Consider the following 57671-nt stretch of genomic DNA (forward strand, 5'->3'; position numbering starts at 1 on the left):
TCTAACGCCTTACCGTAAGCACTCACACGATGGCTCACTGGGTCTAATAGCAAGCCATTAATTTCAATAGGATCTTCGACACCACGGGGGGTAGTACGTCGCAATACTGCTTTTAAGCGAGCCACCAGTTCGCGGGGAGAGAAAGGCTTGGTGATATAGTCATCCGCCCCGGCCTCAAGTCCTTGAATCTTGTTATCTTCTTCGCCTTTAGCGGTCAGCATAATGATAGGCACTTCGGCAGTGGCTTCTTCACGCTTTAAGCGCCTTGCAAGCTCAATACCACTGGTGCCCGGCATCATCCAATCCAGCAAAAGCAGATCTGGCTGGTGGTCAACCATCATCGCGTGGGCATCCTGGGCGTTATCCGCTTCAAGCACGCGATAGTCAGCCATTTCCAGCGCCACTGCGATCATCTCGCGAATAGGCGCCTCATCATCGACAATCAAAACGGTCTTGGCGGTCATTCCAGGGCCTCACGGTGTTCAATGAAAACTAATTTAAAAAAATAGTTCAAAAAAACAGTTCAAAGACATGTCAGTGACGATAACACCATGACTTGATGACAATTCTATGACATAGAGGATATTTAGCCAGTTATTGGCCACCAACTTAGTGCAATACCTGCAAAAATTAACAAGCCTGACCAATGATTATTAAGAAATGCCTGGAAGCAGCGGTCGCGCTCACGGCCAGCAATTAATCGTTGTTGGTGGACAAACGTGGCGGCCATAGCGGCTAGCCCAAGCCAGAAAAAGCCACCTAAACCAACACGCCATCCTACCCAGGCAAGTAGTCCAAGTGCCGCCACTTGCAGCACACCAATTATCAGACGATCAGCGCTACCAAACAGCACAGCGGTAGATTTGATACCAATTTTTAGGTCATCGTCGCGGTCAACCATGGCGTATTGAGTATCGTAGGCAACGGTCCACAGCACATTAGCGCTAAACAATAGCCATGCTTCAAACGGTACATGACCCAATACCGCACCGAATGCCATGGGGATCGCCCAAGAGAATGCAGCCCCCAGCACCACCTGAGGTAAATGGGTGTAGCGCTTCATAAACGGGTAAATGAACGCTAATACAACACCACCTATCGACAACAGCACCGTAAACCAATTGGTCAATAGCACTAAAATGAAAGCAGTGGCTACCAGCGCTATAAACAGCAGCTGCGCCTCGGCTTCACTGATACGACCAGTGGCTAGCGGACGATGTTTAGTGCGCTTTACATGGCCATCGAAATGACGATCAGCATAATCATTAACCACGCAGCCCGCAGCGCGCATAACATAAACGCCAGAAATAAAGATCAGCAGAACATTCCGTCCAGGCACGCCCTCTGCCGCTATCCACAAAGCCCACAAGGTGGGCCACATCAATAGCCAAGTACCAATCGGGCGATCCAACCGCATTAAATGTAAAAAATCAGCCACTCGAGCCCATCCCGTTGGCCTCAACAGAGAACGGTCCATGCTTACCTCTCAAAAAGAAAACGCTGGCGATAGCCTAGCGCGAAGACAGGGCAAGATCATCTGCCATGGTTGATAAAAAGTATTCCTGCACTAACAGCGACAGCCCACTGTGCTGAAACACTGAGCGCCGACCCCATACGCTATCTAAAAGCGACGCAGAGTGTTCCGCGACAAAGCGTGGCTGATGGCGAGTGGCGTAGAGTGGCCCGCGCACCAAGTCAGGTTGTTGAAACAGCCAGCTGCCTAGTGAACGCTCGCCAAGCCCTTCTAACCCCTTACCTTGTAATTGACTAAGTGGCGCTACCGAGCGTGCTACTACCCAGGGCTTATCACCTACACACAACGCTACTTCCCTCAGCCATGCATAGCGGCGCGGTTCAATTCCCAGCGCTAGCGCTTCGTCCCGCAGAGGTAAGCCAATCGTTTGACGTAACAATTGCACCCGAAACGCGTTTGTGCCGCCTGCGACGGTTAACCGCGTCGTTAAGGAGTCCGTCGATGCCACCCACTGCCACCACGAAGCGCTCATTGCAGGGCGAGCCGCAGCAACAGGAAGCCAGTGAGGAAATAGTCGATGAGGAAATAGGGAAGCTTGCCGAACAGTAGGGGCGATCACCAAAGTCTCCAAGGCGGTCAATACACAGAAAGCTAGTGTAACATGGTGACCTCACAGGCTTTTGTTCTGCCGACTTTTGGTGACTGCATGCCTTCATACGAGATATCGCTATATTCCCATTCGACACTGATTATTATTGGCACCGGTATGGCGGGGATTGGCCTTGCGCGCGCCCTACGCCGACAGGGTGATACACGTGCCATTACCCTTATTAGTGCCGATAGTGGCGATGATTACAGTAAACCGCTGCTTTCTACAGGCTTTGCGAAACGCTTAACGCCAGACCAACTCGCCCAACGTGACGCCAGCAGCGTCGCAGAAGAACTGGACGCTGAGTTAATTACCCACACCCAGGTCGCACATCTGCATGTGGATAACCAACGCGTAGAGCTCAGTAATGGCCAACAGCTCCACTACGACGATCTGGTGTTAGCCACTGGAGCGGCTCCCCATAGGCCGTTCAGCGTGCCCGAAAGTGTCGCCAAACGATGCTTCACCATTAACGACTTAGACGAGTATCGCCGCTTTTATGCCGCATTAGGAGCAACGCCTACTAAACGTGTCGCAGTTGTCGGTGCTGGGCTGGTGGGCTGCGAGTTCGCCAATGATCTCCATGCTGGCGGCCACCAAGTCACTCTCATTGCGCCAGAAAGTACACCGCTGCAACGTCTGCTCCCCGAACCGCTCGGCCAGGCACTGGCTGATGCTTTCCAAGAGGCAGGCATCCAACTTTCCTTAGGACATAACCTGACAACACTGGCACTTAACGTAGATGACGCTCTATCACTTCGTCTTGATAATGGCGACCTTTATGCTGCCGACATCGCGTTACTCGCCACTGGCTTAGTTCCGCGCACTCAACTTGCCGAAGCAGCCGGGCTGGCGGTTAGCCCTCGCGGTATTGTGGTTGACCGCCAGTTACGCACCTCTCGACCGAACATATTTGCGTTGGGCGATGTGGCTTGCGTTGAGGGAGTTAACGCTATGTACGTGCAGCCCCTGCAGGCGAGCGTAAAAGCACTGGCGTCGACCCTCGCCGGAAAACCAACCAGCGTCAGCTTTGGGGCGTGGCCCGTCATTGTGAAAACGCCATTACTACCCGTGGTTGCCTACCCACCGGTAACCACACCAGCACGGTGGAGAATTGAGGGAGAAGGCGGTGAAATGACAGCGATTGCTGAAAATAAAGACGGTCGTTTGATTGGATTTGCGTTGACAGGCAGCTGCGTGAGAAGGAAAGTGGAGCTTTCCAGAGTAGCACCTGCGCTGCTAGGCTGATTTTCGCCGCCTTAGCGACTAGGCTAAAAAAGTTAACCAGCTGGGCAGTGCTTCTAACAACACAGATGAACTTACGCTTGATTTTCACATAGGGAGATACCTTTATGCGCAAACCTGAACTCGCCGCCGCAATTGCTGAAAGCGCTGATCTATCCAAAGACAAAGCTGGCCAAGTCCTGAACGTTATCTTGGACGAAATCACTAACAGCGTTGCCAAAGGCGAAGATGTCGCTCTGATTGGCTTTGGAACGTTTACCGTGCGCCAGCGTGCCGCACGTACTGGTAAAAACCCGCAAACTGGCGCGCCTTTACAGATTCCCGCCAGTAAAAACGTTGCGTTCAAGCCGGGCAAAGCGCTTAAGGACGCCGTTTCCTAATGAAACTCAAGCTGACGCTGTGGCTACTGAGCTTACTGCTTAAAAGAGCCCTGCGACGCAAGCCGCGCTTTCGTGAGCAACTTGAGCGAATGCGCGGACTGGACTGGGGCGTTGCCACGGAAGACCTCAGCATTGCCCGGTATTATCGAATGGCGCCGAAAGGCATTGATACCGGCAAAGGGCTACCCGTTGACCTAGACCTTGAGCTTCGTTTTCGCGATCAGGATGCCGCGTTGAAAATCCTTAAAAAGCCAACGCAACAGGCATTTCTAGATGGCATGGTAGCCGGTGAAGTCCGCCTAGTGGGCGACTCCGCCGATATGAACAAGCTTCAAAAGCTACTGAAAAATATGTAATAACTAACCCGCCACCTCAAGGTGGCGGGTTCCTTCCTAAGATTTCTCTTATTGCCCCTGCTATCTTTCAGACTAGGCTCTCACTGACCAGCCCCTCGCTGCCAAGCATCACGCTTGCTCGGTTACGTTTTGTATAGCCATTGAGCACAGCCGTTGAAAACAGCGGGTAAAGACAAGCACACACGCTTCACTCTATACTAAGCATTAAACTAAAGTCTAAAAGAAGCGACCCATTAGAGACTCTATGCCTATTTCATTGCCTTTGCGGCGTCTATGGACCCTGGACAAGTTTGCCTACAGCCTGCGCGTGTTTATCGCGTTCAGCGGGGCGCTGCTGTTTAGCGGTTTGGCAGGAGACATCGCGCTGGTGATTCCGCTGTTTCTGGGCATTATTGCGAGTGCGCTTTCTGAAACCGATGACAGCTGGCAGGGGCGCTTCCAGGCGCTGGTGGTGACACTTGCTTGCTTTGCCTCGGCCTCGTTTGTTGTTCAGTGGCTTTTCCCTTGGCCGTGGCTGTTTGCGGTTGGGCTGGCGGTTTCTACCTTCACGTTAATTATGCTGGGTGCCATTGGTCAGCGGTACGCGACCATTGCGTCAGGCACGTTAATCCTGTCGATCTACTCAATGATCAACATTGAACAGCACGGTGGCGTGGATGAAGACGTGGCTTCCAGGCAGTTGCTGCTGCTTGCAGGAGCCGCGTGGTATGGGGTTATCTCAATCCTATGGTGCGCCCTTTTTTCGCGCCAGCCAGTTAAACAAAGTATGGCGCGGGTATATAAAGCGCTAGGTGAGTTTTTAATCTTAAAGTCTGCGCTGTTTGAGCCTGTTCGTGGGGTCGATCTAGAGGCGCGCCGCGTGGCGCTAGCCAGGCAAAACGGCAAGGTAGTCGATGCACTCAACCAAGCGAAAGAGATGATTTTCCGCCGCCTAGAGGGGCAACGTGGCAGCCGTAAGCTAAATCGCTATCTACAGATTTACTTTATCGCCCAGGATATACACGAGCGGGCAAGCTCTACCCACTACCCCTATAGCGCGCTCACCGAAGCGTTTTTTCACCATGACGTTCTGTTTCGTTGCCAGCGACTCTTAGACCAGCAAGGCCGCGCCTGCCGCCAGCTAGCCAAATCGCTGTTGCTTAACCGCCCCTTTGGTCATGAACAGAGTGAGCAGGCGCTGGCCGATCTACGCGCTTCTATCGACAACTTAAGCGAGCACGGTAAGCCGGAATGGCGTCCGCTTATGCACCCGCTCAATGCACTTGCCGATAACCTGTCTATCCTGGAAGCTCAGATTGCCAGTGCTCACAACCCAGATACCGACGATGATCGTCGTGATAGTTCGCTTTACGACCGCTCCCCCTCCAGCGTGCTAGAAGCGTGGAAACGCGTTCAGCTAAATTTGACGCTGGGTTCACCCACGTTTCGCCATGCGGTGCGCTTATCCACCGCGCTGTTAGTAGGCTATGGGCTGCTCCAGTGGCTTGACCCTGAACAGGGGTTTTGGATTTTACTCACCACGCTGTTCGTCTGCCGTCCGAACTTTGCCACCACGCGTCGTTTTCTTTCACAGCGCATCTTCGGCACGGTGCTTGGCCTCATTGCAGGTTGGGCATCCATTAGCTTGTTCCCCCAAGCCAGCATACAAAGCATGATTGCGGTGGCTGCGGGCGTTTGTTTTTTTGCCAACCGCGAGCGTCACTACGTTATCGCCACTGCTTCAATCACACTGCTGGTACTGTGCAGCTTTAACCAGGTCGGCGACGGTTTTAATCTGATCTTACCTAGGCTGTTGGATACCTTGGTGGGTTCGTTGATTGCCGGGCTAGCGGTATTTTTTATTCTGCCTGACTGGCAAGGGCGTCGGCTGTACCGGGAGGCCGCAAAAGTCCTCACCAACCACCGCCGTTATTTAGATGAGATAGTTCACCAGTATGAAGAGGGAAAGCAGGACGATTTGGCTTACCGGTTAGCCCGCCGCAATGCCCACAATGCCGATGCAGCGCTCTCAACGCTACTCACCAATATGCTCCACGAGCCGGGGCACTATCGCAAACAGGACGCCGACAGCGGCCTACGCTTTCTAGTGCTGTCTAACACGCTGCTAAGCCACTTATCTGCCCTTGGCGCTCACCGCCATCAGTTGGCTGAAGACGAGGACGACGCCGCCTTAGTGCCCCTTGCCAAGCGCATCAGCGAGCTGCTGGAGCAACTGGCAGAACAACTCAACAAGCGCCAACCTGTCACGCCCTTGGCTGACCAAGTCAACGACCTACTCGCGCAGCTAGAGCAGAATGCCTCAGATTCCTTCGATAAGAAGGGCTCAGAGGGAGACGAAAACGCCATTGCCCTTTACCGTCCCATCCAAAGCCAGTTACGCCTGATTGCCGCACAGCTAGGGCCCCTTGGTGAAGCCGCCAACCGCTTAACGGAGACACCAGTAGAGAATCATCAAGAAGCGAGCACCGCAGCTTAAGCGTTGTATCACTCCCTACACCTGCCCGTAGCGCCCGGCGGCTTCGCCTAGCCAGCGCCGCACTAATACGGCGGTGACCTCAGTGTTGCCTTGAAGCGCCTGGGCCAGGGCAGTGACGCGCTCTAGCTGGTCGGCGTCACGCTCAAGATCAGCAATTTTCATCTGAGCAAGACCGGTTTGGCGAGTGCCGAGCACTTCCCCGGGACCACGAATTTCCAAGTCCTTTTCGGCAATACGGAAACCGTCGGTCGTTTCACGCATTACCCCCAGGCGCTCCCGAGAGCTTTTCGAAAGCGGCGGGTGGTAAAGCAGCACACAGAAGCTTTCCGTGCTGCCGCGCCCTACTCGACCGCGCAGCTGGTGCAGTTGAGAAAGCCCCAGGCGTTCCGGGTTTTCGATAATCATCAGGCTGGCATTGGGGACATCTACGCCCACTTCAATAACGGTGGTGGCCACCAGCAGGTCGAGCTCGCCCGTTTTGAAGGCCTCCATCACCTCAACTTTTTCACTGGCCTTCATGCGCCCATGAATCAGTCCAATAGCGAGTTCAGGCAGCGCCTGGGTTAGTTCATCGCGAGAGACTTCGGCGGCCTGACACTGCAGCACCTCAGACTCTTCAATCAGCGTACACACCCAATAGGCCTGACGCCCATCACTGCAGGCGTTGCGAATGCGTTCAACCACTTCAGGCCGCCGCTCATCAGACACCACTACGGTTTTAACCGGCGTACGCCCTGGCGGCAACTCATCAATTACCGATACATCCAAATCCGCGTAAGCACTCATGGCCAGCGTGCGAGGAATCGGCGTCGCGGTCATGATTAGTTGGTGGGGTGTTAGCCCGCCCGCTTCGCCTTTCTCGCGCAGTGCCAAGCGTTGATGAACCCCAAAGCGGTGCTGTTCATCAATAATTGCTAACCCCAAACACTGAAAGTGTACGTCGCTCTGAAACAGCGCGTGAGTACCCACCACCATGCGCGCACGGCCATCGGCAATAGCGGCTTTGGCATCTAACCGCGCTTTACCTTTGAGCTTACCTGCCAACCAAGCCACTTCGATGCCCAGCGGTTCAAACCAGGCTTTAAACGCTCGATAGTGCTGTTCAGCAAGAATTTCCGTGGGGGCCATCATCGCCGCCTGGCAATTGCCTGCCAGCGCTGAAAGCGCCGCCATCGCCGCAACGACCGTCTTCCCCGAGCCGACGTCGCCCTGCACGAGCCGTAGCATCGGGGCGGGCCGCGCAAGGTCTAGGGTAATCTCTTCCAGCACGCGGCGCTGCGCACCGGTAAGGGCAAACGGCAGCTGAGCTAAAAAGCGGGTTTGCAGGCTGCGGCCCGACGGCAGCGATGGCGCACCATCGGCCTGAATACGTAACCGTACTTCACGCAGGCTGAGTTGGTGGGCCAGTAGCTCTTCCAGCGCTAGCCTACGTGTGGCGGGATGATGGCCGTGGGCAAGCTGCTCAATGTTCACATCCGGTGGCGGTTGATGTAGCAGTTGCAGGCTAGCGTGTAACCCAGGCAGGTTGAACCGCTGGCGCAGGGCATCTGGAATAACGTCCGGAAGTAACTCAGGGGAGCGCTGCAGTAGCGCAAGCGCTTGCTGGGTAAGTGCGCGCAAACGCGTCTGATGCAACCCTTCAGTGGTCGGGTAAATCGGCGTGAAATACTCCTCAACCGGTGTATCGTTACCGCCGCTTAGCCGGTACTCAGGATGGTAAATTTCCAGCCCTGTTGCCCCCGCGCGCGCCTCCCCAAATGCACGCACCGTAACACCGGGGCGCATCTGTTGCTGCTGGGCAGGCGAAAAATGAAAAAAACGCAGGCTTAAAATACCGCTTCCATCGCGCACTCTGACTAACAAACTACGCCGACGCCCCTTAACAACATCGCACGCGGTGACTTCCCCTTCTATCACCGCCTCACTCCCTGCGCGCAGCAGGCCAATGGGCGTTAGCCGTGTACGGTCCTGGTAGCGCAACGGCAGGTGAAATAGCAGGTCGCTTACGCAGTCTATTCCCAATCGCGCCAACTTTAGCGCGAGCGCCTCACCAACCCCTTTCAGCGACGAAACCGGTGCAGAAAGATCACTCATGAGGACGGACTAGCACTAGCAGTGTGTACAGGTTGCTGACATTGGCTAATCGCCTTAGCTAACGCATCTATTGCTTTTGGGCGAGGAAAGCTTGCCCGCCACGCAATGGCAACGGTGCGCGAAGGCGCGGGCTCAACAAAGGGCCGGCTCACTAGCATGGCATTTTCATACTGATCAGTGCCCAGCGCCGACTGTGGCAGTACCGTAATTCCTAATTTAGATGCCACCATATGGCGAATGGTTTCCAATGAGCCACCCTCAGCAATCAGCGTATTATTGGGGCTGTTAAGCTTTTGGGTAATCGCCGGACAGGCTTCCAAAATTTGATCGCGGAAGCAGTGCCCTTCCCCCAGCAGCAGCAAGCGCTCTTCTAACAAATCTTCTTTGTGAATCGCGTCACGACTTACCCAGCGATGGCTGGCTGGCATCAACACCTCAAAATGCTCATCGTAAATCGGCTTGGTAACTACGTCGGTCTCTGTGAAAGGCAGCGCCACAATAATGACATCCAGCTCGCCACTGCGTAACTTTGCCCGCAGAGAGCCGGTCATGCCTTCTTCAATATACAACGGCATTTGCGGTGCGGCGCTAGCCAGTGCTGGCACTAGATGGGGAAATAAGTAGGGGCCAATCGTATAAATTGCGCCTATGCGCAGCGGGTTAGCCAACTGGTCTTTGCCAGCATTCGCCATTTCGTAGATAAGTCGGCTCTGTTCCAGTACGCGCTGGGCTTGAGCAACGATCTTCTCACCCAACGGGGTGACCTGCACGGTTGATTTGGAACGTTCAAACAACGGTGTATCAAGCTCGTCTTCGAGCTTTTTCACCGCCACCGAGAGCGTTGGCTGCGAAACATGGCAGCGTTCGGCGGCACGACCAAAGTGACGTTCTTGGGCAAGGGTTACGATGTAGCGTAGTTCTGTTAAAGTCATAGTGGTGCCAGTGGCATCCTCTCGTTGCAGCTCGTTACAGGTCATCGTGATAGCGAGATGGAAAAGGACAAACAAACCCTATTGAAGATGGCACATCTCATAGGGACTTTGTATCTGATAGGGAATATTAATCAAGAGGAGTGACCAAGGTGAAGCGAACGGTACTGATTATTGGCTGCGGAGATATCGGCATAACGCTCGGGCGCGAGCTACTCAGCGAAGGCCATCATGTTATCGGCGTGCGCCGTCATGTCGAGGCATTAAAAGACACGGGCATTGAGCCGTTGGCGCTTGATCTTAACGATCTTGAAGGCGCTGGTGCTGATGCCCTGCCTCGTGCTGACTACGTTATTTATACTGTCAGCGCTGACCGTTTCGAAGAAAGTGCCTACCAAAGCGCTTATCCGGATGGCCTCAATCGTGTGCTTGGCGTGCTGGATCAGCATAAAACGCCGCCGAAACGCATCTTTTTTGTGTCGTCGACCAGTGTTTATGGCCAGCAGGAAGGCGAGGTCGTTAGCGAAGACAGCCCAACCGGTTCAACCAGCTTTTCTGGCAAGCTAATGTGCGATGCTGAACAAGCGCTGATTAACCATCCGATTCCCGGCACGGTAGTGCGCTTTTCGGGTATTTACGGCCCTGGGCGTGATCGTTTGATTCACCAGGTCGCGGAAGGCCGCATCGCGGCAGTTACGCCGGTCAGCTACTCCAACCGTATTCACCGTGATGACTGCACCGGTATTCTGGCGCACTTAATTCGTTGTCAGGAAAAAGGCGCGCCACTCGCCGACCTTTACCTAGGTAGCGACTGCGAGCCCGTCACCCTGCATAACGTGATGGCGTGGTTAGCCAAACAGCTCAAGGTTGAATCTACCGAGACCATGCAGTCACCACTGCGCCGTCGCACCAGCAAACGCTGCGATAATAGCCGTATCCGTGAAACGGGTTATGAATTTCGCTATCCAACCTACAAAGAAGGCTACGCACAGGTGCTAAAAGAGGGCGGCTTCTTAACACCACAAAAAGCCTAATCGTTTCGGTGCTAATTCCTTTGCACTAACCTCTTTGCACTACCCTCAAAAAAAGAGCGAGCACTTAATGATAAAGTGCTCGCCCGTTTTTGGTGAAGACAGTTGCTTGAGGCATTAGGCTCAGAGGTTTAGTCGCCAATGACCATCACAGCTTCTGCTTCTACTTGGCTGCCTTTGGGTAACGCTTTGACGCCGACCGCTGCACGGGCAGGGAAAGGCGACGAGAAGAACTCTTCCATCACCTTGTTTACGATCGCAAAGTTATCCAAATCAACAAGGTATAAGTTGAGTTTGACGATATCGCCAAGCGTACCGGCAGCCTCTTCACACACTGCCTGTAGATTGGTAAATACTTGACGTGCCTGTGCCTCAAAGTCGTCAGAAACAATTTCCATCGTCGCTGGGTTCAGCGGGATCTGACCCGAAAGATACACTGTGTTGCCAGCCTTAATTGCTTGAGAATAAGGGCCGATTGCAGCGGGGGCTTTATCAGTATTAATAACCGCTTTGTTGCTCATGAGATAGCACTCTCCTGTCGTGTTTAATATATTTTTAGACGTATGTTATGGATAGGGTGATAGCGTTAAACATTAATTCTAATGGTCCGCCATAGCAGTTGCTGCCAGCCCATCGCCAGCAGCCTACTAACGGGTGATTAATTGGTCATTCTGGTTATTTTGCCGACATTAGGAAGGTTGCGAATACGCTTAATAATGCGCGCAAGATGCACTCGGCCTTTTACCGATAAGGTTAAATTAACGATTGAAAGCCGCGCATCACGCTCCTCAATACCGATACGCTCGATATTGGCGTCAGCATCGGTCACCACGCCTGCCAGCTCAGCCACCAGCCCACGACGGCTCTCAATTTCAATGCGCAGCGCGACCGGGAAGTCTTCATCTATACTGTCCGACCACTCAAGAGCAAACAGCTTCTCTGGGTCGTTTTTACGATCACCTAGGTTTTTGCACTCACTGCGATGCACCACCAGCCCCTTGCCAACGGATAAGTGGCCGACAACGGGGTCGCCCGGCAATGGATGACAGCAGCGGGCAAAATTAATCACCATACCTTCGCTACCGCTGATAACGACAGCTTTTTCACTATCCCCACTGAGAACGTAGTCAGAGTTTCCGCCATTGGAGATATCAACCAAGCGCCGCGCCACCACATGGGCCATTCGATTGCCCAAGCCAAGCGACTCTAACAAAGCATCTAACGAAACGACATCCAGCTCTTTAAATGCTTTAGTAAAAACACTTTCGTCCATCTCTTCCAGGCTGGTTTCAAATGGCGCCAGCGCCTTATTCAACAGCCGTCGCCCTAGGATAACCGCTTCTGCCTGCTGCTGGTGCTTCAATGCATGGCGTATCGCGGAACGCGCTTTTGCTGTCGTGACGAAGTTGAGCCATGCCAGGTTAGGCCGTGCCCCAGGAGCAGTAATAATTTCCAGCGTTTGGCCACTTTCAAGACGCGTCGAGAGCGGGGCTAAATGGCGATCAATACGACAAGCAATGCAGTTATTGCCAATATCGGTGTGTACGCTATAAGCAAAGTCGATCACCGTTGCGCCCTGAGGCAGCTCCATGATGTCGCCTTTGGGGGTAAATACGTAGATATCGTCTGGAAAAAGATCGTTTTTAACGTGCTCAATAAACTCTAGCGAGTCACCCGCATGGCGCTGCATTTCTAGCAGCCCTTTTACCCAAGCACGGGCGCGGGCATGGCTGCCTTCGGCAATGGGGTGGGTTGTTTGCCCTGCTTTATAGAGCCAGTGGGCAGCGATGCCATTATTAGCCATCGCCTCCATCTCACGGGTGCGGATCTGCACTTCAATGGGCATCCCACCCTGACCAAACAGCGTAGTATGAAGGCTTTGGTAGCCGTTGGCTTTTGGGATAGCGATATAATCTTTAAATCGCCCTGGTACAGGCTTATAGAGATTATGTACCACGCCTAAGATGCGATAGCAGCTAGCGACATCTTCGGTAATGATGCGAAATCCGAAGACATCCATAATTTCCGCGAACGGCTTACGCTGGTCGCGCATCTTTTTATAAATCGACAGCAGATGTTTCTGCCTGCCGATCACGGTACCTTTAAGCCCTTCATCGTCCAGACTCTGCTGTAGCGATGACTGAATTTCTCGCATCGCACTACGGCGGTTCCCCCGCGCGCTGGCTACCGCTCGTTTGATGCGTTCTGAACGCATTGGGTGAATAGCCTGGAAAGAGAGATCTTCAAGTTCAACACGAATCGTATTGATGCCTAAACGTCCCGCTATACGGGCATAAATTTCCAGCGTTTCTCGGGCAATACGGCGCTTTTTATCTGGGCGCAATGCTCCCAGCGTGCGCATGTTATGCAGACGGTCAGCCAATTTTACGATGATGACGCGGATATCCCGCGACATCGCTAACACCATCTTCTGGAAATTTTCCGCCTGGGCGACGGCTTTGTCTTCAAAGGTGATCTGGGTCAGCTTGGAAACACCATCCACCAGTTCGGCGACAGGCTTACCAAACTGCGCAGACAGCGCCTTTTTCGAGACACCCGTATCTTCAATGACATCGTGCAGCATGGCCGCCATCAAGCTTTGATGGTCCATGTGCATATTAGCCAATATATTAGCGACCGCTAACGGGTGGGTCACATAAGGCTCACCAGAGCGGCGGCGCTGGCCGTCGTGGGCTTGCTCGGCATAATAGAAAGCGCGTTTGACCTGCTGTATTTCGTCTGGAGGTAAATAGCCGCCAAGTCGATCGGCCAGGTCATCAATGGTGAACATTTACCGCGCCCCTAGTCGCTTCTAAGTCCAGTCTCTAGTCAACCTTAGTCGTCGATATGTGTCGTAGGCGTCATTGCTGGCCGCGTACGAACCGCGGCTTCAACCGGCTCATCTAGCACGGTGTGATTTACCAGGCCGGCGGCAATTTCACGCAGAGCCATAACGGTAGGTTTATCGTTCTCCCAGGGCAGTTGCGCTTCACGGGAGCCACGGGCAAGCTGGCGCGCGCGCTGGGTAGAAATCATCACCAGTTTGAAGCGGTTCTCAACATTTTCCAGACAATCTTCAACGGTTACGCGAGCCATGGGGGCCTTCCTGTAATGACAACGCTGGGCCAGCGTTGTGGTGAAACGCCGCGGGCCCAGCAAAAAAAGTGGTAATGGAACCTGCTAGATTACTCGACGCTAGGCGCTTGTGACAAGAGCGCATCGAGTAGTGGCGCATGACGCACCTGCATCGCCTCACGTGTTAAGCGGCGACTGATCACCAGCGACTGCAACTCTTGCAGTGCTGTGGTGAAATCATCATTGATGACTAAGTAGTCATATTCATCAAAATGGGACATTTCGCTAACGGCATCACGCATACGCCGAGCAATCACTGCGTGCTCATCGGTTCCGCGGCTAGAAAGACGCCGCTCTAGTTCGCTACGCGAGGGTGGCAAGATAAAAATCGACACTGCCGAAGGCATTTGCTCACGTACCTGCTGAGCGCCCTGCCAGTCGATCTCTAAAATAACGTCTTGCCCTGCGTCCAGAACAGTTTGCGCCGCACAGCGAGACGTACCGTAGTAATTATCAAAGACCTTGGCATACTCAAAGAACTCACCGCGCTCAATCATCGCTTCAAAGTCGGCTACGTGAGTAAAGTGGTAGTTCACACCATCCACTTCCCCCTCGCGCTTAGCTCGCGTGGTATGTGATACCGAGACCTGAATACCATCCAGGCTCTCGATCAGCTCGCGGACCAAGCTGGTTTTACCAGCACCCGACGGGGCAGAAATAATAAAAAGCGTACCCTGGGACATGAAGCGCTTCCCTAATTAGCGAAAGATAGTTAGCAAAAGATAGATAGCGAAATGATAGTCAGCGAAAGATCGTTGATGAAGATAAACAAAACAACGGCTATGCGTTGTACTGTGTATAAAGTAGCGCGCAGTATCGCACACCTATGCTATGGACTGTAGCGTTTCGGCGCAGTCACAAGGAGGTCGTTATGCGCAGTACGATCGTTATTTTATGCTTAATTGCCCTGGGCGTAGCGTTCCAAAAAGGGCTGATTGAGATTCCCCGCCATTGGGCACCCTGGGCGCCACTCTATATCGATGACCCAATAACGCCCATCACCCAGCTAAAGCTCAAACGTCTAAACGATGACCGGGGTGCCTGTTTAGCCGCACTGGACACCGTGCCAGAGAGCGAGCTTAGTTACACACCTTTAGCCGATTATTCCCCAACCGCTAGCTGCCCACTGACGAATATCGTGCGTATGCAGTCTAGCAGCGTTCGTTTTAACCAAAGTTTTGTCGCCACCTGCCCAATGGCGCTGGCCTGGGTAATGTACGAGCGCCATGCCCTGCAACCTGCTGTCCTGAAAATCATGGGTAGCCGTGTGGCCCAAATCAATCACGTTGGAAGCTTTGCCTGCCGTAACGTCTATGGCCGCGAAACAGGCAGGCGCAGTGAACACGCCACCGCTGAAGCACTGGATGTGGTGGGGTTTCAGTTTGAAAATGGCCAGCACATTACGCTGATCAATCACTGGGATGACGAAGGCGAAACCGGGGAATTTCTAAGAGCAGCGAGAGATGGCGCCTGCAACACCTTTGGTAACGTGTTGGGGCCAGACTACAACGCCGCACATGCTGACCACTTTCACCTCGGCATGCGCGGCTTTCGGCTATGTCGTTAATAAACACTCATTGATAACGTTCAGCCGTAGCGAAAGTGCGTTTCTCAAGCCAGCGCCCCCAAGCAAAAATCACTAGCCCGCAAAGTGCTAAACCGGTACCGACTAACCCTGTGCTCGACCAACTAAAACCCGCGCTAATGACCAATCCCGCTAACCACGCTCCTAATGCATTGGCCCCATTAAAAGCCGCATGGTTTAGCGAAGCCGCCATCGTCTGGGCATCTTCTGCTACATCCATTAAACGGGTCTGCAGCGCAGGCGCTAGCGCCATACTAGAGCCGACTAATCCTACAAATAACAGCCCCGTCCAAACATTATTAGCAGCAAAATAGAACAATCCCTGAATTACTGCGCACCACACCAAGGTAGCGGGAATTGCACGCATCAGGTTCTTGTCCGCTGCACGACCGCCAATTAAATTCCCAGCGATAGAGCCAAGACCAAAGATGACCAGCACTAGCGGCCCCAGCGCTTCACTCATACCCGCTTGCTGAGTAAGCGTAGGCATCACATAACTAAAAATAGCAAACATACCGCCACAGCCAATACAGGCAATGGCCACCGTCACCAATACACGCTGCTTTATCAATGCCGACAGTTCACGTAGCGGGCTTGCTAAGGCATCGAACGGCTGTACAGGTACCCACAAACGAATCAATAGCGCAGTCAACAGTGCAATAACACCTACGGCTGCAAAAGCAATTTGCCAACCAAACAGATTACCTGTCCACGTGCCTAACGGCGCGCCAATCAGAATCGCCAACGTCAAGCCCATCATTACCCGTGAAATAGCGCGTGCCCGCTGATCAACTGGCACTGCACCCGCGGCCACCAATGCGGCTACGCCAAAATAAGCACCATGCGGCAACCCGGCGATAAAGCGTAGCCCTACAAATGACCAGAATCCGGGCGCCATGGCACTGGCGATATTACCGACGGCAAAGACCAACATCAGCACAATGAGTAACGCACGCTTAGGTACCCGCGCTGCAAAGGCAGATATCAGTGGTGCACCGACGACCACACCCAAGGCATAGCTACTGATGGCATAGCCCACCTGTGGCACCGTAACGGCGAGATCTTCCGCGACACGGTTCATTAACCCCATAATGACGAATTCGCTGGTGCCAATACCAAACCCGCCTAACGCCAACACGACTTCTGCCAACCGCGGGTTACGTGCCAATCCCGATGACGACGCCTGCATACTTTTCTCCCCCAGGCGCATTCAACACCTGCTTAACAAAACGGTCTTGTATAGCTGCAAATGATCGCAGGATTAGACAAAAGTAGAAATACGCAACACCAAAAAAGTTAGCGGGCGAACGAGACAATTCCTACGGATTACAACGGTAATATCCCAGGGAGCCTCTGATTAACGTTATGAGCGCAGGCCAGACAAGGCAAAAATCAACGAAAAAAGGACCGGGCTCGCGTTCGAGTTTACGGGTTGTAAATGAGCATTTTGATCGGACTCGCGCACGAGGTGATTTTTAACGCAGTATGGACAAGCGCAATAGTTAATCAGAGGTTTTCTAGTTTTGTTAGTGTGTTTTTAAACTTATAAGCAGGTGAAACGTTCATGACACTAGAGTCTATCGAGTGCGCCATGGAGGCACTGGCTAAAGCAGACCCCGATATTGCCCGTGCTTATCCACTCGTGGGAGCACCCGCCCCGCGCCAACGCGACCAAGGCTTCGCAACGTTTTTTAGTACGATTGTTAGCCAGCAGATTTCGACGGAAGCGGCGCGCGCTATTATGGGCCGAGTCACTTCATTGCTACCTGAATTGCACGCGCAAGCAGTGATGGACGTTGAAGACCAAGCGCTGCGTGATGCAGGGCTTTCCTGGCGCAAAGTAGCCTATGCCAAAGGGCTGGCGGAGGCAGAGCTTGCCGGCACATTCAGCGCCGATGGGTTGGCCACGCTGAGCGATGACGAGGCGATTGCCGCTATTACTCAACTGCGTGGTTTTGGACGTTGGAGCGCCGAAATTTACCTGATGTTTTCGCTCCAACGCGCGGATATATTTCCCGCCGACGACCTTGCCTTACGTGTAGCGCTTGGCCGTCTAAAAAAGCTGGAAGACAAACCCACGCCTAAACAGGCTCGCCAGTTAGTTGAACACTGGGCCCCCTGGCGTAGCGTGGGTTCGCTATTTTTATGGCACTACTATCGTGGAGAGCCGCTTTAGGGAACGATCTTACCCGTTAGATCATCGTCATGATCAGAAGGCGATGGCGGCGCTATGAGTGCCTCAGGCTGAGCAATAAAGCGATACGCTAGTGCCCCTAACGCCGCGCCGATCATAGGCGCTACCCAAAACAGCCACAGCTGAGCCGTCGCCCAATCTCCTACATACAGAGCAACGCCCGTACTACGCGCTGGATTCACCGAGGTATTGGTCACCGGAATACTGATCAGGTGAATCAGCGTTAAGCCCAAGCCAATCGCCAACGGCGCAAACCCTGCCGGTGCGCGGCCATCGGTTGCCCCCATAATGATGAAGATAAACACCATGGTCATTACGACTTCCGTTAGTAACGCCGCCGTCATGCTATAACCGCCGGGTGAATGCTCTCCATAGCCATTCGATGCAAACCCAGCCGACACATCAAACCCTGCTTGGCCACTCGCAATCAGATACAGCACGCCACCGGCAACAACGGCACCCAGTACTTGCGCACCAATATAGTAAGGCAACTCTTTAGCAGGAAAGCGCCCTCCCACCCAAAGCCCTATCGATACCGCAGGATTTAAATGGCACCCCGAAATATGCCCAATCGCATACGCCATCGTAACAACCGTTAAACCAAAGGCCAGCGACACCCCTAATAGGCCAATGCCTACGTCTGGAAAAGCCGCCGCTAACACCGCGCTGCCACAACCGCCCAAGACTAACCAAAACGTACCGATTAACTCCGCTGCGTACTTTTTCATATCCCTACTCCTCTAATGACCAAGTATCATTGGGAATACCGCGCCAGCTAATTAAGCACCCATAAGGCCGCTCATTAATGTGTACGCAGTAATGCGCGCACTCAGTGCACGACACTTTTTAATTAATTTAAAGCAAGAAACCAGTTCTTAAATACCAGGCGCATTGTTAATTTCTTTTACAACGAACTAGTGTAAAAAACCATTTAACTAAGCACCTGCAACAAAGACAAGCTTTTATATAACAGCCTTTAAAAATGGGCAAACAAATATCACCAGCGACATTAAAATAAACAATAAGAAACAATTAGCGCACTAGTCATTATGCGCTAAAAAATCATTAATCAATTAAATCGCTAAAAAGTGTTTCTTTAACAATTTATTTTTAATTGACTAATATTAACCATTCAGGGAACGCCACGTACAATGTGCGCTAGTGAGTTAGCGGAAGTAAACTTGGCAGCATTCACAGTGGCACTCAGGGCAAGTGCCGCACCCGCCAACGAAGGGAACCGTGACCCGGTCGCCAATGCGCCATGTGTTTACGTCTTTACCCACGGCCTCGACAACACCGTAAAGCTCATGCCCCGGCACATGAGGAAGTTGAATATCAGTGTCATGCCCTACCCAGCCATGCCAGTCACTGCGGCACACCCCATTCGCCATTAACTTCACAACCACGCCATGCGGCTAGGGGGTGGGATCATGCAGTTGCTGGATCTGTGGTGGGGCGGAAAATTGCTCAAAAACCACGGCTCTCATGGGGGGATTCCTGAACGCGTTAGCGGCAAGTTGAATGCACCCACTATAACGGGCCCTGCCCGAAATTACGTTTCCTTCTGATGGACATTCTTCGTCATTTTGAAGCACTCTTTCTAATAGCAGCAGTAAATCGAAAGAAGAATTCAGAATGAGCGCGCTGGATAAAAAGGATGCCCGGTTAGCCACGTTGCTCCAGGCGGACGGGCGTGTCTCCAACGCACGGCTGGCCGAGCAGTTGCACCCAGCATAGCGAAGCCACGACGGCAGAGTTCGAGCGCATTATCCAGGCCAGCTCCCAGGTACTGAGTTGCTAGGCCTGTAAGCGAATTAGTCGGGTAGGTTATGAAAATAGGAAATAGGCTGCCAGCAGACTTTACGCACTTGAATAACTTCTGCAGCAGGCTGCGGTACGATAAGTAATAAACAGAAAACCAGATACAGTAGTATCCAAAATAGGCCTAAAAAAGCTAAAATGGGTACAGTAATATCCCTTTTAGGAATGCATAGCTTATGCGCCGTTTTCTGCTGTTAGACGATACCGATGTCCAGCAAGCCTTTGCGGCTCACCTGCGCCACTTACGCGAACAGGCCAAGCTATCCCGTGCGGCACTGGCACAGCGCAGCAATGTGCCTGCCCCAACCATCAAAAAATTTGAGCTCACCGGGCAAATATCGTTTCGCCAACTGCTGTTGCTATGGCAAAGCCTAGACGACTTGGCACGGCTATATGCGCTGACCCAACAAGACGCATTCAACGCAAAGACACCTTCCTCTATCGAAGAGGTGCTCAAAGATGGCCTTTAAACCCACGCAACGGCTGAATGTGACCCGCACGCTATCAACCGGGGAACAGGTTGCTGCGGGCGTATTAGCGCAAAACCGCCAGGGGGTATTTTTTCAGTACGCGAAAGGCTATGAGGAACGACATGGCAACCTATCGCCTTTTACGTTACAGCAAGGCCTAGCGCTTCAGCCCGCCCCTAAAACACCGCATCAAGGGCTGCACGGCGTATTTGGCGACTGTTTACCCGATGGGTGGGGACTGCTGCTACAAGACCGGGTATTCCGTCAGCATGGTATAGCGCCTATGCAGCTTACGGCGATGGATCGACTGGCATTTGTTGGCCAGCGCGGCATGGGCGCACTGGCCTTTGAGCCAACATCAGATGCTGCGCCGACACAAAGCGATAATGAGCACCTAGCGACACTCGGACTCCAAGCACAAGCCGTTTTTGATGGGCAAACCGAAGACGTACTAAGTGCTCTAGTCGCAGCGGGTAGCTCCGGTGGGGCAAGGCCAAAAGCACAGCTTTTTATGGCTCCAGGCCAATTCAGCGAGTACCGAACCAAGGCCCGGCCAGAGGATGACGCGTGGCTGGTCAAGTTTACCTCCCAACATTTGCCTTTGGGTCACGAAGAAGGCCTATGCGAAGCGGTATACCTGGAGTTGGCTAAAAAGGCAGGCCTTGAGCCGCCGGAATGGCAGTTGCTGCGCATACCGACGCCGCAGGGGGAACGCGCTTGGCTTGCCATCAAACGGTTTGATTGGATTAATCAAAGCCCTGCGGGGCGTCTGCATATGCATAGCGCCTGTGGTCTGCTGGACGCCGACTTTCGAACTCCTAGTCTTGATTACGCCGACCTTATCAAAGCCAGCCGCCAGCTGTGTAAATCCCCCGCCGTCGGCCAACTCCAATTCCGACGCGCCCTGTTTAACCTGTTTGCCTGCAATCAGGATGATCACAGTAAAAACTGGGCGTTTTTGCAGGACGACCGAGGCGAATGGAAACCAGCGCCTTTCTATGACGTAACGTTTAGCCCTCATCCTTATGCAGAACACGCGACTGCTTACATAGGCTACGGTAAGCAGCCGCCTCTAAAAGCCATTCAGCAGCTAGCTGGGCATGCAGGCTTTGCCAACTGGAAACAGACTCAGCCGTATGTTCATGAGATCGTAGACGTTATGAGCACTTTCCCAACCGTGGCCAAAGACCTTGGTGTGAAAGCCAGCACGATTGAGCTGATCACCCAGCGATTGAATCAAGCGTGGCAGGAGAACAAGGAGCTTTTACTCAGTTAACGATGACTGTTTAAAGAAGCTAAATGGCGAGGAATACGTCCCGCATACAAGCGTTATCGCTCGCCCAAAAAGTTATAATCAGCACCAATTTTCGAAGCACCAAGCTGATACTGATGCACCCCATTAGCTTTATGTGCTGTTTGATTGCAAAGTACACGATATTTTAAGTGTGTGGCGGCTCGCTTGGCGCCGACACGACCGTAATGTAAGGATCCCAAATGGCCATTAAGAAGAACGAGCTCTACTCATCCCTTTGGGCAAGCTGTGATGAACTGCGCGGCGGTATGGATGCCAGCCAGTACAAAGACTATGTGCGCAAGACAGCACGCAGAGTGCCTCTCAGTGGAAGGACACTAACGGCCAGTTGAAACCCTTCGATTTCGCCGTCGCCAACCCTCCGTTCTCCAACAAAAACTGGAGGTGCGCTAAGCCGTAAATACGGCCATGGTACAAAGCTACTGGGAAATAGGCCGTTTAATTGTCGAGCACGAACAGCAAGGCAATAGCCGGGCTGAGTATGGTAAGCAACAGCTACAGCAGCTCTCGCAACAGCTTACCGAGCGGCTGGGTAAAGGTTTTGATGTCCGCAACCTACGCAATATGCGCCAGTTTTATCAAAGCTTTCCAAAACGGAACGCAGTGCGTACCGAATTGAGCTGGACTCACTATCGCACCCTGCTGCGAATAGACAATGCCCAAGCCCGAGACGGGGTATTTGCACGAAGCGATCAACCAAAGCTGCAGAGCAAATGCATAGATGGGACTAAATTCCCATAATCCAATACAAAATGGGAACATAGTACCTAAGCTTTTCCTGGTTCGATTTTAGCTTTGACTATGACAACGCTTTTTTAAAATCACCCTACTGTTTGCAAATTGCCCCTTTGCTTACTCTGCATGCAGGGGAGCCTATAACTTTACGTAGATAGCACCGATGCAAATCAAGATTTCTCAGAGCAGCAGCGCATTATTAACTTGCCCACTGCGCCATTAAAGCATTGATGACCAGTGGTGATTTCCGCACTCCATTCTTATTGGAGCCCGTACCGCGGCCTCGTTGAGCGATATCTATCGATAGATTGAAGCCCACACACCCGATAATACCGCCCCAGTGCCTTCTGGCCATGCCGTTTTAACAGGAAAATTCACTTGCTCAATTATCACCAGTTGATAAGATGTCCGGCCTATGTATATGTGTACAGTTTTTAACAAACTAGTCAAAGAGAGCGTTATGGAAAGCACGGGACGAAAGCGCTGTGTGACTGGCATACGCGGCCAAACGCCCGCCTCAGATTACTCAGTAGATATTTGGTTTGACTCACTAAAATCAATCGCCAACGTGCTGTCTAAAGAAAACCAACACTTATTAAAAGTGATCACTGAACAGCAGCCACAGTCAGTCACCGAGCTAGCCGAACTGACAGGTCGAGCGGTAAGTAATGTATCGAGAACTCTGAAGACGTTAGATGGCTTGGGTATTGTAAGATTACTGCCTTCAGGATATACAAAAAAAAGATCGAGCTGGAATACCAAAGTTTTTTGGTCTTAGTTTAAAGGATATTTATGAGCTTAAGAAAACTTCTATCAGAAATAGCAGGTGGATGGGCAAAAGCTAAAAATGAGCAGTTTACAGGCCACCCAATAGCCAACTTACTAAGAAAAGATTTAATTTCAGCGATAAAAAAAGAGCTGCCTTTTCCAAATAATTATTTGATAAAGGCAAGTGCTGGTGCAGGCAACTGGGCAGATGTACCATGACTGTCGATTCTAAACCCTACTATAACAAAATCAACTCAATCAGGCATTTATCCTGTTTATTTATTTCGTTCTGATGGTAGTGGCGTTTACTTATCGCTAGGTTTTGGAACTACAGAACTTAAAAAGCAATATGGGAAAGATATAGCAAAACAGAAAGCAGAAGATCTGCGAAATAATATACGAGGTTCAGACAAGCGACTGAACCGTTGGGACCAGAAAATTGATCTTCGATCTAATACAGCGTTAGGCCAGTCTTATGAGTGGGCTTCCGCTGGAGCGAAATTTTATCCTTTAAATAACATGCCTGATGATAATGTCCTAGTTTCTGATCTAACAGAACTACTAGAAATATATGCTGATTTTAATGCGCAGACTAAAAAAAACAATAGTCAAAATCTTAAAAAATCTAAGCTACTCCCCAAACCCTTCCTACTCCTGGCTGGTATCTCAGGAACTGGCAAAACCCGTTTTGTTCGTGAACAGGCAAAAGCCACGGGCCAGTTTAATGAAACCTATTGTTTAACTTCGGTGCGCCCTGATTGGCATGAACCGAGTGATCTATTGGGGTATATTTCTCGACTCTCAAGTAGCGGCCAGGCGGAATATATTACTACAGATGTACTTCAATTTATTGCCAAAGCCTGGCGTGCCATCGCCGATAGTAACTTAACGATTGATGTACAAAATAGTGATGACCATGGCGAGCGTCTGGTGGTCAGTGGTGACCGTGGTGCTCTACAAGCCGTGTTGCCCTATTGGCTATGCTTAGATGAAATGAATCTTGCGCCTGTTGAGCAGTATTTTGCCGATTACCTATCGGTGCTCGAAACCCGTGAATGGGATTGGGATGGAGATACCTTCATTTACAGCAGCGATGCATTATTAAAGCCTGCTACGATTAGCGCCGTTGCGGATACGGATAAATTAAGAGTCGATTTGGGCTTTGAGTTACCAGACTACGACGATCTTTGGCAGCTAATCTGTCAGTATGGCTTAGCAATTCCATTCAACTTAATGGTTGCCGGCACGGTTAATATGGATGAAACCACCCATGGCTTTTCGCGCAAAGTAATCGATCGCGCCCTAAGCTTTGATTTTGGTGAATTTTTCCCCAATGATTACGATACTTTCTTTGCTCCAACCAGTCATAACAAATCACTCGGTTACCCTATTTGGTCACAAGCGCGAAAAGATGATTTAGCCAACACCTGTGATGCCGATGGATCGCAAACATTGGCATTTTTGAGTGCCGTGAATACGGTATTGAAGACCACCCCGTTTGAATTGGCCTACCGTGCACTTAATGAGTTATTACTGGCCGTAGTCAGCACCCAGCCACAGGACGAGCTAACCCTGAAAGCCGTATGGGATGATTTTATGATGTGTAAAGTACTGCCTAGGATTGAAGGAGATAGCGATAAGCTAACTACAGCAGCAGGTGGAGATATGTTGGCGGAGCTGAATAACGTATTGACGGAGCAATTGTCGCCTATCTGGAATGCTGATGACAATAATGATTCGGCCCATCAGCGACCCGATCTGTATAGAGAACAAGCACTGGACGTAGAAGCAAGAGAAGACGAGAAAGTACTGCGCATTGCTTGTCGCTCAAAAGGTAAGCTCTCATGGATGAAACAACGCTTGGATAGCGTGACGTTTACGAGTTTCTGGCCGTGATTTTTTGGCTGTAACGCTAAGCACGGTAGAGGTAAAGCGAAAGGAGTGGCGAGGAATGCCTGAGTTAATACGATTACAAACACCTGATTTTGAGTTTTCGGTTTGGGCTAACGATATCAGCGCGCGCGCAAAAGTGTATCAGGCCACTGTGGCCGAAAGAGCCAGCCTAACGCTTGAGTATGCAGAGCGCGATGCAGCCCTTCGCTTTGCCCCAGAAATTAAAATTGTTGATATCGCAGTTATTGATGAGCAGAACAATAGCTTTGAGCTTGATAATAGCCATACACAAACTGTTTTGGCGGCAAGTGTCACTGCGCCTGAAAAATGCTCAACATTTACTTTAAATACTCCTTTGTTTTTTGAAAATACTCAATATCAGTTTGAATGGGTGTTCTTTCACGCCGTATCCGATGCATACTTGGTACATCGTAGCCAAAGCGTCAGCGAAGCGTTTCGCTTTGCCAAACAACGGGGGCCTATTCCCGCACGTTTAACAGGCACCATTAATACTGGCAATGATGTTGGCTGGATGCGCTTACCACTATCATTTGAGGCAGAAGGTAAAACCCACACACAGCATATTGCCTTTGAAGTGTTGCCTACCAAGATGGCGCTACATCACGATTTACCAGCCATGTACCAGGCAATTGATGCTGTTTACCCGCTTTGGCGCTTTAGCTTGGTAGAAAAAACCGAGCAAGATGCAGCAGCCAGCAAACAACGAGGACACTTTCCACTGATGTGGCTGGCCAACTTTGCTGCTTTAAGGGAACGCTTTGAACAAGGCCTAAAGTTAATCTGTGCTGCCCCGCATAGCCGTTTACAACCAACAATTTCCAATGTTAAGGCGGCAAAATTAAAAGGGCGCCTACCCTACAGGCTCGCTGAGCAAGTTAAGCGAGACTTTGCCAATGGTCAATATGATAAACGTTATCGGGTAGAGAAGAAGCAGCTTAGCGTAGATACACCTGAAAACCGTTTTATTAAAATGGCGGTTACCCAGTGTAAACGACAACTGGCCAAGTTTGAGGCTACGCTGCGTGCTAGCAATCAAGCACCAGAACGCCAACGCTTATCGAATTTTTTTTTAAATGAACTGCATAGCTGGCAACTACCGATACAAAAGGTTCTGAATCTAAGCTTCTTAAAAGAGGTAAGTGCTTACGGTGGTCTAAGCCATGAATCTCTTGTGCTGCAACAAAAAACAGGGTACAGCGCGGTATACCGAGTGTGGCAAGAACTGAGGTTTTATTTGGATGTGTTTGGCAATCAGTCGAGCATTTCAATGAAATCGGTGGCCGAAATTTATGAGGTATGGTGTTTTCTGTGTCTGAAACAGATTTTAGAGCAGGATCTTGGCTTTGAATTAGTCAGCAATAGCATAGCAACATTGTCACAAAATGAGTTTTTCGAATATCAGCTAAAAGATGGTTTCGCCGGTGCATTTCAATTTAAACGCGATGATGGTGTCACGGCAAGGCTGGCTCATGAGCCAAAGTTCACCAACAAAGGGCTGTCCATTCGTTCTTACTTGGTAAACCAAGAACCAGATATTGTATTAGAAGTCACCTTGCCCAAGACGGATGGTTCAGACGAAGAGCAGCAGTTTATCTGGTTATTCGATGCGAAATACCGCATTAAAACTAATAAAAATCGTTTTGACAACAGTGAAGAAAATATTTCGCAAACAGATTACGTACCCGACGATGCTATTAATCAAATGCACCGTTATCGGGATGCGTTAATTCGCTTGTCTGTACCCGATAACAAGACTCAGAAATCAAATGACTACACTGCAGCCAAACTCCAGAAGAAAAGCCGGCCAGTATTTGGTGCCTTTGCTTTGTACCCAGGTTTTTTTGATCAAGTTAATGACACTAACCCATATGCTGATGCGATTGAAGAGGTCAGCATAGGCGCGTTTGCTCTTTTACCTTCGCAAACCGAGAACAGCTACTGTGGTCACAAGTGGTTGCTTGACTTTTTGCAGGCGCAAATCGGTACAGCCCCAAGCAGCAAAACTGCGCAGCATGATGAAACCATTTACCCTATAGCAGGTATGGCAGAGCGTTTATATATGCAGGAAGCAGCGCGTATACCTTATTACGGTATGCGCCAAGTTCTTTATCCTGACCTAACTATGACAGTTGCACTGGGGGGCCAGCGAGGCCGCGACAATAGTTACTTTAACGCATTTGAGCAGGGTACTGCACAGTGGTATCACCTACCGCAAAAAACCTTCTTGGCTAAATTTAAGCAGCATATTGCTGAAGAAATTTGCTACTTGGCTTTAGCATCGACATCTGACATCCAAAGAGCTACCAAGCAAATAGATAAGTTATGGCCGGTAAAGCGAGTATCCGTATTACCACGCTATGCTATTAGCGAAGAGCAAGCGGGTAAAAAATCAGGCGCTGATGATCTGTATTATTTGTTTGAACTAGGTAAGCCACTGACGCTACAAAGCCCAGTTACCCATGTTCCACATCGTCCCATAAGAAACTCGATGAAACTGACGACCTTAACGCGAATAGAGAATGTTAAGCAATTTTATGAAGTAGAGAAAGTTTATGAAGAGGCCATGGTGTAATGGGAGATAAAAGATAATAACAAAATTTAAATTTAACTTGTTGATTAAAGTATTATTTACCCGTTATTTTATTAGCGATTAAAAATAGGTAATGACAAATTTATTTGTAAAATAAAATAAAAAAAGCCCTGTATTTACAAGTCAATAACAGGGCTTATTAGATGAATAAAAAATTTACTCAATATTCTGAATCTGCTCCCGCATCTGCTCAATCAGCACCTTTAACTCCACTGCGCATCGGGTCGTCTCAGCCACCACAGATTTTGATGACAGCGTGTTAGCTTCGCGGTTGAGTTCCTGCATTAGGAAGTCTAATCGGCGGCCTTTGGGGCCTTTTTGGGCGAGCTGGTGGCTCACTTCTGCTATATGCGCGGTGAGGCGGTCTAGCTCTTCGTCGACGTCGGCTTTTTGTGCCACCAGTACCAGTTCGGCTTCCAGGCGTTGCGGGTCGAGTTCGGTTTTGGCGACTTCTAAGCGTTCCAATAGTTGGGCGCGCTGGCGCTCTAAAATTTGCGGCAACAGGCTGCGCACGGTGGCGACTTGTTCACTCACAGCCGTTAGGCGAGTAGTGATCATCTCAGCAAGTTTTTCGCCTTCCCGGGCGCGGGCGTCGATCAACTCGTTCAATGCTTGATCAAATAGCGTTTTGGCGGCGGCTTTGATGGCGTCTTGATCGAGGTGCTGGGTTTCCATAACACCGGGTTGGTTAAGCAACGCCAGCGTGGTGGGCGGCACGGCACTGGGCACCTGTTGCTGAATGGCCGCCAGGGCATCGGCTATTTCTTTTAAGCGCTGGGCGTTAACCGCAGGGGCTTGGTTGGCTTCGGCGGCCTCAAAACGCAGACTGCACTCTACTTTGCCTCGCGCTAGGCGCGTGCGTAAGGCGTCGCGCAGCATCGGTTCTAACTCGCGTAGAGCGTCGGGCAGGCGAAAGTGTGGTTCCAGATAGCGCTGATTCACCGAGCGGATTTCTACCTGCAGGGTGCCAAACGGGGCGGCCTGCTCGGTGCGGGCAAAGGCGGTCATGCTGTGTACGTGGCGTGGGTTGGCCATTAAAGTTTCCTGTTCATCGCGCATTTAGGTCAGTCTAACCGATCTTGTGCTGGTAGATGCGTCTGCCTTGAATAGGCCCATCAGTGGCGGCGTTGACGTGTACAATAGAGGGCTTTCCCACTGTTAAATTGATGTGAGGTGCTATGCGTCCTGATGTTGTTCGCCCTAGTGGTCGTGAAGCCGACCAGCTTCGTGAAATTCGCATAACCCGCGATTACACCCGCCATGCAGAAGGTTCGGTACTGGTGGAGTTTGGCGATACCAAGGTGCTGTGTAATGCGAGCGTAGAAGCGGGCGTACCACGCTGGCTGCGTGGCAAAAATCAGGGTTGGATCACCGCTGAATACGGCATGTTGCCCCGTGCCACTCACACCCGCAGTGGCCGTGAAGCGACGCGTGGTAAACAGGGTGGCCGGACGCTGGAAATTCAGCGTTTGATAGGCCGTAGCCTGCGCGCGTCAGTGAACTTGAAGAAGTTGGGCGAATTCACCATTACCGTGGATTGCGATGTGATCCAGGCCGACGGCGGCACCCGTACCGCGTCGATTACCGGTGGCTGCGTGGCGCTGGTGGATGCCATTCGCTACCTACAGCGCGAGAAGAAAATCAAAGGTGACCCCTTTAAACAGCTGGTTAGCGCGATTTCGGTGGGTATTTATAAAGGCGTGCCGGTACTAGATCTGGACTACCCGGAAGATAGCAAAGCCGACACTGACCTGAACGTGGTGATGACTGAAAGCGGCGAGCTGATCGAGGTGCAGGGTACTGCAGAGTCGGGGGCGTTCAACCGTACTGAACTGAATGCGATGCTTGATCTGGCGGAGAAAGCGGGCTCCGAGCTACGTGAAAAACAGCGCGAAGCACTGGGTATTCGCGGTTAAGGCATTACTTGGCAAATAACTTACGCGCTTACGCAAACAGGCCAGCTTTTAAGCTGGCCTGTTGCTGAGACGGGTAACGCGACGCGGGAAAGTGAGCGCTTACAGCGCTAAGTCATACTCAACGATCAGCGGTGCGAACTCAGAGAAGGTCGCATCGTAATCAATCCACGCGTCGACCACATGGCGACGGAAGTTGGGGCCGACCAGCTGGTAGTCGATCCGCCAGCCTTCTTGGCGCTCACGGGGCACGTCTTGGTCTAGCTTTGGCCACCAGGTATATTCACCAGCGTCGCGATTAATTTCGCGGAAGGTGTCGATAAAGCCGGTTGGGCCAAGTACCTGATCCATCCAGGCACGCTCTTCAGGACGGAAACCAGAGGTAAGCTGATTGTCCGACCAGTTGGCCAAATCAATGGTTTTATGGGCAACGTGCCAGGTACCACAGATGATGTATTCGCGGCGTTTGCGCGACATCTTCGTCAGGTACTCTTGGTACTGCTCCATAAACGCCTGTTTGGCTTTTTGATCACTTCCATCAGGCATCAAGAAGGTGGCGATGCTGAAGCGGTCATAATCCGCCTGCAGAAAGCGCCCTTCGTGATCACACTGAGGAAACCCAAGGCCGTACATAATCGCCTTGGGAATTTTGCGGCAATAAAGTGCCACGCCGGAGAACCCATCTTCTTCCGCATCCAGAAAGTAGCCTTCGTAGCCTTCCGGATAGAGAATATGGTCGTCCAGTTCAAAGCTTTTTGCCTTGATGTTCTGCACGCAGATCACGTCGGCATCCTGCTGAGCCAGCCAGTCCAGGAAGCCACGGTCGACGGCATCACGTATACCATTGACATTGATGCTGGCAATTTTCATAAATCGTCCCTTTTGCGTCGCTGCTGTATGATACCCGACGTTTAGACGTTTGGGTAAATAGACAAACCAAATCTTGCTATTTAACCCCGTTTTATTGTTGCGTTTACTTAGATTCCTATTACTTACATTCCTATCGACAAGAGAAGACCACCGTGGCCACCACTCTACAACCCTATCAGCGCGATTTCATTGCCTTCGCTATTGAGCAGGGCGTGCTCAAGTTTGGCGAGTTCACGCTTAAGTCAGGGCGAGTAAGCCCTTACTTTTTCAATGCAGGCCTGTTTCAAACCGGCCGTGCCTTGGCCAAGCTAGGCCGATTTTACGCCCAGGCGATTGTCGATAGCGGCCTGCAGGCGGATGTGCTGTTCGGCCCAGCCTATAAAGGCATTCCCTTGGCAGCGGTCACCGCTGCGGCCTTAGCCGACCATCACGACCGCGATATGCCCTACGCGTTTAATCGTAAAGAAGCCAAAACCCACGGCGAAGGCGGCAATATTGTCGGCGCGCCACTGGCCGGCGATATTTTGATCATTGATGACGTGATTACGGCCGGTACGGCTATCCGTGAAGTGATGAGCCTGATTGAGCAAAGCGGTGCCCGCGCAGGCGGCGTGATTATTGCACTTGACCGTCAAGAGCGCGGCCAGGGCGAGCAAAGCGCTATCCAGGAAGTGCAGGCTCAGTACGGCATGCCGGTTGTCAGTATTGTCACCTTAGAGCAAGTGCTTACTTACCTTGAAGAGCATGCTGGAGGCGAAATGCTGGCTTACGCCGAGGCCGTGCGCGCTTATCGCGACCGCTACGGCATCACGGGCTAGTCGCTGCATCTATCGCTCACTGCCTAATGCGCCAGCATAGCCTTGCTGGCGCCACGCTTCATAGCTAACGATGGCCACCGCATTGGAAAGATTCAAGCTACGGTTATTGGGCTGCATGGGGATGCGCAGCTTGTGTTCTTCAGGCAGCGCAGCGTGCACTTGGGGTGAAAGCCCTGCGGTTTCTGAACCGAACAGCAATACGTCGCCCGGGGCGAAGGTCGCGTCACTGTGAGCACGGGTGCCTTTGGTAGTAATCGCCCATAGTGTGCGCCCCTGCATCGCCGCTTGAAACGCCGTAAAATCGGCATGGCGGGTAACATTGTTTAGATCGCGGTAATCTAGCCCGGCGCGCCGCAGCTTTTTCTCTTCGAGATCAAAGCCCAGCGGTTCAATTAAATGTAGTCGGCAGCCATTGTTAGCCACCAGGCGCATAATGTTACCCGTGTTGGGTGCCATACGCGGTTCAAATAGCGCTACTTCAAACATTACCACCTGCCTATTATTAACTCATTGTGCGTTCGCCCAGCGCCGCTGATTGTAATGGAATTTGCCTAGGAAGCCTTTGATTAATGTGATGAGCGCAGGCCAGACAAGGCAAAAATCAACGAAAAAGCGGAGTTTACGGGTTGTAAATGAGCATTTTGAGGCGATTTTTAACGCAGTATGGCAAAGCGTAATAGTTAATCAGAGGTTTTCCAGAAACACTTGTAGAGGTCACCCTTCACCATGACGCCCCAACCGCCAAAGAGCATTCTTAGCCGCATTAAAGGGCTAAACCCGCGCCAGCAGGAAGCGGTGCGCTATATCGATGGCCCCTGTTTGGTCTTGGCGGGCGCCGGGTCTGGTAAAACCAGCGTTATTACCACCAAAATTGCCTATCTGGTGCAAGAGTGCGGCATGAGCGCGCGCAAAATAGCGGCGGTTACCTTTACCAATAAGGCCGCCCGGGAGATGAAAGAGCGCGTTGGGCAAATGCTGAAGGGCAAAGAGGGCCACGGGCTAACGGTATCGACGTTTCACAATCTGGGCCTGAATATTATCCGCGGCGAGCTGAAAACGCTGGGCTACAAGCCGGGCTTTTCGTTGTTCGACCCGGAAGATGCCAAAGCACTGCTGCGCGATTTGATGAACAAAGACGCTCAGGTAGACGCTGAGCAGATCAACGCTGTGCAAGCCAAAATATCCACGTGGAAGAACGATTTAGTGCTGCCCAGTGATGCGCTTTCGTTTGCCGCGGATGATGACGAGCACTTTGCCGCCCGGGTTTATGAAGCTTACGTTCGCCACTTGAAAGCCTATAACGCGGTGGATTTCGACGACCTGATTCTGCTACCGGTGGTGCTCCTGCAACGCGACTCAGAGGCACTGGCCCGCTGGCGGAACAAAATCCACTACATGCTAGTGGATGAGTACCAGGACACTAACGTTTCCCAGTACCTGTTGGTGAAACTGCTGATGGCGGAGCGGGCTACCTTTACCGTGGTCGGTGACGACGACCAGTCAATCTACGCGTGGCGCGGTGCACGGCCTGAAAACCTAGTGACCCTTGGCGAAGACTTCCCACGCCTGAAAGTGGTTAAGCTGGAGCAGAATTACCGCTCGACCGGCACTATTTTGCGCGCGGCCAACACGTTAATTGCCAATAACCCGCACGTTTACGATAAAACCCTGTGGTCGGATATGGGCGATGGCGCGCCTATCCGGGTCATCGTCAACCGCCATGAAGAGGCGGAGTCAGAGCGGGTAGCCAGCGAAATGCTGACTCGGCGCATCAAAGAGAAGGCAGAATGGCGAGATTTTGCGGTGCTCTATCGGGGTAATTTTCAGGCACGTTTATTAGAGCTCAAGCTGCAGCATTACCAAATTCCCTACAAGCTTTCCGGTGGTACGTCGTTTTTCTCTCGCAATGAGATCAAGGACACCATGGCCTATCTGCGGCTGTTAATTAATCCCGCTGATGACAATGCCTTTTTACGCATTGTGAATGTGCCCCGCCGTGAAATCGGCCCCGGAACGTTGGAAAAGCTGGCCAACTATGCAACAGAACGCTCTATTTCGCTGTTTGCTGCCTGCCACGAGCTGGGGTTAGAGCAAACGCTGCCGACTCGGGCCGTGGAGCGCCTGTCACGCTTTACGCACTTTATTGATGGCGTGCGCAAACGCATGGATCAAGACGATGCCATCGCGGCAATTCGCGACATGCTGCGCGATATGGATTACGAGGCGTGGTTGTACCAAAACGCCAGTGCCCCGACCGTCGCTGAACGGCGCATGGCCAACGTATGGATTTTGATTGATCAGCTAGAAAAGTCGCTAAACCGCGACCCCGAAGATGCAGATGATTCCACTGCGACGGAAACCGATGGCGTCGAAGCTGCTATTTCGCGTTTAGTGCTTCGGGATATTCTTGAGCAACAGGCCGAAGAAGACGACTCCGACCGTGTGCAACTACTCACTATGCATGCCTCGAAAGGGCTGGAGTTTCCCCATGTCTATTTGATGGGCTTAGAGGAAGACTTGCTGCCCCACCGTAACGCTATTGAAATGGAGACAGTAGAAGAAGAGCGCCGCTTGGCTTATGTCGGCATCACTCGGGCAAGACGCACGCTAACACTCACGCTAGCCCGCCAGCGTAAAGCGTATGGTGAGCTGATGGACTGCCAGCCCAGCCGCTTTTTAGACGAACTGCCCGCTGATGATTTGGAGTGGGAGGGACGCGCCGATAAAGAAGATCCCGAGAAAAAGCAGGCGCGTGGCAAAGATGCCTTGGCAGGCATTCGCTCACTGTTAGGCTGAAGAAACAAATCATAAGCAAAAAAATATCCACAGGGGGTTTTAGCAACCCGCCTGTGGATACATCATTCAGCAACGGCAATAATTACTGTGCCTGAGACACCATGTAATCGACAACGGCCATGATCTCTTCATCAGACCCTTGGCTGCCACCCCGTGGTGGCATCACGCCTTTGCCGTTAAAAACACTCTGGTAAAGCGCTTCTTTACCTTGCTCAATACGAGGCGCCCAGGCTTCAGCGCTGCCAAACAAAGGGGCGCCCGCCACACCGCTGGCGTGGCAAGCTACACAGCCAAGGCTGGTGTAAAGGGCTTCACCATCCAGGCCATTGCTGGCGGTAGAAGCTTCGGCTTCCTGTGTACCTGCTGCCGCTTCTTCGGTAGAAGAAGACGCCATCGTTTCTTCTGACCCTGCGGCTTCACTTTCCTCTGTTGCGGCGGTTTCTTCTGCTGCAGGTGCTGCATCTTCTTCACTGGCGGCACTGCCTATGTCAGACACATCCATGACAGGCTCAACCATATATTTGGTTACTGCTTCCATTTCTTCATCAGACAAATTGGGGTTGCCACCACGCGCTGGCATCGCATTGAAGCCGTTAATGGAATGATCAAGCAGTGTGGCAAAACCTTTTTCAACGCGGGCTGACCAAGCAGCTTCATCACCGCGAATCGGAGCGCCAGCAGCGCCGGTTTCGTGGCACGCCATACAAATACGGTTATAGATACCTTCGCCATCAATCTCATCGCCGCCGCCACTAGCGGCAGCCGGCGCTGCTGCGGTACCACAGTCTTGGCCTTGCAAGCAAAGTTGACCTACCGGCGCTAGGCGCTCAGCGATTGCGTCACGTGCTGCGTCTTGGGCATAAGCACCGGATGTGCCTGCCATGACGCCTAGGGCCGCCAGCCCGCTCATGATCAGCTTAGATTTCACTCTCACCACCTCTTGAGTTTTGTCATAAAACGTTTTGTGCTTAACCCCTGCGCGCGGCAGCGACATCATCAACCTGCGGCAACCGAGACGCCAAGACGTGCATATCGCATTAGTATACCGAGAACGCTAAGCGTAAGAAAATGCTACTAAGCGCGGCAATTCAACCTATGCCGTACTCTGTGCTTTATTCAGCAGTTTAAAAAAGGTGCCAACGATCACCTAGTTAACACCAAGCCAGTAAACGCTGCTGAGCATAACGCGTAAACCCTGCCTGAGCATATACACGCTTTGCGGGGATATTCTGCGCATCAACGGTGAGCGTGATGTCACTGGCTCCCGCCTGGCTAGCCAACGCCTGCGCTTGTTGAATAATTGCCTTGCCCATTCCCCCGCCACGCCACTCAGGCAACAGCCCCATCAACTGCAATGACCAGCGCTGGGTCGTATGGTTAGGAGCAAGTAATAGCACGCCGACGGTTTCCCCCTGATGCCGCACTTGATACCAGTGCTCTGGTGCCTGCGGCGCTTGGTCATAAAATCCAGCAAGCAAGGTGTCAATGGTGAGCGCTTCGCGAAGCCCTGGGCAGTCTAACGAGCCTTCACTGACGTTCGCTACCAGCGCCCGCTGTTGCGCGGGAGACAATTCAGCAAAGGGGCTTAGCGTTAGCATGTTAGCGAGCGATTGAACGGTTTGGCACTGCCACATAAGGTACTCCAGGGTGGCAAGTACCCGCATGTTGTGGGCGACTAGTGCCGTTTCCCAGTTAGTTGCATCGTCAGGTAACACCACATGACATAGCGCTATCGGCTGCTCGTTTACCCAGCCCTGCAAGGCTTTCAACAGCGCATCAGTTGCCGAATTATGTTGCCTGGGCAGCCAAAGCTGAGCCGTTTGATTAGCCAATGGCTGTACCCAGGCGGCGGCTTCGATATGGCCCGCTTGGGTAGCTATCCAAAGGCCCTGCCAAACAGCGTCAGAGCCAGCTTTTATCATTGATAAGGCATGCTGTAATGCAGGCTGCTGCGTAGGATCATGCACCGCAGCTAAATGCAGTAATGCTTCACGCCGTTGTTCAGGTGGGCACTGCATTACTGCGCAGGCTAAGGAGCGGTGGCCGAAAGAAGAATGACGTGTCATGTTACGTTCCTGAGTAGCCCGCCGTGAATGAAAGGAGTCATCCATCGATATGCGCATTTTACTGGTTGAGGACGACCCTAGTTTGGCGTTGGGGATTCGTATGGCGCTGAAACCTGAGCACTATACGGTAGATCATTTAGACGATGGCAATAACGCGCTTCATGCGCTTAAAAATGAACCCTTTGATGCGGTCATCCTAGACCTTGGTTTGCCGACGATTGATGGCATGGAAGTGCTGCGCGCTATTCGCCAGCATGGCAGCCAACTGCCGATTTTGGTTCTGACCGCCCGCGATGCGATGGATAACCGCATCGAGGGATTGGATGCAGGTGCCGACGACTACCTCACTAAACCTTTCGAAGTAGCAGAATTAAAAGCGCGTCTGCGTGCTTTGTTACGCCGTAGCCAAGGACAATCCAGCGGCTTGCTCACCTGTCGTGAGATTAGCCTGGACCCGCAGACCTTACAGGTGAGTTATCAACATCAAGTGATCACACTTTCGCGCCGTGAGCTAACGCTACTGCAGGAGTTTATGAGCCATCCAGGCCGTGTGTTCACCCGCGATACCTTAACGCGATTAGTTTACGGCTGGGAGGAAGATGTCGAAAGCAACGCTATCGAAGTGCATATCCACCATTTACGGCGAAAGCTGTTTCCTGAGGTCATCCGCACCGTAAGAGGGATCGGCTATGTCATGGATAAATCGTGATGATTAAACTGCACCAGGCAAGCCTATGAGTTCTATTCGTCAGCGCACCTTGGGGCTTGCGCTGCTTGTGTTTGGCGCGAGCATGCTAGTGATTGGCTTTATTAGCTATCGCTATGCAGCCCATGAGATTGAAGAACTTCATGATGCTAGCCTGGCACAAAATGCCCGTTTGCTAGAAGGGCTACTACAGGCACCACTGCCTGATAGCGATCGTACGCTTTTATTAAATAGCGTGGAGGGCGCGCTGCTACGTGCAGAGCAATCCGATAACCGTTTTGCAGGCCATCGCTATGAAACCAAGCTGGCGTTTCAGCTTTGGGAAGGCGACCGTCTTCTGCTGCGTTCCGCCAGCGCCCCCGATACACCGCTTACCCAGCAACCACCGGGTTATTCAACGCTGTTGGTGAATCAGCATGACTGGCGCATTTATGTCCTGGAAATTACTGGCACAGACAAACGCGTGGTGGTGGGCGAGCGAGAGGACGCGCGTGGTGAACTGATCAGTGCAGTGGCACTACGCACCTTATTACCTGATCTTATTGGTCTACCGTTACTGACACTATTACTCTGGTGGTCGATCGGCTGGGGGCTCGCTCCTTTATCGCGTATGGCAGAGCAAATTCGTACCCGCGATCCCCACCACCTAAAACCGCTGACGCTTCATCCACTTCCCCTAGAACTGGAGACCATTTCTGGCGCCATAAACCGGCTGTTGGAACGGCTCCGCCAACTGCGTATTCGCGAAAAGCGCTTTATTGCCGATGCGGCCCACGAGCTACGCACCCCCTTGGCAGTACTTGATTTGCATGCGCAAAATGCGCTCACTGCTGATAACACCGATGACCGAGAGGAAGCCCTGCACCACTTACGCAGCGGCGTGGCCCGTTCAACGCGGCTAGTCTCTCAGCTATTAACCCTGGCACGCCTAGACCCCGAAGAAGAACCATTACCAGAGTATCGCTGTTCCGATGTATTACATGAAACGCGCGAAACCTTGGCAAAGCTCTCTCCGCTAGCCGCAGAGCGACATCAACAGCTGTTACTGGACGCGGATGACTCAGCTAACTGGGCAATAGAAGAAGAACCCGGCGCTATCGAAACACTGGTACAAAATCTAGTGGGTAACGCCATTCAACACTCGCCTGCGCAAGGTGCTATCACGGTCACGCTTGAGGCATCGACAAGAGACGTTATCGTCACTGTTGATGATCAAGGACCCGGTATTCCTGCAGCGCAACGCAGCCGGGTGATGGAGCGCTTCCAACGTGCAGGGACTAGTGCTGGCGCGGGCTTGGGGCTATCCATTGTCGAGCGCTTAGTCAAACGCCATCAAGGCGTCTTACAGCTCGATCATGCCCCTAGCGGCGGGCTTCGCGTGCGAGTAACGTTGGGCAGGCACGCCCTAACATAGCGTCAGCCAAAAAATAATCGGCCATAAGAGAGCTGTTAAGATTCCCATAAGAATTCCGTGCAAGTGTGAAAGTACAAGATAGGCAATGCCATTAACGACCTATCTATTCACATAACGGAGATTCCCTGAATGAATATGCTCGTCCACTCCCCCAAACCACTGATCCAGTTTGGTGAAACGCCACTGCTTATTACGCCAACAGCAAAACAGTTAACACCTGAAAGCCCTGCGTTATCGGTGCTAACAGATTTTACTCAGGTCACGCCTCAGTCAGTGTCCGCTGATACGCCCATCGACGATGCCCATTTAAAAATGCGCCATGGCGGTGTTCGCCTATTGTTTGTTCTCGACAAAGCAAACCACTGCATTGGCGTGCTCACCGCCAAAGAAGTCATCGGAACACGGCGCATTAACTTGGCGATGCAGCAGAGAAACCTTGATCGTACCGAAATTACAGCCGATATGATTATGACGCCCTGGCAAAAACTTAGTGCGATGCCCTTTGAGCAACTTAACTCATTAACGATTGAAGACCTTGTGCTTTCCATGGAGCGTTTTACAGAACAGCACTTGTTGATTACTGAGCATAAACAAAATCAACCATTAAGCGTACGCGGTATTATTTCTGCCACCGATATACAACACGCCATGGGCAATAAAACCACGATGCAGGCCACCTCTTCAGCAGTGCCAACGGCCAGTAGCTTTGCCGATATTTGCAAAGTCATTACCGGGCACGATTTATAGTCTCGAAGACAAACTGGCCAAGTCTACCGCTAGCCTTTACCAAAACGCCCCTTATCAATTGATAAGGGGCGTTTGTTTTACCTATCTAAATTAGCCGCTAATTTAAAACAGCGCTGCATTAATCCATAGGTGAACCATAATGCTGGCAGCATAGCCCAACAAAATAGCGGGCGCCCAGCGTATGTGCCCCATAAAGGTATAAATACCCCGTGCTTGGCCCATTAACGCCACACCCGCTGCAGATCCCATCGAAAGCAGACTGCCGCCCACACCGGCGGTTAAGGTAATCAGCAGCCAGTTGCCTTGCGACATATCCGGTGCCATGGAAAGTACCGCAAACATCACAGGAATGTTATCGACGACCGCTGAAATCATCCCCAGCACCACGTTGGCCCACACCGGGTTCCAGCTACCGTAAAGGGTTTCTGACAATAGACTTAAATAGCCCATGAAACCCAGGCCGCCAACACACATCACGACCCCATAGAAGAATAACAACGTATCCCACTCTGAGCGGGCAATACGGCTGAAGATATCAAAAGGAACGACACTTCCCAGTTGCTCCAGCTTCTTCCAGTCGCCGCGACGTGAGTAACGCTCACGCTTGCGCTCCAGGGAGCGTGGCAGGCTGCGGCGTAGGTAGTAACCAAAGAATTGCAGTAGGCCAAGGCCAAACATCATGCCCATCGCCGGGGGCAAATAAAGCACCGAGTGGCACAGCACTGAGATCGCCACAGTAATCAAAAACAGTACGATAATTCGCCGCGCCCCACGTTTGAGCCAGACATTCTCTTTGAGCGATGCAGGCTGGCGATTAACGATGAAGAAATTCATGATCACCGCAGGCACCATAAAGTTGACGATGGCAGGCATCAATAGTGCAAAGAAACCACCAAACGGTACCTGGCCCGCCTGCCACACCATCAACGTGGTGATATCACCAAACGGGCTGAACGCGCCGCCTGCGTTTGATGCTACCACCACGTTGACACAGCACAGACTAATAAACTTTTTATCGCCTTCGGCCACCTTCAACACAACCGCGCACATCAACATCGCCGTGGTCATGTTGTTGGCAATGGCAGAAATACCAAAGGCAAGACAGCCCGTAATCCAAAACAGGCTACGGTAACTAAAGCCTTTGCGAACAAGCCATGCCCGCAGGGCATCAAAGATACGGCGCTCTTCCATGGCGTTGATATAGGTCATCGCTACCAGCAAGAACAGTAACAACTCGGTGTACTCAAGCAGCGTTTCTTTAAAAGCAGCTTCCGCTTCATGAGGCATGCCCGCTTGTACATAGACCCACGCCACCAGGGCCCAGATAAGCCCAGCGGCTACCAGGACTGGTTTAGATTTGCGCATATGAATCAATTCTTCGCTCATCACCAAGGCATAGGCAAGAACGAAGATGACAACAGAGGCGATACCAACAAACGAAACGGTAAGGTCTAAAGGGCCAGAAGCGGCATAGGAGAGGGTGGGAAAAGCAAACAAACATAGCGCAATCAACAACCAAGCAAACCGGCAAGTAGACTGCCGCATTGCAAGGACGTTAGGTGGTTTCATAGTGAAGTGATCCTGGCAGGGTTAAGAAAGACCGCCACGATGATAAGCACACTAATTACGTGCTGCAACGCAGCGGGCGTGCTAAAGATGCGGCCATTTGCCGCATCTTGTAAAGCAGTTTTACACTGCCCGAAAAATTTACTCTAGTAGTGCTTTACTCGACCATAACACGCTTGGCTAGGTGACGTGGCTGATCCACATCCGTGCTTTTTAGAACCGCCACGCATAACCATTAATCTCTAGATAGGGTAAAACACTGTTAGAACCTAACAAGTCAGCTAGATAATAAATTTATTTAGCTTTTTTAACCGGGCGAGGCCAGTCTGGTTTTTCTAACTGTCGGCTGCGGGTTACCGCTAATGCGTGCTCAGCAACGTCTTTAGCAATCGTTGAGCCCGCACCAACAGTGGCTCCCTTACCCACCGTGACAGGGGCCACTAAGGCGGTGTTAGAACCAATAAAGGCGTTATCACCAATCTCGGTGCGGTGTTTGTTCACGCCGTCGTAGTTGCAGGTAATAGTGCCCGCGCCCACGTTCACATCCCGCCCCAGGCGAGCATCACCAACGTAGCTTAAGTGATTGATTTTACTTCCTTCACCGACATCTGCATTTTTGGTTTCAACAAAGTTTCCTACTTTAGCTTTGACTGCTAGGCGTGTGCCGGGGCGCAGCCGTGCAAAGGGGCCAACTTGGTTCAATCCAGCAGCGACTGTTGTGTCGATCACACTATGGCTGTCGATAACGCTTTCAGCGCCAATCGTGCTGTTTTTAATCACGCAGTAAGGCCCAACCCGCACCCCTTCACCCAGCTCTACGTCACCTTCAAACACGCAGCCAACGTCGATAAATACATCATGACCACAGGTGAGCTTACCGCGTATATCAATTCTTGCCGGGTCGGCCAATGCAACGCCTTGGGCCATTAACGCCTCAGCTTGCTGCAGTTGATAAGCGCGCTCTAAACGAGCCATTTGTGAACGGTTATTCACGCCTTCAACTTCTACTGCACTGGCTGGCTGGGCAGTACACACTTTGATGCCTTCGTTTGCCGCCATCGCAATCACATCAGTTAAATAGTACTCGCCCTGGGCATTTTCGGCAGAAAGCTGTGGTAGCCACCGTTTAAGCTGAGCACTGGTCATCGCCATGATGCCGGTATTGCATTCGGTAATGGCAAGCTGGTCGGCACTGGCATCTTTTTGCTCAATAATAGCCACTGCCTCACCGTCATCATTACGAACAATACGTCCGTAACCAGACGGATCTTCCAACGTAACGGTCAGTAGCCCCATGTGCTGCTCATCAACCTGGCTGAGAAGTGCCATCAGTGATTCACGGCGGATCATAGGAACATCACCATACAGAACCAACACGTTCCCATTACCTAATTGAGACTGCGCTTGAGCAACTGCATGGCCAGTACCTTTTTGCTCTTCCTGAACCGCAAACGTTACATTGCTCTCTGCTAGCGCTTCGCGTAGTTGGTCTGCACCATGGCCAATCACGACATGCGTACGAGTAGGTGTAAGACCACTGGCAGTATCTAACACATGTTGCACCATAGATTTGCCTGCCAGCGTATGCAGCACTTTTGGTGTTTGTGAGCGCATACGTGTGCCTTTTCCAGCGGCAAGGATAACGACATCAAGGTCTTGCATTTTAGTCACCTGTAACGGTTTAACGGTTGGCGGCGGGAGCTTCCCAGGCTTCAATACCCAGTTCATCTATAAGCGCTTCATCGAAGTATTCCACGAAGGCGGGACTGGCCACGCTTCGCCAATGATCGTTCTCTTTCACTAACATCAATACATTGAGGTTATTCTCAATTGCCATCTGCATCCCCTCTTCGCTACCTGCGACTGAGATAGCCGTGGACCACGCGTCGGCCCATGCATTAGAGGGGTGAAAAACAGACACGGACGCTAACTGATGCTTAACCGGCCGACCGGTGCGAGGATCGATAGTGTGGGAAAAACGCTCACCATCTACTTCAAAATAGTTGCGATAATCCCCAGATGTTGCAACCGACATACTTTCAAGAGGAATAACATGCTGTGCTTCTGGTACGCCGTTATGTGGTACCTCAATCCCAACACGCCAAGGGCTTTGCTCTTCTAAGTCACGGTATCCACGGGCAATTAATTCGCCACCAATATTAACGAGGTAGTTTTCAATCCCCTGTTGATCCAGATATGCCCCAACGCGGTCAGTGCCATGCCCCTTAGCCACACCCGACAAATCAGCAAATACATCCCGCGAGCGCCGCGCCTGCATAAGCTGAGTATCGATTTCAACCGCATCATAGCCAATCGTGGCCATGCGTTCGCTAAGCTCCGCGTCTGAAGGCACCTCTTCAGGGCGTGCTTCAGGGCCAAAACTCCATAAATTGACCACATCGCCAACGGTAATATCAAACGCGCCGTTGCTTGCTTCTGATACCGAATGGCTAATCGCAAGCACTTCAATTAACTCGTTAGAAAGCGGTTGCCATTCATTAAGGGGAGCATCATTAAAGACCACAAGCTCGGCGTCATCGCGGTAAGTCGACATCGCTTGATCAACGTCGTTGAGTTCCGCTAGGAAACCTTCTTCCAATGCATTCGCTTCGCCTTGGGTTAGCGGGTCCGCAATGGTGACTTGATAAAACGTCCCAAAAATACCGCCTTCAAAGCGAACAGGAGTATCTAAAGGCCGATCATTTTCTGAACACCCCATTAATGCCCCAGCAGCAATGAGCAATAGTCCCGAACATTTTAACCACCGAGAATTAATCTTCATTTTATTTTTCCTTGAATAAAACGCACTGGGTTAACAATGGAAAACCTCTATCGCTGAAAGAACTAGAAGTGGAAAAACCATAGCAACCAAGCCCCAAACAGCACCCGATACACCACAAATGGCTGCATGCCCAGCTTTTTAATCACAACCAGGAAGTAGTGGATACACACATAGGCGCTAATGCCCGAGAGTAAAGTACCTACCAGCATGGCCGGTATATCGATAAGCTGAGGGTCTTTCAGTAAGTTTATTGCCTCAAGGCCACCTGCCAGCACAATGACAGGAATTGACAGTAGAAATGAAAACCGTGCTGCGCCCTCTCGGCTCATCCCCACCATTAATGCCGCCGTAATGGTGATGCCTGAGCGCGAGGTACCAGGAATAAGTGCCAATACTTGAGCGCCACCAATGATGAGCACATCTTTTAACGTCATCTGGTATTCGCTACGCGTGCCGCGTTTTTTCCAGTCTGCGTAACCAAGTAGCAGACCAAAAACAATCAAACTGGCACCAATGATTAGCGTAGAGCGCATGTAACCTGAGATCACATCGTGAAGCAAAAAACCGACGATACACACTGGCAACGTGGCAATAACGACCCAAAACGCCAACATGGCATCATCATTAACCGCTTGGCCGCGAAGTGCGGCCAAGCTGCTAGCGATCATTCTGCCAATTTCATGCCTAAAATAGATCACAACAGCGCTTAAACTGCCAAGATGCAGCGCCACATCGAAGGCAAGGCCCTGATCTTCCCAGGCAGTCAAAACAGGTACCAATATAAGGTGGGCTGAACTCGATATAGGTAAAAACTCGGTGAGCCCCTGAACTACCGCTAACACAACTACCTGTAACCAATCCATGGGTTATCCTGTGCTTAACTATTAATGATATTTATGTGCTTTGTGACATTCATGCGCTCGCAATGGCGCTAAGGATACACATCCCTTAATTCATTGTCCGCATCCAGCATACGAGCAAATTCACAAGAAGGTATAGAGCTTAGACACTGTGCGCTACAATAGACATCTATTGGAAGTATGTGCCCCAGCAAGGTTCCTCATGACTCAGACCGTAGAATCGCCAGTGGTTCCCAAGCATGAGCTAGATAGCCGAGAGGCCAAGCGTGTTACTTATATTGGCGCTTGGCTGGATGGCTTGTTGAGCATTGTTAAAGTCGTGGTAGGCTTTTGGGTGGGCTCGGCGGCGCTGATTGCCGATGGTATCCATTCACTTTCAGATCTTGTGACCGACGGTTTTGTACTAGCTGCTATCCACTACGGCCGCCAGGAACCAGACGATGATCATCATTACGGTCATGGCCGTATCGAAACCCTAACGACGCTACTGCTGGGTAGCGTACTGATATTTGTGGCAGGTGGTATCGCCTGGTCTAGCCTTGATCGTTTGTTTAGTGGTACTGAGGTTAGTGCCCCTGGCATGGTGGCTATTGTCATTACAATCATTGCCTTGTTCAGTAAAGAGTGGATTTTTCGCTATACCATGCGCGTTGCTAAACGCGTTAAATCTAAGCTATTGGAAGCAAACGCTTGGCATTCCCGCAGCGATGCACTCTCCACCGCAGTAGTATTGGTTGCATTAATTGGCGCACAGTTTGGTTTGGGCTGGCTAGACGCTGTTGCCGCTATCATTGTTGGCTTACTAGTTGGCAAAGTAGGTTGGGATTTACTCTGGGAGTCAGCAAGAGAACTAGTGGATACCGCGCTACCTGAAAGCGTTCAACGACAAATGCATAATGTTGCTCAAAGCGTCCCAGGGGTAGACAGTGTTCATGACTTACGCACCCGCCAGTCTGCAGGCTGGGTCATGGTCGACTTACATGTGGTGGTCGGGCCAAAAATCACTGTGTCTGAAGCCCATGAAATCGGCAACGAAGTAAGTCGACGTTTACGGCATGAGTTTCCATTGCTCACCGATGTTATTTTTCACGTTGACCCCGAAGATGATGCTGGAGAAGGCGATCCCAGCCGTCTCCCCGGCCTCCCGCTGCGGCCCGAAGTGGAAGCCGCACTGAACGAGCGCTGGTATATGCATCCTGTCTGGCGCACATTAACCGAGCTGCAACTCCACTATTTAGACGATAAAGTGTCGGTATCGCTGATTATCGGCGATTCCGTACACCAGCCCCCCCAGTGCTTAGCCAGCCAACTAAAGGCGCTCGCCAGCGATATTGAGTGGCTAGGCCACGTGGAAGTTATGTTTATTACCCGCGCTGCCAGCAGTGCGATGCGTTAAAACTGTCTAAGTTAAAATTGGCTGCCCAAAAACAAGCTATACGTTTGTTAATATGGCGGTGGCAATAGTGAAGTAAATCAATACTCCAGAGGCGTCAATTAACGTTGTCACCAATGGGGCTGAAGCAGTAGCAGGATCGACCTTAAAGCGCTCTAGTACAAACGGTAGGCACATACCGATCATGCTACCAAACAGAACAATGGTCACCATGCTTAATGCCACGATGATAGCGACTGCTTCACCGCCACGAAAAATCCCTATAGGTGCTACTGCAATTGCCATGGTGATGCCCAGCGAGCCAGCTACCAGCAGTTCACGGCCTAACATCTTACTCCAGTCTTTCACACCAATATCGCCAGTCGCCATACCGCGTACCATCAACGTGGCTGCCTGAGCCCCCGCGTTACCTCCACTACCAATCAGCAACGGCAGGAAAAACACCAGCGCAACTTGGGCTGCGATTGTGTCCTCAAAGTAGGCAATGCCAGCTCCTGAAAAAAGATTGGCAAATACCAGCAGTACCAGCCAGGTAACACGCTTGCGGTAAAGGCTCCACAGCGGAACACGGCTAACACCATCCTCTAGCTGGCCGATAGACATCCCTTTATGAATATCCTCGGTAGCTTCCGACTCGGCAACGTCCATGGCGTCATCGTGGGTGACGATGCCTACCATACGGCCATCAGCATCCAACACAGGCAATGCCAGCAGATCATAGCGAGCCACAATGCGCGCCACCTCTTCTTGCTCTTCATCGACCGGTGCACTGATAACGTCTTTAATCATAATGTCGTCAACTAACGCACCAGGACGAGCCACCATCAACTGGCGCAGTGACATAGTCCCTATTAACTGGCCATTACTGTCGAGCACATAAAGCTGATACACCGTTTCCGCATCTGGGGCCGTTTGGCGAACCCGCATCATGGCTTGAGACACCGTCATGCCACTGGCTATGGCGACATAGTCAGAGGTCATGATGGCGCCTGCCGTGCCTTCTTCGTAGCTTGCTAGGCGTTTAAGATCTTCACGTTCTTGGTGGGCCATACGACGCAACAACGCTTCGCGACGGTCCTCACCAAGCAGATTAAACAGATCCGCTCGCTCATCAGACCCCATCTCTTCGAGAAGCTTAAGCACTTGGGTATCAGACAGCTTACCAACTACCTCAAGCTGGCTTTCTCCTGGTAAATAACCCAAGACATTAGCAGCGCGCTCGGCAGACAGAATATCCAACAGACAAAGTGCCGCAGGCAACTCCTCATCGTCTTCAATCATCTCCTCAAGCACTTCACCGATATCCGCCGAGCGGGTTTCGGCCAAACGCAAAGATAGTACTGATTTACTAGGCGCTTCCTTGGCCAACTCGTTGAGCAGTTCGGTTTTTAATTCCTGCAAAGCTTCATCGTTCAATGACATCGCTATCTCCCTTTGTGCAGACGCATATTGTGCAGGTGAAGTGTTACAGACGAGCATCCCTACGCTGAATGCGTTTTCTCATAGTACCAGACAAAAAAAACGCCCCTTAAACCCTCTCGGGTTCAAGGAGCGCTTTATGCACGCTAGCGCGTGTCTTAGCCTTTACCCGCCTTTTTGCGCAGCTGCTGAATCGTTCGCAGCTGTGCAACGGCTTCGGCAAGTTCAGCGGCAGCACGGGTATAATCCAGCTCCGATGACTTTTCATTAAAGGCTTTCAACGCCTGCTGACGCGCTTCTTCAGCAGCGGCCTCGTCGAGGTCACTAGCACGCGTCGCTGCATCTGCCAGGATCGTAACAATGGTCGGCTGTACTTCCATGAAGCCACCAGAGACAAAGAAGTTCTCTTCCTTGCCACCATCGTGGATCACGCGAACCGGGCCCGGTTGAAGCTCGGTCAGCAGCGGGGTGTGCCCCGGCAAAATGCCGAGGTCACCCATAATCCCTGCAGCTACCACCATCTCGACAGTACCTGAGAAGATGGAATCTTCAGCGCTGACGATATTGCAAGTGAAGCTATTCGCCATAGCGAATCCCCCTAATGGACGGGATTACTTCTTCATCTGGTTGGCTTTTTCGACAGCTTCGTCGATGGAGCCGACCATGTAGAAGGCCTGTTCCGGCAGGTTGTCGTACTCGCCCGCGAGGATGCCCTGGAAGCCACGAATTGTATCTTTTAAAGAAACATACTTACCGGGCGAACCAGTGAATACCTCAGCGACGAAGAACGGCTGCGACAGGAAGCGCTGGATTTTACGCGCACGAGATACAGCCAACTTATCTTCATCAGATAATTCGTCCATACCCAAAATCGCGATGATATCCTTCAGCTCTTTGTAACGCTGCAGAACGTTCTGTACACCACGTGCTACATTGTAGTGCTCTTCACCAACGACCAGCGGATCTAGCTGACGCGACGTAGAGTCCAGCGGGTCAATCGCAGGATAAATACCAAGCTCTGCAATTGAACGTGCCAATACAACGGTGGCGTCCAAGTGCGAGAAGGTCGTCGCCGGCGATGGGTCAGTCAAGTCATCCGCAGGTACGTAAACGGCCTGTACAGACGTGATAGAGCCCGTTTTAGTAGAGGTGATGCGCTCTTGCAGAACGCCCATCTCTTCAGCCAGCGTCGGCTGATAACCTACCGCAGATGGCATACGACCCAGCAGTGCAGATACTTCAGTACCAGCCAGGGTGTAGCGATAGATGTTATCGACGAACAGCAGAACGTCGCGGCCTTCATCGCGGAATTTCTCAGCGATGGTTAGACCGGTCAACGCAACACGCAAACGGTTGCCGGGCGGCTCATTCATCTGACCATAAACCAGCGATACCTTGTCGATAACGTTGGATTCAGTCATTTCGTGATAGAAGTCGTTACCCTCACGCGTACGCTCACCTACACCGGCGAATACAGAGTAGCCGCTGTGTTCGGTGGCGATGTTGCGGATAAGCTCCATCATGTTAACGGTTTTACCAACACCCGCACCGCCGAATAGACCAACTTTACCGCCCTTAGCGAACGGGCAAACGAGGTCGATAACCTTGATACCGGTTTCCAACAGCTCATTGGAAGCTGCTTGGTCAGCGTAGCTTGGTGCTTTACGGTGGATTGGCATGCGTTCTTGCTCGCCAATCGGGCCAGCTTCATCAATCGGCTCACCGAGCACGTTCATGATGCGACCTAGCGTTTCCTTACCAACGGGTACGGAAATCGCGGTACCTGTGTCGGTCACGTCCAAGCCACGTTTCAAGCCCTCAGTAGAGCCCATGGCAATGGTGCGCACCACGCCGTCGCCCAGCTGTTGCTGGACTTCGAGGATGGTCTCAGCATTAGAGACCTTCAGCGCGTCGTAGACCTTGGGCACAGAGTCCCGCGGAAACTCTACGTCAATCACCGCGCCGATGATTTGTACGATACGTCCGCTCATCTTGGTTCCTCTCAAAAACCTGCAAATGAAACCTGTCTGCCGGGAGCTACCTTTGCGATAGCTAGCCCCCTAGGCGTTATACGGCAGAAGCGCCGCCGACGATCTCGGAAATTTCCTGGGTGATGGCGGCCTGACGGGCCTTGTTGTATACCATCTCCAGATCGTCGATCAGGTTGCCCGCGTTATCAGTGGCACTCTTCATAGCGATCATTCGGGCGGCCTGTTCGCACGCACCGTTTTCGACTACCGCCTGATACACCTGTGATTCGATGAATCGAACCAACAGGCTGTCTAGCAACGCCTTGGCATCCGGTTCATACAGGTAGTCCCAGCTTCCGGGACGGGCGTTTTCTTCGTCATGCTTCGCGTCTTCGCCCATATCGGACGACAACGGAAGAAGCTGACGTACGACGGGCCGCTGCGTCATAGTGTTAACAAATTCGTTATACACCACAAACAAGCGGTCAATACGTCCTGCGTCGTACGCTTCTAACATGACCTTTATACTACCGATCAGTCCTTCGACAGACGGCGATTCTCCCAATCCGCTCTTGGCAGCAACCAGGTTGCCTCCATAGTTGCGGAAAAAGGCGCCGGCTTTAGAGCCGAGGGCGCAGAAGTCTAGCTCAGCGTCTTGCTGTTTCCAGACAACGGCATCTTTCACCACTGCCTTAAACAGGTTGACGTTTAAGCCACCACACAGACCGCGGTCAGTAGATACCACAATATAACCAACGCGCTTCACCTCACTCCGCTCGACCATGTAGTCGTGCTTGTATTCGGGGTTTGCGTCAGCAATGTGGCCTACCACATTACGAATCTGCTTGGCATACGGCTGGCCAGCCTTCATCAGATCTTGTGCTTTACGCATTTTAGATGCAGCTACCATTTCCATGGCGCTGGTAATCTTCTGCGTATTTTTAATGCTCCCGATCTGGGTGCGTATCTCTTTTGCAGCTGCCATAGCGATCTACCCTTCGTTCGTGGCTCTCAGAAAGCATGCAAGCCCGCCCGCAGGCGGGCCGGACATTACCAGCTCTGAGTCGCCTTGAACTTCTCGAGACCTGACTTCAAGCCGTCCTGAATCTCGCCGTTGTAGTCGCCGGTCTGGTTGATCTTATCGAGCAGATCGTTGTGCTCAGACTTCATGTAATCGTGCAGAGCACGTTCGAAGTCCAGCACTTTATCGACGCTCACATCATCCAGGTGACCTTCGTTAGCGGCGTACAGAGACAGCGCCATTTCCGCCACTGACATCGGCGAGTACTGCTTTTGCTTCATCAGTTCGGTAACGCGTTGACCATGCTCAAGCTGCTTACGGGTCGCTTCATCAAGATCAGAAGCAAACTGCGAGAACGCCGCTAGCTCACGGTACTGAGCCAAGGCCAGACGAACACCGCCACCCAGCTTCTTGATAATTTTGGTCTGCGCAGCACCACCAACACGAGAAACCGATAGACCTGCGTTAATCGCCGGACGAATACCGGAGTTAAACAGGTTGGTTTCCAAGAAAATCTGACCATCGGTGATCGAGATAACGTTGGTCGGAACGAACGCAGAAACGTCTCCACCTTGGGTTTCGATAATCGGCAGTGCGGTCAAAGAACCGGTTTTGCCTTTTACTTCACCGTTAGTAAACTTCTCAACGTAATCAGCATTAACGCGCGCAGCGCGCTCTAGCAGACGTGAGTGGAGATAGAAAACGTCACCAGGATAGGCTTCACGACCAGGCGGACGACGCAGCAGTAGTGATACCTGACGGTAAGCCACAGCCTGCTTGGAAAGATCGTCATAAACGATCAGTGCGTCTTCACCACGGTCACGGAAGTACTCACCCATGGTGCAACCAGAATAAGCGGCCAAGAACTGCATCGGTGCCGGATCAGCAGCGCCAGCAGCCACAACGATGGTGTGTTCCAGAGCGCCGTGTTCTTCTAACTTGCGTACCACGTTAGCAATGGTCGACTGCTTCTGACCAATCGCCACGTAAACACAAGTAACGCCTTTGCCTTTCTGGTTGATGATCGCATCGATAGCAATGGCAGATTTACCAATCTGACGGTCACCGATGATCAGCTCACGCTGACCACGACCGATTGGCACCATAGCATCAATAGACTTCAAACCTGTTTGGATCGGCTCGTCAACGGACTGACGGGTAATAACGCCAGGCGCTACTTTTTCTACCGCATCAGTCATTTTGGCGTTGATATCACCTTTGCCGTCGATGGCATTACCCAACGCATCGACCACACGACCTACCAGCTCAGGGCCTACCGGCACTTCTAGGATACGACCCGTACACTGAGCGGTCATGCCTTCTTGAAGTTGCAGGTAGTCACCCAAGACAACGGCACCAACGGAGTCACGCTCCAGGTTCAGTACCATGCCAAAAATGCTGTTAGGGAATTCAATCATTTCACCAAACATCGCGTCTTCGAGGCCGTGAATTTTCACGATACCGTCGGAAACGCTGACGATGGTGCCCTGATTACGGGCTTCGGATGCGACGTCAAGCTTCTCAATTCGCTGCTTGATGATGTCGCTGATCTCGGAAGGATTCAGTTGCTGCATGCCATGTCCCTCAGACTCAAGCGGTCAGCGCTTCGGAAAGGCGGTTCAATCGACCACGTACCGAACCGTCAATAACGGTATCGCCAGCACGTAGGATGACACCACCAATAAGCGTCTTGTCCACTTGAGTAGTAATGGAGATTTCGCGATTCAGACGTTTCTTAAGCGCGTTCGCTAGCTTGGTCTGCTGTGCGGCAGTCAGCTTATAAGCTGACGTAACCGTCACATCAACACGCTGTTCATATTCGGCACGTAAGTACTCGAACTGTTCAGCAATGAAGGGCAGTGCTAACAAACGACCTTGGTCAGCCAGGGTATCCAAAAACCGCGACAGGTCTTCCTGCTTTTCGGGCAACATATCCGAAAGCAGCGCTACCTTTTTGTCGTTTTCAAGTTTTGGACTACCCAACAGACGACGTAGATCGCTGTTAGCTACCGCAGCGCTTAAAAAACCAAGCGCTTGGGTCCAACTATCAAGCGCCTTATGATCACGCGCGTATTCAAACGCCGCCTTAGCGTAAGGACGAGCGACGGTAAGTAATTCCGCCATGGGTCACCTCCTTACAGTTCAGCAGCAAGCTCATCAAGTAACTTGCGATGTGCTTTCTCGTCGACCGAAGCTTCTAGCACACGCTCGGCACCAATAATGGCAAGATGAGAAACTTGGGCACGAAGCTCGTCTTTTGCACGATTAACTTCTTGCTCAATTTCAGAACGTGCACTAACCATGAGGCGTTCGCCTTCGGCGCGGGCCTGTTCGCGTGCTTCTTCAACCATTTGAGCAGAGCGCTTATTGGCTTGCTCGAGGATTTGAGAAGCCTGCTCCTTGCTTTCACGCAGTGTTTGCTCTGCACGTTCTTGAGCAAGCTCAAGATCGCGAGTAGCACGGCTGGCTGCGTCTAAGCCATCAGCAATTTTCTTTTGACGCTCGTGAAGCGCGTTGCTGATCGGAGGCCACACATACTTTATGCAAAACCAGACAAAGATCGCGAAGGCGATCGTCTGCCCGATAAGCGTCATGTTGATATTCACAGGGATGTACCTCTGACAAGTTCGTGGCGACCGGAGTGAAACAAAACCGAGCGGGACTGCCGCCCGGCTAAGCTGTCATTAACCGGCAACAACGAAGATCAGGTACATCGCGATACCAACACCGATCATCGGTACGGCATCCAGCAGACCAGCCATTAGGAAGGTTTTGGTTTGAAGTTGGTCACCAAGCTCCGGCTGACGAGCCGTAGATTCGATCAATTTGCCACCGAGGATAGCGAAACCGATACCGGTGCCCAGAGCGCCTAAGCCGATCATGATGGAGGCAGCAATGTAGATTAGTTCCATGGTAATGCTCCTAGTTTTTCAAGTTAAAGGTCAAGGTTGAGGGTTGATGTTAAGGGTTAATTTCTAACAAGCAGCACGTCTTAGTGATGCTCGTGCGCAGCGCTTAAATACACCACTGACAATACGGTAAAAATGAATGCCTGAAGAACGACAATCAAGATGTGGAAAATCGCCCACGGCACGTCGAGTACCCAGATCGCCCAGAACGGCAGCATAGCAATCAAGATAAAAATAACTTCACCGGCAAACATGTTACCGAAAAGACGCATCGCCAAACTAAACGGTTTAACAAGTAGGGCAACGATTTCAAGCAGCAAATTGAAAGGAATCAAGGCCCAATGGTTGAAAGGTGTCAATGAAAGCTCTTTGGCAAAGCCACCAACGCCTTTCACCTTGAAGCTGTAGTAAAGAATCAGACCGAAAACACCCAGTGCTAACCCCAATGTGGCATTAACATCAGTAGTCGGCACAATCTTCATGTAATCGACGCCCAGTTTACTGAACAACACTGGGAAATAGTCGACCGGGATAATTTTCAGCGTGTTCATGAACAGAATCCACACGAACAACGTTAATGCAAGCGGTGCAATAATCGGGTTATGCCCTTTAAAAGCCCCTTTGATCATATCTTCAACAAATTCAAACACCATCTCTACGGCATTTTGCAGTCCGCCTGGCACGCCAGTGGTTGCCATTTTACCAGCTTTACGGAAAAGCCAGATAAACAACAAGCCCATCGCAATGGACCAGCCCATGGTATCCAGATGGATAGCCCAAAAGCCCATCTCACTCGCTTCTTCTGCCGAATGTGCCAGCGACCAACCATTTTCTGGATGCTTGCCAAAGGTTAGGTTCTGCAAGTGGTGCTGGATATAGTAAGTCGTTGAGACTTCGTTTCCTGCGGCCATAGACATGTCACCTCAATTAGTTGTGCGATTCCCTAGCATTAGCCATGGTGCTAACCAATGCGTCAGAACAATCGCAACGTAAGCGCAAAAAAAGAAAGCGGGGTTTGAGGGGGGCACTACAACGAACACCAATGAAAAAAGTGCCACCGTCAAACCAAACTTGCCTGCTTCGGCGCGAAATAGGTCCATTGCGCGCGGAGCGCGATGCCTTGTTCGAAAAATTCCCATTCGCTGTATAAAAAAAATGTGCGGCAACAGCGCCACTAATGCTCCTGTAACTACCGACAATACGCCTGCCATATGAGCAACAGGGAAAGCCAATAGCATACCGACAAGCGTCATTAGCAGCTGAATTGCTGTCAGCCTGAAGAAGTAAGCTTTTCGCCGTTGGGTCTCAAGTCGCTGCATAGTTCTTCAGATAGATCTTCAGCACATGATTCCCCAGCACAATAAATGAGTCACGCTTACAACTTGTTGCTCAATAAAACATCAGTCACCTGCACAAATCTTGCGCGATTATAGGGAAGCGCTATCATACCTTCAACCGAAGTTGCGCCGATTTCGCGCGATTCAGTGTCGACTTGCGACCAAAGGGTTAAAATAAGCGTCTATTTAGTAAGCCTGCTATTTAATATGCGCTAGAATCCCATCGAGCTCTTCAAGACTGGTATAACGAATTGTCACTTTCCCCTTCCCTTTTTGCCCGTGATCAATAGAGACGGGCGCGCCAAGTAATTCCCCCAGATGTGTTTCAAGTCGTGCAACATCCGGTGTTTTAGCAGTACGCGGCGGTGTCTGGGCAGGCGTCTGGTTAGCTTGGACTTTTTTAACCAACGCTTCTGTGTCACGAACGGTCAAATCATTATTGACCACTTCATGGGCAATTTGGCGTTGCTGGGTACTAGTAAGCGATAGCAGGGCTCGCGCATGCCCCATATCTAAATCGCCACGTTCCAGCAGCGTTTGCACCTCAGGGTCTAACGCTAACAAGCGCAATAAATTGGCGACTTGAGTGCGTGATTTACCAACTGCATCAGCAATTTGCTGCTGGGTAAGTTCAAACTCATCGCCAAGGCGCTTTAAGGCAAGTGCTTCTTCAATGGCATTAAGGTTTTCGCGCTGGATATTTTCAATCAGCGCCAGTGCAAGTGCTACTTCATCACTGACATCGCGAATAACGGCGGGAATAACATCTAATTCAGCCAACTGCGCAGCACGCCAGCGGCGTTCACCCGCGATAATTTCATAGCGGTTTTCACCCACTGGGCGAACCACAATAGGCTGCATCACCCCTTGTGCACGAATGGAATCGGCAAGCTCTTCCAATGCTTCTGGCTGAATATCCCGACGCGGCTGATATTTACCACGGGTAAGTTGGCCAAGAGGTAACCGTTCTAGCCGTTCAGCCGCCGCTTCTTCCGTTGGTGCTGCAGGCAGCAGTGCCGTGTCTGCACTATCCAGCGTCACGCCACCGGTAAGATCTAAACTGTCACGACGACGGGCGCCCGCACCAATCAGGGCATCCAGGCCACGTCCTAGCGCGCGTTTACGCGTCATTCGCTTCCCCTCGTACTTTTTACGTTACAGCGATAGCCGCCGAATCATCTCTTTTGCAAGCACACGATAAGCCTGGCTACCCCGCGAAAAACGTGCGTATTGAGTAACAGGCAAGCCATGGCTTGGTGCTTCAGCAACCTTTACATTGCGCGGAATGGTTGTTTTTAACAGCGCATCGCCAAAAAAATCTCTCAGCTGTTTGTCAACTTCACGCGTCAAACTGGTGCGCTTATCGTACATAGTACGCAGAATGCCAGAAACGGCTAGATCAGGATTAACACTCTGTTTAATCTGCTCAACAGTATCCAGCAGCGCTGATAGCCCTTCCAATGCGTAGAATTCGCACTGCAAGGGAATAAGCACACCATTGGCGGCTGTCAACGCATTCACGGTAAGCATATTCAGCGACGGCGGGCAGTCAATGAGGACGACATCATAGTCATCTGCCACCGTCTGCAGTGCTAACGACAAACGACTTTGCCGCTGGTCACTATCGAGCAGCTCTACTTCAGCGGCTGTTAAGTCGCCATTACCTGGTAGGACGTCGTATTTCACTGGAAGCCCGCGAACAATGGCATCGCTTGCGCTTGTTTCTCCCAGCAACACATCAAGTACACTTTTTTCGAGTGCGTACTTGTCGATGCCACTGCCCATGCTGGCATGCCCTTGTGGGTCTAAGTCTACCAGCAAGATACGACGATCAAGTGCTGCCAAACTGGCGGCGAGATTAACGGCTGAAGTGGACTTGCCCACACCGCCTTTTTGGTTGGTCAGGGCAATGATCTGGCTCACTACTCAACTCCTTTTGGGGTCAGAATCAACAGCTGCCGCTCGGCCGTCTCGAAGGGTACACGCAGTAGGTGACGCGCCTGGAGCTCAACATAGTCAGGCAACTCCCGCAGTTCATCATCAGCGCCAGGGCCTTTCATAGCAAGCCACTGCCCATGAGCTGCCGGTAGCGCTCGGGTTAGCGAGATAAAGTCTACCAAGCTGGCAAAGGCTCGGGAAATCACTTGATCAAACGTCTGGCCATTGAATTGCTCGACACGCGCTTGAGTTGGCGTGACGTTGGTCAACGCTAACTCCATCACTGCTTGACGTTGAAAGCGAACTTTTTTGCCATTGCTATCGAGTAGCGTTACCTGCAGTTCAGGCTTCATGATAGCAAGCACAAGGCCAGGCAAACCGGGGCCAGCGCCTACATCAAGTATCTGTGGCCCATGAACATAAGGTGCGACAGCAGCACTATCCAACACGTGCCGTGAGACCATCTCTTCAACATCGCGTACAGCGGTGAGGTTATAAGCCTGATTCCACTTGTGCAACAGCGCGAGCAAGCCTAGCAGCTGTTCGCGCTGTTGTGGGGTTACAGTGGCTCCTAGTGCTGCTAATCCTTCTTCTAACCGAGGGGCAACGGTTTCAGGCAAGCTGTTAATCAACGGCGTTAATTGACTCATCCGTTAACGACCTCGGTAATACTGACTAAGCGACGTTTTTTCAAATGTATTAGCAAAATAGAGACAGCTGCAGGAGTCACGCCTGAAATTCTAGCCGCCTGCGCCAGGGTTTCAGGACGCGTTTCACTAAGCTTTTGGCGGATCTCATTGGATAGTCCTTCTACCCGTTGATAATCCAGCTCGGCTGGCAGCGGTGTTGCTTCATGGCGCTTGAGCTTATCGATCTCATCCTGTTGACGGTCGATATAACCCTGGTATTTCGCGTGAATTTGTACTTGCTCGGCAACCGCTTCATCGTCAACACCACCGCTTTCAATGCCAGGCAGCGATGTAATATCTGAATAGCTAAGCTCTGGGCGCTTTAACAAGTCACTTAAACAGTATTCTCGGGGAAGCGGCCTACCAGTTTTTTCAGCAATTTTCGCGGCGGCTGGTGTATTGGGCTGCACCCAAACAGTAGCTAACCGTGTTGTTTCACGCTCTATGGCTTCGCGTTTCTGGCTAAACAACGCCCAACGTTTGTCATCGACTAACCCAAGCTCACGCCCTTTTTCCGTTAAACGTAGATCAGCATTGTCTTCGCGTAGCAGAAGACGGTATTCCGCACGCGAGGTAAACATGCGGTAGGGCTCTTTGGTGCCCATAGTAATCAGGTCATCCACCAACACACCGAGATAAGCTTCATCACGGCGGGGATGCCACGCCTCTAACTGTTTGGCGCGACGAGCGGCATTCAAACCTGCCAGCAACCCTTGAGCTCCAGCCTCTTCGTAGCCGGTAGTACCATTAATTTGTCCGGCAAAAAACAGGTTGTGGATAAATTTAGTTTCCAGGGAGTGTTTTAAATCCCTGGGATCAAAAAAGTCGTACTCGATAGCGTAGCCAGGCCGTGTGATATGAGCGTTTTCTAACCCTTTAATTGAGCGAACCACTTGTAGCTGAACATCGAAAGGCAACGACGTCGAGATTCCGTTGGGATAGAGCTCATGGGTATCCAACCCTTCAGGCTCGATAAATACCTGATGGCTTGATTTGTCGGCAAAGCGGTGAACTTTGTCTTCAATCGATGGGCAGTATCGCGGACCAACACCTTCGATCACACCGGAATACATAGGCGAGCGATCAAGATTCGCCATGATGATTTCATGGGTGCGCTCATTAGTGTGCGCTATGTGGCAACTCACCTGCTGTGGATGCATCTCCCGTGAACCAAGGTATGACATGACTGGCGTTGGGGTGTCGCCTGGCTGTTCTTCCAACGATGTGAAGTCAACGGTTTTGGCATCAATTCGTGGAGGCGTCCCGGTCTTTAGCCGATCAACGCGAAACGGTAGTGCG

Annotated in this window: 55 protein-coding genes and 2 pseudogenes (2 of these 57 only partly in view); 22 read left to right on the forward strand and 35 right to left on the reverse strand. The window is 51.5% G+C overall.

The window, feature by feature from the left end:
* From phoB to J4377_RS18430, 3 genes are all read right to left on the reverse strand, one after another.
* A protein-coding gene (gene phoB / locus J4377_RS18420; protein ID WP_009723274.1) for a phosphate regulon transcriptional regulator PhoB crosses the window boundary here: on the reverse strand, positions 1–464 show its 5' portion. Its footprint begins 226 nt before the window's first position; only the first 464 of its 690 coding nucleotides appear in the window; the start codon lies at positions 462–464; the stop codon falls past the left edge of the window.
* A gap of 122 nt (positions 465–586) precedes the next feature.
* A complete protein-coding gene (gene ubiA, locus J4377_RS18425) occupies positions 587–1477 on the reverse strand; it encodes a 4-hydroxybenzoate octaprenyltransferase (RefSeq protein WP_253486328.1) in 891 nt (296 codons plus the stop codon).
* A gap of 34 nt (positions 1478–1511) precedes the next feature.
* On the reverse strand, positions 1512–2093 hold the full coding sequence (locus tag J4377_RS18430; RefSeq protein ID WP_051626400.1) for a chorismate lyase: 582 nt from the start codon (positions 2091–2093) through the stop codon (positions 1512–1514).
* Positions 2094–2180: 87 nt separating this feature from the next.
* On the opposite strand from J4377_RS18430, the gene J4377_RS18435 reads away from it, so the two are divergent.
* The 4 genes from J4377_RS18435 (at position 2181) to yccS (ending at position 6580) form a co-directional block, all read left to right on the forward strand.
* On the forward strand, positions 2181–3371 hold the full coding sequence (locus J4377_RS18435) for an NAD(P)/FAD-dependent oxidoreductase (RefSeq protein WP_253486329.1): 1191 nt from the start codon (positions 2181–2183) through the stop codon (positions 3369–3371).
* 104 nt (positions 3372–3475) lie between these two features.
* Positions 3476–3748 (forward strand): HU family DNA-binding protein, encoded by a 273-nt coding sequence (locus J4377_RS18440; RefSeq protein WP_009723279.1) that lies wholly within the window; start codon positions 3476–3478, stop codon positions 3746–3748.
* Positions 3748–4104 (forward strand): hypothetical protein, encoded by a 357-nt coding sequence (locus J4377_RS18445; protein WP_172422402.1) that lies wholly within the window; start codon positions 3748–3750, stop codon positions 4102–4104. Before J4377_RS18440 ends, J4377_RS18445 begins: the two co-directional genes overlap by 1 nt.
* A 244-nt stretch (positions 4105–4348) precedes the next feature.
* Positions 4349–6580: a YccS family putative transporter gene (gene yccS, locus J4377_RS18450; protein ID WP_253486330.1), complete on the forward strand. Its 2232-nt coding sequence runs from the start codon at positions 4349–4351 to the stop codon at positions 6578–6580.
* 15 nt (positions 6581–6595) lie between these two features.
* Here yccS and recG read toward each other — a convergent pair whose 3' ends face one another.
* Positions 6596–8674 (reverse strand): ATP-dependent DNA helicase RecG, encoded by a 2079-nt coding sequence (gene recG, locus J4377_RS18455; RefSeq protein WP_253486331.1) that lies wholly within the window; start codon positions 8672–8674, stop codon positions 6596–6598.
* The gene (locus tag J4377_RS18460) at positions 8671–9606 is read right to left on the reverse strand and encodes a hydrogen peroxide-inducible genes activator (RefSeq protein WP_095603769.1); all 936 of its coding nucleotides are present in this window, start codon (positions 9604–9606) and stop codon (positions 8671–8673) included. The genes recG and J4377_RS18460 overlap by 4 nt, the downstream gene beginning before the upstream one ends.
* Before the next feature lie 149 nt (positions 9607–9755).
* On the opposite strand from J4377_RS18460, the gene J4377_RS18465 reads away from it, so the two are divergent.
* The gene (locus J4377_RS18465; RefSeq protein WP_253486332.1) at positions 9756–10637 is read left to right on the forward strand and encodes an SDR family oxidoreductase; all 882 of its coding nucleotides are present in this window, start codon (positions 9756–9758) and stop codon (positions 10635–10637) included.
* A 128-nt stretch (positions 10638–10765) separates the two neighbouring features.
* Here the strand turns inward: J4377_RS18465 and J4377_RS18470 are convergent, their stop codons facing one another.
* The 4 genes from J4377_RS18470 to gmk all read right to left on the reverse strand — a co-directional run bounded on the left by J4377_RS18470 (position 10766) and on the right by gmk (position 14452).
* Positions 10766–11155, reverse strand: coding sequence for a RidA family protein (locus J4377_RS18470; RefSeq protein ID WP_009723285.1), 390 nt, complete (start codon positions 11153–11155; stop codon positions 10766–10768).
* Positions 11156–11292: 137 nt separating this feature from the next.
* Complete coding sequence (locus J4377_RS18475) at positions 11293–13425, reverse strand: bifunctional (p)ppGpp synthetase/guanosine-3',5'-bis(diphosphate) 3'-pyrophosphohydrolase (protein WP_095603388.1); 2133 nt, start codon at positions 13423–13425, stop codon at positions 11293–11295.
* Positions 13426–13469: 44 nt separating this feature from the next.
* A complete protein-coding gene (gene rpoZ, locus J4377_RS18480; protein WP_038479742.1) occupies positions 13470–13730 on the reverse strand; it encodes a DNA-directed RNA polymerase subunit omega in 261 nt (86 codons plus the stop codon).
* A gap of 89 nt (positions 13731–13819) precedes the next feature.
* Entirely contained in the window at positions 13820–14452 is a 633-nt protein-coding gene (gene gmk / locus J4377_RS18485; RefSeq protein ID WP_038479745.1) for a guanylate kinase, read from the reverse strand.
* Between the two features lie 188 nt (positions 14453–14640).
* On the opposite strand from gmk, the gene J4377_RS18490 reads away from it, so the two are divergent.
* Positions 14641–15336, forward strand: a complete 696-nt coding sequence (locus J4377_RS18490; protein ID WP_253486333.1) for an extensin family protein — start codon at positions 14641–14643, stop codon at positions 15334–15336.
* A 7-nt stretch (positions 15337–15343) separates the two neighbouring features.
* Here the strand turns inward: J4377_RS18490 and J4377_RS18495 are convergent, their stop codons facing one another.
* Positions 15344–16543: an MFS transporter gene (locus tag J4377_RS18495; protein WP_253486334.1), complete on the reverse strand. Its 1200-nt coding sequence runs from the start codon at positions 16541–16543 to the stop codon at positions 15344–15346.
* Positions 16544–16918: 375 nt separating this feature from the next.
* Here J4377_RS18495 and J4377_RS18500 point away from each other — a divergent pair, with 375 nt between their 5' ends.
* Complete coding sequence (locus J4377_RS18500) at positions 16919–17530, forward strand: DNA-3-methyladenine glycosylase (RefSeq protein ID WP_253486335.1); 612 nt, start codon at positions 16919–16921, stop codon at positions 17528–17530.
* Here the strand turns inward: J4377_RS18500 and aqpZ are convergent.
* A complete protein-coding gene (gene aqpZ / locus J4377_RS18505) occupies positions 17527–18276 on the reverse strand; it encodes an aquaporin Z (protein ID WP_253486336.1) in 750 nt (249 codons plus the stop codon). The two genes, J4377_RS18500 and aqpZ, sit on opposite strands and share 4 nt — an antisense overlap.
* 468 nt (positions 18277–18744) lie before the next feature.
* Positions 18745–19035 (reverse strand): annotated as a pseudogene (locus J4377_RS18510) (alcohol dehydrogenase catalytic domain-containing protein); the annotation flags it as partial.
* A 148-nt stretch (positions 19036–19183) separates the two neighbouring features.
* Between J4377_RS18510 and J4377_RS18930 the strand changes: the two are divergent.
* From J4377_RS18930 to J4377_RS18545, 8 genes and pseudogenes are all read left to right on the forward strand, one after another.
* A complete protein-coding gene (locus J4377_RS18930; RefSeq protein WP_370687192.1) occupies positions 19184–19285 on the forward strand; it encodes an AsnC family transcriptional regulator in 102 nt (33 codons plus the stop codon).
* A gap of 260 nt (positions 19286–19545) precedes the next feature.
* The gene (locus J4377_RS18515; protein ID WP_253486337.1) at positions 19546–19839 is read left to right on the forward strand and encodes a helix-turn-helix transcriptional regulator; all 294 of its coding nucleotides are present in this window, start codon (positions 19546–19548) and stop codon (positions 19837–19839) included.
* Complete coding sequence (locus J4377_RS18520) at positions 19829–21115, forward strand: type II toxin-antitoxin system HipA family toxin (RefSeq protein ID WP_253486338.1); 1287 nt, start codon at positions 19829–19831, stop codon at positions 21113–21115. Before J4377_RS18515 ends, J4377_RS18520 begins: the two co-directional genes overlap by 11 nt.
* Before the next feature lie 218 nt (positions 21116–21333).
* Positions 21334–21483 carry a hypothetical protein gene (locus tag J4377_RS18525; protein WP_253486339.1) on the forward strand — a complete coding sequence of 50 codons (150 nt, stop codon included), beginning with the start codon at positions 21334–21336 and terminating at the stop codon, positions 21481–21483.
* A gap of 76 nt (positions 21484–21559) precedes the next feature.
* Positions 21560–21892: a DUF1016 N-terminal domain-containing protein gene (locus J4377_RS18530; RefSeq protein ID WP_253486340.1), complete on the forward strand. Its 333-nt coding sequence runs from the start codon at positions 21560–21562 to the stop codon at positions 21890–21892.
* A gap of 454 nt (positions 21893–22346) precedes the next feature.
* Positions 22347–22664, forward strand: coding sequence for a helix-turn-helix domain-containing protein (locus tag J4377_RS18535; protein WP_253486341.1), 318 nt, complete (start codon positions 22347–22349; stop codon positions 22662–22664).
* A 14-nt stretch (positions 22665–22678) separates the two neighbouring features.
* Positions 22679–24550 (forward strand): annotated as a pseudogene (locus J4377_RS18540) (MrcB family domain-containing protein).
* A gap of 55 nt (positions 24551–24605) precedes the next feature.
* Complete coding sequence (locus tag J4377_RS18545; RefSeq protein WP_253486342.1) at positions 24606–27140, forward strand: restriction endonuclease-like protein; 2535 nt, start codon at positions 24606–24608, stop codon at positions 27138–27140.
* A gap of 174 nt (positions 27141–27314) precedes the next feature.
* On the opposite strand, the gene J4377_RS18550 is transcribed toward J4377_RS18545, so the two are convergent.
* Positions 27315–28193 carry a YicC/YloC family endoribonuclease gene (locus J4377_RS18550; RefSeq protein ID WP_253486343.1) on the reverse strand — a complete coding sequence of 293 codons (879 nt, stop codon included), beginning with the start codon at positions 28191–28193 and terminating at the stop codon, positions 27315–27317.
* Positions 28194–28336: 143 nt separating this feature from the next.
* On the opposite strand from J4377_RS18550, the gene rph reads away from it, so the two are divergent.
* The gene (gene rph / locus J4377_RS18555) at positions 28337–29074 is read left to right on the forward strand and encodes a ribonuclease PH (RefSeq protein ID WP_038479800.1); all 738 of its coding nucleotides are present in this window, start codon (positions 28337–28339) and stop codon (positions 29072–29074) included.
* A 99-nt stretch (positions 29075–29173) separates the two neighbouring features.
* Here rph and J4377_RS18560 read toward each other — a convergent pair whose 3' ends face one another.
* On the reverse strand, positions 29174–29941 hold the full coding sequence (locus tag J4377_RS18560) for an exodeoxyribonuclease III (RefSeq protein WP_009723298.1): 768 nt from the start codon (positions 29939–29941) through the stop codon (positions 29174–29176).
* 152 nt (positions 29942–30093) lie between these two features.
* On the opposite strand from J4377_RS18560, the gene pyrE reads away from it, so the two are divergent.
* Positions 30094–30759, forward strand: coding sequence for an orotate phosphoribosyltransferase (pyrE, locus tag J4377_RS18565; protein ID WP_083007769.1), 666 nt, complete (start codon positions 30094–30096; stop codon positions 30757–30759).
* 9 nt (positions 30760–30768) lie between these two features.
* Here the strand turns inward: pyrE and J4377_RS18570 are convergent, their stop codons facing one another.
* Entirely contained in the window at positions 30769–31245 is a 477-nt protein-coding gene (locus tag J4377_RS18570) for a tRNA (cytidine(34)-2'-O)-methyltransferase (protein WP_038479806.1), read from the reverse strand.
* A gap of 240 nt (positions 31246–31485) precedes the next feature.
* Between J4377_RS18570 and rep the strand changes: the two genes are divergently transcribed.
* Entirely contained in the window at positions 31486–33555 is a 2070-nt protein-coding gene (gene rep, locus J4377_RS18575; protein WP_253486344.1) for a DNA helicase Rep, read from the forward strand.
* An 82-nt stretch (positions 33556–33637) separates the two neighbouring features.
* Here the strand turns inward: rep and J4377_RS18580 are convergent, their stop codons facing one another.
* On the reverse strand, positions 33638–34483 hold the full coding sequence (locus J4377_RS18580) for a cytochrome c5 family protein (protein WP_253486345.1): 846 nt from the start codon (positions 34481–34483) through the stop codon (positions 33638–33640).
* A gap of 223 nt (positions 34484–34706) precedes the next feature.
* Positions 34707–35621: an N-acetyltransferase gene (locus J4377_RS18585; protein WP_253486346.1), complete on the reverse strand. Its 915-nt coding sequence runs from the start codon at positions 35619–35621 to the stop codon at positions 34707–34709.
* Between the two features lie 49 nt (positions 35622–35670).
* Here J4377_RS18585 and J4377_RS18590 point away from each other — a divergent pair, with 49 nt between their 5' ends.
* The 3 genes from J4377_RS18590 (at position 35671) to J4377_RS18600 (ending at position 38488) form a co-directional block, all read left to right on the forward strand.
* Positions 35671–36330 (forward strand): response regulator transcription factor, encoded by a 660-nt coding sequence (locus tag J4377_RS18590; RefSeq protein ID WP_253486347.1) that lies wholly within the window; start codon positions 35671–35673, stop codon positions 36328–36330.
* A gap of 25 nt (positions 36331–36355) precedes the next feature.
* Positions 36356–37741, forward strand: coding sequence for an ATP-binding protein (locus tag J4377_RS18595; RefSeq protein WP_253486348.1), 1386 nt, complete (start codon positions 36356–36358; stop codon positions 37739–37741).
* Between the two features lie 129 nt (positions 37742–37870).
* Positions 37871–38488 (forward strand): CBS domain-containing protein, encoded by a 618-nt coding sequence (locus J4377_RS18600; RefSeq protein ID WP_120386009.1) that lies wholly within the window; start codon positions 37871–37873, stop codon positions 38486–38488.
* A 102-nt stretch (positions 38489–38590) separates the two neighbouring features.
* Here J4377_RS18600 and nhaD read toward each other — a convergent pair whose 3' ends face one another.
* The 4 genes from nhaD to J4377_RS18620 all read right to left on the reverse strand — a co-directional run bounded on the left by nhaD (position 38591) and on the right by J4377_RS18620 (position 43699).
* Positions 38591–40057, reverse strand: coding sequence for a sodium:proton antiporter NhaD (gene nhaD / locus J4377_RS18605; RefSeq protein ID WP_253486349.1), 1467 nt, complete (start codon positions 40055–40057; stop codon positions 38591–38593).
* A gap of 291 nt (positions 40058–40348) precedes the next feature.
* Positions 40349–41716, reverse strand: coding sequence for a bifunctional UDP-N-acetylglucosamine diphosphorylase/glucosamine-1-phosphate N-acetyltransferase GlmU (gene glmU / locus J4377_RS18610; protein ID WP_038479826.1), 1368 nt, complete (start codon positions 41714–41716; stop codon positions 40349–40351).
* Between the two features lie 19 nt (positions 41717–41735).
* Entirely contained in the window at positions 41736–42836 is a 1101-nt protein-coding gene (locus J4377_RS18615) for an FAD:protein FMN transferase (RefSeq protein ID WP_038479829.1), read from the reverse strand.
* A gap of 62 nt (positions 42837–42898) precedes the next feature.
* Positions 42899–43699, reverse strand: coding sequence for an undecaprenyl-diphosphate phosphatase (locus tag J4377_RS18620; RefSeq protein WP_038479832.1), 801 nt, complete (start codon positions 43697–43699; stop codon positions 42899–42901).
* Between the two features lie 199 nt (positions 43700–43898).
* Here J4377_RS18620 and J4377_RS18625 point away from each other — a divergent pair, with 199 nt between their 5' ends.
* Positions 43899–45092 (forward strand): cation diffusion facilitator family transporter, encoded by a 1194-nt coding sequence (locus J4377_RS18625; protein WP_038479836.1) that lies wholly within the window; start codon positions 43899–43901, stop codon positions 45090–45092.
* A 36-nt stretch (positions 45093–45128) separates the two neighbouring features.
* Here the strand turns inward: J4377_RS18625 and mgtE are convergent, their stop codons facing one another.
* From mgtE to mnmG, 14 genes are all read right to left on the reverse strand, one after another.
* On the reverse strand, positions 45129–46511 hold the full coding sequence (gene mgtE, locus J4377_RS18630) for a magnesium transporter (protein ID WP_038479839.1): 1383 nt from the start codon (positions 46509–46511) through the stop codon (positions 45129–45131).
* A 155-nt stretch (positions 46512–46666) separates the two neighbouring features.
* The gene (locus tag J4377_RS18635) at positions 46667–47095 is read right to left on the reverse strand and encodes a F0F1 ATP synthase subunit epsilon (RefSeq protein WP_038479842.1); all 429 of its coding nucleotides are present in this window, start codon (positions 47093–47095) and stop codon (positions 46667–46669) included.
* A gap of 24 nt (positions 47096–47119) precedes the next feature.
* On the reverse strand, positions 47120–48499 hold the full coding sequence (atpD, locus tag J4377_RS18640; RefSeq protein ID WP_089040145.1) for a F0F1 ATP synthase subunit beta: 1380 nt from the start codon (positions 48497–48499) through the stop codon (positions 47120–47122).
* A 76-nt stretch (positions 48500–48575) separates the two neighbouring features.
* Entirely contained in the window at positions 48576–49463 is an 888-nt protein-coding gene (gene atpG, locus J4377_RS18645; RefSeq protein ID WP_038479848.1) for a F0F1 ATP synthase subunit gamma, read from the reverse strand.
* A 65-nt stretch (positions 49464–49528) separates the two neighbouring features.
* Positions 49529–51073 (reverse strand): F0F1 ATP synthase subunit alpha, encoded by a 1545-nt coding sequence (atpA, locus tag J4377_RS18650; RefSeq protein ID WP_038479851.1) that lies wholly within the window; start codon positions 51071–51073, stop codon positions 49529–49531.
* A gap of 16 nt (positions 51074–51089) precedes the next feature.
* On the reverse strand, positions 51090–51623 hold the full coding sequence (locus J4377_RS18655) for a F0F1 ATP synthase subunit delta (RefSeq protein ID WP_038479854.1): 534 nt from the start codon (positions 51621–51623) through the stop codon (positions 51090–51092).
* Positions 51624–51634: 11 nt separating this feature from the next.
* Positions 51635–52105 carry a F0F1 ATP synthase subunit B gene (locus tag J4377_RS18660; RefSeq protein WP_038479857.1) on the reverse strand — a complete coding sequence of 157 codons (471 nt, stop codon included), beginning with the start codon at positions 52103–52105 and terminating at the stop codon, positions 51635–51637.
* 78 nt (positions 52106–52183) lie between these two features.
* Entirely contained in the window at positions 52184–52411 is a 228-nt protein-coding gene (gene atpE, locus J4377_RS18665) for a F0F1 ATP synthase subunit C (RefSeq protein ID WP_038479860.1), read from the reverse strand.
* A gap of 80 nt (positions 52412–52491) precedes the next feature.
* Positions 52492–53319, reverse strand: coding sequence for a F0F1 ATP synthase subunit A (gene atpB / locus J4377_RS18670; protein WP_038479865.1), 828 nt, complete (start codon positions 53317–53319; stop codon positions 52492–52494).
* 12 nt (positions 53320–53331) lie between these two features.
* Positions 53332–53727, reverse strand: coding sequence for an ATP synthase subunit I (locus J4377_RS18675; RefSeq protein WP_038479868.1), 396 nt, complete (start codon positions 53725–53727; stop codon positions 53332–53334).
* 216 nt (positions 53728–53943) lie between these two features.
* Complete coding sequence (locus J4377_RS18680; protein WP_198348736.1) at positions 53944–54876, reverse strand: ParB/RepB/Spo0J family partition protein; 933 nt, start codon at positions 54874–54876, stop codon at positions 53944–53946.
* A gap of 24 nt (positions 54877–54900) precedes the next feature.
* Positions 54901–55668, reverse strand: coding sequence for a ParA family protein (locus J4377_RS18685; protein WP_095603362.1), 768 nt, complete (start codon positions 55666–55668; stop codon positions 54901–54903).
* A complete protein-coding gene (gene rsmG / locus J4377_RS18690; RefSeq protein ID WP_038479877.1) occupies positions 55668–56333 on the reverse strand; it encodes a 16S rRNA (guanine(527)-N(7))-methyltransferase RsmG in 666 nt (221 codons plus the stop codon). The genes J4377_RS18685 and rsmG overlap by 1 nt, the downstream gene beginning before the upstream one ends.
* Positions 56330–57671: the 3' portion of a tRNA uridine-5-carboxymethylaminomethyl(34) synthesis enzyme MnmG gene (gene mnmG / locus J4377_RS18695; protein ID WP_253486350.1), read on the reverse strand. 563 nt of this gene lie beyond the right edge of the window; 1342 of the gene's 1905 nt are visible here — the last part of the coding sequence; its start codon lies off the right edge, out of view — the gene reads right to left on this strand; its stop codon occupies positions 56330–56332. Before mnmG ends, rsmG begins: the two co-directional genes overlap by 4 nt.

It is taken from the genome of Halomonas sp. XH26 (genome assembly GCF_024138895.1).
GTDB classification, from domain to species: Bacteria; Pseudomonadota; Gammaproteobacteria; order Pseudomonadales; family Halomonadaceae; genus Vreelandella; species Vreelandella alkaliphila.

Bases quoted from the DNA above. Each gene is read 5' to 3' on its own strand.
- J4377_RS18445 (WP_172422402.1), top strand. From the start codon at position 3,748: ATGAAACTCAAGCTGACGCTGTGGCTACTGAGCTTACTGCTTAAAAGA.
- J4377_RS18600 (WP_120386009.1), top strand. From the start codon at position 37,871: ATGAATATGCTCGTCCACTCCCCCAAACCACTGATCCAGTTTGGTGAA.
- J4377_RS18930 (WP_370687192.1), top strand. From the start codon at position 19,184: ATGAGCGCGCTGGATAAAAAGGATGCCCGGTTAGCCACGTTGCTCCAG.
- aqpZ (WP_253486336.1), bottom strand. From the start codon at position 18,276: ATGAAAAAGTACGCAGCGGAGTTAATCGGTACGTTTTGGTTAGTCTTG.
- glmU (WP_038479826.1), bottom strand. From the start codon at position 41,716: ATGCAAGACCTTGATGTCGTTATCCTTGCCGCTGGAAAAGGCACACGT.
- recG (WP_253486331.1), bottom strand. From the start codon at position 8,674: ATGAGTGATCTTTCTGCACCGGTTTCGTCGCTGAAAGGGGTTGGTGAG.
- J4377_RS18435 (WP_253486329.1), top strand. From the start codon at position 2,181: ATGCCTTCATACGAGATATCGCTATATTCCCATTCGACACTGATTATT.
- rph (WP_038479800.1), top strand. From the start codon at position 28,337: ATGCGTCCTGATGTTGTTCGCCCTAGTGGTCGTGAAGCCGACCAGCTT.
- J4377_RS18550 (WP_253486343.1), bottom strand. From the start codon at position 28,193: ATGGCCAACCCACGCCACGTACACAGCATGACCGCCTTTGCCCGCACC.
- atpD (WP_089040145.1), bottom strand. From the start codon at position 48,499: ATGAGCGGACGTATCGTACAAATCATCGGCGCGGTGATTGACGTAGAG.
- J4377_RS18535 (WP_253486341.1), top strand. From the start codon at position 22,347: ATGGAAAGCACGGGACGAAAGCGCTGTGTGACTGGCATACGCGGCCAA.
- J4377_RS18615 (WP_038479829.1), bottom strand. From the start codon at position 42,836: ATGAAGATTAATTCTCGGTGGTTAAAATGTTCGGGACTATTGCTCATT.
- J4377_RS18675 (WP_038479868.1), bottom strand. From the start codon at position 53,727: ATGCAGCGACTTGAGACCCAACGGCGAAAAGCTTACTTCTTCAGGCTG.
- J4377_RS18620 (WP_038479832.1), bottom strand. From the start codon at position 43,699: ATGGATTGGTTACAGGTAGTTGTGTTAGCGGTAGTTCAGGGGCTCACC.
- J4377_RS18520 (WP_253486338.1), top strand. From the start codon at position 19,829: ATGGCCTTTAAACCCACGCAACGGCTGAATGTGACCCGCACGCTATCA.
- rpoZ (WP_038479742.1), bottom strand. From the start codon at position 13,730: ATGGCTCGCGTAACCGTTGAAGATTGTCTGGAAAATGTTGAGAACCGC.
- atpB (WP_038479865.1), bottom strand. From the start codon at position 53,319: ATGGCCGCAGGAAACGAAGTCTCAACGACTTACTATATCCAGCACCAC.
- J4377_RS18625 (WP_038479836.1), top strand. From the start codon at position 43,899: ATGACTCAGACCGTAGAATCGCCAGTGGTTCCCAAGCATGAGCTAGAT.
- gmk (WP_038479745.1), bottom strand. From the start codon at position 14,452: ATGTCCCAGGGTACGCTTTTTATTATTTCTGCCCCGTCGGGTGCTGGT.
- J4377_RS18570 (WP_038479806.1), bottom strand. From the start codon at position 31,245: ATGTTTGAAGTAGCGCTATTTGAACCGCGTATGGCACCCAACACGGGT.
- atpG (WP_038479848.1), bottom strand. From the start codon at position 49,463: ATGGCAGCTGCAAAAGAGATACGCACCCAGATCGGGAGCATTAAAAAT.
- J4377_RS18595 (WP_253486348.1), top strand. From the start codon at position 36,356: ATGAGTTCTATTCGTCAGCGCACCTTGGGGCTTGCGCTGCTTGTGTTT.
- rsmG (WP_038479877.1), bottom strand. From the start codon at position 56,333: ATGAGTCAATTAACGCCGTTGATTAACAGCTTGCCTGAAACCGTTGCC.
- J4377_RS18680 (WP_198348736.1), bottom strand. From the start codon at position 54,876: ATGACGCGTAAACGCGCGCTAGGACGTGGCCTGGATGCCCTGATTGGT.
- J4377_RS18655 (WP_038479854.1), bottom strand. From the start codon at position 51,623: ATGGCGGAATTACTTACCGTCGCTCGTCCTTACGCTAAGGCGGCGTTT.
- nhaD (WP_253486349.1), bottom strand. From the start codon at position 40,057: ATGAAACCACCTAACGTCCTTGCAATGCGGCAGTCTACTTGCCGGTTT.
- rep (WP_253486344.1), top strand. From the start codon at position 31,486: ATGACGCCCCAACCGCCAAAGAGCATTCTTAGCCGCATTAAAGGGCTA.
- mgtE (WP_038479839.1), bottom strand. From the start codon at position 46,511: ATGTCATTGAACGATGAAGCTTTGCAGGAATTAAAAACCGAACTGCTC.
- J4377_RS18560 (WP_009723298.1), bottom strand. From the start codon at position 29,941: ATGAAAATTGCCAGCATCAATGTCAATGGTATACGTGATGCCGTCGAC.
- J4377_RS18440 (WP_009723279.1), top strand. From the start codon at position 3,476: ATGCGCAAACCTGAACTCGCCGCCGCAATTGCTGAAAGCGCTGATCTA.
- J4377_RS18460 (WP_095603769.1), bottom strand. From the start codon at position 9,606: ATGACTTTAACAGAACTACGCTACATCGTAACCCTTGCCCAAGAACGT.
- J4377_RS18525 (WP_253486339.1), top strand. From the start codon at position 21,334: ATGGCCATTAAGAAGAACGAGCTCTACTCATCCCTTTGGGCAAGCTGT.
- ubiA (WP_253486328.1), bottom strand. From the start codon at position 1,477: ATGGACCGTTCTCTGTTGAGGCCAACGGGATGGGCTCGAGTGGCTGAT.
- J4377_RS18500 (WP_253486335.1), top strand. From the start codon at position 16,919: ATGACACTAGAGTCTATCGAGTGCGCCATGGAGGCACTGGCTAAAGCA.
- J4377_RS18585 (WP_253486346.1), bottom strand. From the start codon at position 35,621: ATGACACGTCATTCTTCTTTCGGCCACCGCTCCTTAGCCTGCGCAGTA.
- J4377_RS18530 (WP_253486340.1), top strand. From the start codon at position 21,560: ATGGTACAAAGCTACTGGGAAATAGGCCGTTTAATTGTCGAGCACGAA.
- J4377_RS18470 (WP_009723285.1), bottom strand. From the start codon at position 11,155: ATGAGCAACAAAGCGGTTATTAATACTGATAAAGCCCCCGCTGCAATC.
- J4377_RS18590 (WP_253486347.1), top strand. From the start codon at position 35,671: ATGCGCATTTTACTGGTTGAGGACGACCCTAGTTTGGCGTTGGGGATT.
- J4377_RS18635 (WP_038479842.1), bottom strand. From the start codon at position 47,095: ATGGCGAATAGCTTCACTTGCAATATCGTCAGCGCTGAAGATTCCATC.
- atpA (WP_038479851.1), bottom strand. From the start codon at position 51,073: ATGCAGCAACTGAATCCTTCCGAGATCAGCGACATCATCAAGCAGCGA.
- J4377_RS18495 (WP_253486334.1), bottom strand. From the start codon at position 16,543: ATGCAGGCGTCGTCATCGGGATTGGCACGTAACCCGCGGTTGGCAGAA.
- yccS (WP_253486330.1), top strand. From the start codon at position 4,349: ATGCCTATTTCATTGCCTTTGCGGCGTCTATGGACCCTGGACAAGTTT.
- J4377_RS18490 (WP_253486333.1), top strand. From the start codon at position 14,641: ATGCGCAGTACGATCGTTATTTTATGCTTAATTGCCCTGGGCGTAGCG.
- atpE (WP_038479860.1), bottom strand. From the start codon at position 52,411: ATGGAACTAATCTACATTGCTGCCTCCATCATGATCGGCTTAGGCGCT.
- J4377_RS18475 (WP_095603388.1), bottom strand. From the start codon at position 13,425: ATGTTCACCATTGATGACCTGGCCGATCGACTTGGCGGCTATTTACCT.
- J4377_RS18515 (WP_253486337.1), top strand. From the start codon at position 19,546: ATGCGCCGTTTTCTGCTGTTAGACGATACCGATGTCCAGCAAGCCTTT.
- J4377_RS18545 (WP_253486342.1), top strand. From the start codon at position 24,606: ATGCCTGAGTTAATACGATTACAAACACCTGATTTTGAGTTTTCGGTT.